Consider the following 43,522-nt stretch of genomic DNA (forward strand, 5'->3'; position numbering starts at 1 on the left):
GCCGAACTCAGAAGTGAAACGCCGTAGCGCCGATGGTAGTGTGGGGTCTCCCCATGCGAGAGTAGGGAACTGCCAGGCATCAAATTGCGATAACCCTCGTGCGAAAGCATGAGGGTTTTTTGCGTCTTAACGTTGCTAAACCTGCCATAATCCCCGCCTTTTATGCAACGAAAGCATCTACAATCGGGTAAACTGTGTGCAGATAAATCAGTAAAGGCACAGTCATGTCCCGCGAAACCCATTCATTAAAGTCCTTCAATACGTTCGGAATTGACGCCAGCGCGCAACAAATCACCATCGCCGAGACGGTGGCGGAGTTGTCTGATGCATGGGAAGCGAGCCAGAAGGCGCAACTTCCTTTTCTGCTGCTGGGTGAAGGTAGTAATGTTCTCTTTCTGGAAAACTATGCTGGCGTTGTGGTAGTTAACCGGCTAAAAGGCATCAAAGTTACCGAGGATGATGAGGCATGGTATCTGCATGTCGGCGCCGGAGAGAACTGGCATGAACTGGTCGAATACAGTCTGAAAAACGGTTTCTCGGGTTTAGAAAACCTTGCCCTGATCCCCGGTTGTGTTGGTTCGGCGCCGATCCAGAATATCGGCGCTTATGGTGTGGAGCTGAATCAGGTCTGCGATTACGTCGATGTTCTCAATCTGCGAAGTGGCGAGATTGAACATATTGGCGCAGCAGAGTGCCAGTTTGGCTATCGCGATAGCGTATTTAAACATCATTACCGCGATGGCTATGCCATTGTTGCGGTGGGCTTGCGCCTGAATAAAGTCTGGCAGCCAGTAATGACCTACGGTGAATTAACCAAACTGGATCCCGCTAAGGTAACACCCCAGGAAATTTTTGATGGCGTATGTCAGATGCGTCGCAGCAAACTGCCTGATCCGCAGGTGACGGGCAATGCTGGCAGTTTTTTCAAAAACCCGGTGGTAGATGCTGAGCAGGCAGCAACTATTGCCAGCGAGTTTCCCACTATGCCGCAATATTTACAGGCTAATGGCCAGGTAAAACTGGCGGCAGGCTGGTTAATCGATCAGTGTGCGCTTAAAGGCCACAGTAACGGCGGCGCTGCGGTTCATCGTCAGCAGGCGCTGGTGATTATTAATCAGCAGAATGCCACCGGACGAGATATTGTCTTGCTGGCGCATGAAATACGCCAGCGTGTCGGTGAGAAATTTAATGTCTGGCTGGAACCTGAAGTGCGTTTTATGGGCGCCACCGGTGAAAAGGATGCTGTCGAGGTGATTGCATGAAAGATAATACTGTTCCCCTGGCTCTGGTCAGTATCTTAGCCGATGGCGAGTTTCACTCGGGTGAACATCTTGGTGAAACTCTGGGGATGAGCCGCGCGGCTATCAACAAGCATATTCAGACCTTAAAAGACTGGGGGCTGGATGTTTTTACGGTGACAGGAAAAGGTTACAGCCTTTCTGCGCCGCTCCAGTTACTGAATGAAGAGAGTATTGCCCGGCAGTTAGATCAGAATCGTGTCGCCGTTATTCCGGTAATTGATTCTACCAATCAGTACCTGATGGACCGCATGGACTCTCTGCAGTCGGGTGATGCCTGTGTTGCTGAATATCAGCAGGCCGGACGCGGGCGTCGTGGACGTCAGTGGTTCTCACCTTTTGGTTCCAACCTCTATCTGTCGATGTACTGGCGTCTGGAGCAGGGGCCGGCAGCAGCGATGGGGCTGAGTCTGGTTATCGGTATTGTGATGGCTGAAGTCCTGAAAGAGCTGGGCGCAACCGGGGTTAAAGTGAAATGGCCCAATGATATCTATCTGCAGGATCGTAAACTGGCTGGTATCCTGGTTGAGCTGACCGGTAAAACCGGTGATGCAGCTCAACTTGTCATTGGTGCAGGGCTTAATCTGGCGATGCGCTCAGCTGATGCTGCGGTAGTCAACCAGGGCTGGATCACGCTGCAAGAAGCAGGGATCAATATCGATCGTAATGCGCTTACGGCGTTATTAGTTAATAAAATGCGCCGTACGCTGCTGGAATTTGAGCGCGATGGCCTGGCGCCATTCATTGAGCGCTGGTCAGTGCTGGATAACTATCTCAATCGCCCGGTAAAATTGCTGATTGGCGATCGTGAGGTGCTGGGGATCGCCCGCGGTATTGATCAGCAGGGAGCACTATTACTGGAACAGGATGGCGTCACCAAAGCCTGGGTTGGTGGAGAGATCTCTCTCCGCCCCCAGCAGTAATATCGATTTCGCTGGAGGCTTCAATGCCTCCGGCTGAATTAAAGCCGACGACATCTGTTATTCCCCTGCGGGCGATGGAGCCGTTTCATTGTGCGCAATGTACCATCGCAACGAGTTCGAAATGGGGGTTGGAGCGACAATAACTCTCTTTTGATCCACCAGTTTTAGCAACAGGCTACGGGTTTGATAGATCCCCATATCACAATCTTCAGCGAGAACCCTGGTGCTAACCCACTCATTAAATTCTGGCGGCGGCTGCTGATGACAACGCCTGTGCAGGGCGTAATAAAGCTCTTCCAGCAGGATAAAACGTTTTCTCTCTCGGCTGGTAGTCGCGCTGATCATGCGCTTTTTCTCCGGCCAGCTAATAGCATCTTCTGTGTGTAACAACAGGTCAGAAGCCTGAGGCTGTAAAGGTAAATTTCCATTTCTCATAAATAGTGAACTCCTTTTCCAATTAATGAGTAGAGATACTAATTAAGACATTTCTTATAAATCCCTTTCAAACAATTATTTATGCTGATACAGCCTTTGCAGGGAGCAGTATGTTGGCGATATTGTAGACGGTAAATGGTTTTGGTGAACTAATATTTTTATTAAAAGAAAGTGATTAGAATTTCATGCTAATCTCAGTATGTTTGCGACTTCTTATATCGCAAGTAATCATAAAAGTTAATTTAATAAGTGAAAGGTTTTGTATTTTTTGCTCTTAAAGAAAATTCTTCCAAAACCCAATCTTTCTTTGTAAGGTTTGCCTGACAGCTTGAGATGATGATATGGCAGGCAAACAATAGCCAGTTAATTATTTCATTATTAAGTATTGGGCTGTGCTCTTATAAAGTGATTCTGATATCAGTAAAGTCGTTTTTTATGATTGTTCACAGTTGATTATAAAAACATTCCCTGCGACTGCATGCCACTCAATCACTCAGTAAAAAGAGCCTGCATTGTTTTTCTTTTAAATAGAAAACATATCTTGTGAAAAATGGATTTAAATTTACAAAGGAAAAGGAAGTAATGAAAGTTTATAAAATCACGATAGCCGCACTTTTAGTATTGGGTTCAGCCTCTGCTGCTAATGCTGAGGATTCGGGCCATGGCACTGTGACTTTTCAGGGCGCTATTATTGATGCTCCCTGCTCAATCAATCCGGATAGCATCGATCAGACCATTAACCTTGGACAAATTTCGGCAGCAGCACTTTCAGCCGGTGGTAAGACGGGTTCCTCAACGCCACGTCCTTTTCAGATCAAGCTGGAAAACTGCACTACAGCAACGTTAAGTACAGTGCAAACTAAATTCACTGGCGCGACTTCAGCATATGATGTTGATAGCCTGGCGCTCAGTGGCAGCGCCAGCGGGGCGAGTATTGTTATGATCGACGGCAGTAATAAGAAAGTGAAGTTAAATGTCGCTACCACACCTCAGGGTCTGCAGGATGGGCGCAATACGCTGAACTTTAATGCTTATTTACAAGGCGGTGGCAGTTCCGCCACTATTGTGCCTGGCGAATTCAACAGCATCACTAATTTCACCTTAGCTTATCAATAAGCCGCAAAGACATATGGGGGAATCTCCATATGTCTTTTAGTCAGAGGTAATAGGTTTCGTACCTTCGTGATCTGTAATGAAAATTGTCCTGACGCAAAAAAATTTAATTCTGTCAGGATTATCAGGTGAGCATAACACCAGAGTAGTCAGAAAACGTAGCACGCCAGGAAGAGCATGCAAACGTGTTCAGCGGCGCTGTGTATTCTTATTTCAGCGTAGGTTCGAACAGGGCCCGAGAATGAGATGATGACGCCAGGGGCCGTTTGAGCTTCACAACGACTAAAAAGAAGTATTTATTAAAAATGAACGCTAAAAACAACGGACGTTTTGATTTTTTTACGAATATTTTGCAGTTTTTTTTGTTTTCTTTGTTAACAGCCAGCCGGTCAGTAAGTGCAGAGGATATTCAATTTAATACCGATATGATGGATGTAAAGGATCGGGAAAACATTAATATTGAGCAGTTCTCACGCCGGGGTTTCATTATGCCAGGCACCTATCAGATGGCAATTATGCTCAACCGACAGGACCTGGCAGAGCAGGAAATCACTTTCTATCCGCCTGATAATAATCCTGCTGGCAGCGACGCCTGCCTGACCCGTAAGGATGTGGCCGCATTCGCTATCAAAGCAGAGTTACAGCGCAAGCTGACCTGGTGGCATCAGGGGCAATGCCTGGATATCTCCAGTGTTGCGGGCATGGAGGTGCATGGCGATCTGGGTTATGCGTTGCTTACGGTGAAAATCCCCGAAACCTGGCTGGAGTACCGCTCGCCAAATTGGGATCCACCCTCACGCTGGGATGATGGGATCCCGGGCGCGTTACTGGATTACAACCTTAATCTGCAAGCCCTTGAACAGTATCAGTATGGCAGCAAGGGTTATAATTTCAGCAGCAGTGGGGTTACGGGTGTGAATCTGGACGCCTGGCGCCTGCGCGCCGACTGGCAGGGCAGCGCAGTGCATACCGCGGGGAGTGGAGAGAGCACTCAGCAGTCATTCGACTGGAGCCGCTACTATGCCTGGCGAGCAGTGCCTGCGCTGCATGCGCGTCTCACCCTTGGCGAGGATTATCTGAACTCCGCCATTTTCGATAGCTTCCGTTTCGCCGGGGCGAGCCTTAACTCGGACGACAGCATGTTACCTCCGGGTTTGCGCGGCTATGCGCCAGAAATCAGTGGTGTCGCCAGAACCAATGCAAAGGTGGTGGTGAGTCAGCAGGAACGCGTACTGTATGAAACCCAGGTTCCTGCTGGCCCCTTCCGTATTCAGGATCTTTCTGACGCAGTCGCTGGCAAGCTTGATGTGCGTATCGAAGAGCAGGATGGAGCTGTTCAGCACTTCCAGGTCGATACCGCCACTATTCCTTACCTTACCCGGCCGGGAATGGTGCGTTACAAACTTGCTGCGGGTAAACCGGCGGTTGGCTCTCATCAGCTTGCGGATCCGTCATTTGCCACGGGCGAGTTCTCGTGGGGGGTGGCGAATGGATGGTCAGCTTATGGCGGGAGCATTCTGGGCGGCGATTATAATGCGTTCTCAGCCGGAATGGGGCGGGATCTGTTTGCCCTTGGGGCGATTTCACTCGATACAACGTTATCACGTGCAGTTTTGCCCGGGGATGAGATGTTAACCGGTAACTCCTGGCGTCTGAGCTATTCCAAACGTTTTGATGAGTTAGCCAGCCAGATCACCTTTGCTGGCTATCGTTTTTCCGATCGTAATTTTATGACGGTGCCAGACTATCTTGACGCTGTTGCCACCGGAGCTCCGGCAAATAAAAGTAAGCAGCTCTACACCGTTACTTTTAATCAGCAACTACCAGAGTGGGGGATTGGAGCATATCTGAATTACAGCCATCAAACCTGGTGGGACCGCTCCGCCAGCGATCGCTACGACATCACGCTATCGCGCTATTTTGACCTCGGGGGTTGGAAAAATATTAATGCTTCGCTGGCAGCGTATCGTAATAAATTTCGTGAAAGTAATGATGATGGCGGCTGGCTTTCTGTCTCATTGCCCTTCGGCTCACAATCAACATTGAGCTATAACCTCTCTTCGCGTAATCAGCGCTACGAACAGACGGTAGGGTATTTTAAACACCTTGATGAGCAAAACAAATATCAGTTAACTGCCGGTACATCCCGGGAAGGTGGAATGGCCAGCGGATTCTATTTCCATGAAACGGATAGCGCGCAGCTTAATGCCAATGCCAGCTATCAGCATGGACGTTACGCCTCTGCTGGACTGTCGGCACAAGGGGGAGCAACGCTGACGCCGCAGGGGGGGGCTTTGCATCGCACCTCCATTGCAGGCGGCACCCGTTTGCTGGTTGATAGTGATGGCGTCGCGGGAGTGCCAGTGCGCGGCTATGGTAACCCGACAAAAACCAACACCTTTGGAAAAGCAGTAATTAGCGATGTTAACAGTTATTACCGTAACAGCGCGCGCATTGATGTTGAAGCACTGTCAGACAATGTTGAAGCATCACGCTCTGTAGTGCAGGCCACCCTGACCGAAGGGGCGATTGGTTATCGTAAGTTCAATGTCATTGCAGGCGAGAAAGCGATGGCCAACATTCGCCTGGAGGGGGGAGATTCACCACCGTTTGGTGCGCTGGTGCGCAATGAGAAAAAACAGCAGACAGGCATGATCGGTGATGACGGCAGTGTCTGGCTGAGCGGTATCCGTGCTGGAGAGAAAATGTCGGTTGAGTGGGGAAAGGATGCAAGGTGTTATGTAGAAATGCCTGCTGAGCTACCGCCTCCACCGTTATCTGAGCTGCTGCTACCCTGCCGCGCATAAAGCACGTTTGAAAAGGAAGTGGGTGAAATGCCCCGTTTAATCATCGACACAGGAATGAACAGAGTTATATGAATCAGATGTGGTCAGTTAAAGCAGCGGCAATGCTCTCGCTGCTGGTCATCAGTACGTCTTCAGCATTGGCTGCCATTGCACTGGATCGGACCCGGGTGATCTATAACGCCGATGATAAGGCGGTAAGTTTGTCTATCAGTAATCAAAACACCAAATTACCCTATTTAGCCCAGGGCTGGTTGGAAAATGAGCACGGTGAGAAAGTCACTTCGCCACTGGTAGTATTACCACCGCTGCAACGTGTCGAACCAGGGGAGAAAGGGCAGATAAAAATACAGGCGTTGCCTGCGGCAGGCCTGTTGCCTCAGGATCGCGAAACGCTTTTTTACTTCAATCTGCGCGAAGTCCCGCCACGTAGTGATAAGCCTAATACCCTGCAGATTGCACTGCAAACCAGCATCAAGCTGTTTTACCGCCCGCCGGCGATTGTGGCGAAAGAGGCGGGGCGTGGGGATCCCTGGCAGCATAAACTGACATTGACTCAGCGGGGCGATCGCTATGAGGTAAATAATCCTACGCCTTACTACATCACCCTGGTGGATGCAAAACCCCATGCATCCAGACCGACTGTTGCCGGATTTGAGCCGTTGATGATTGCACCGCGCAGCAAGGCGTTACTGGGCGGCAGCATTGCCCTGTTAGGACATGAACCGGTGCTGACCTATGTTAATGACTATGGTGGCCGGCCGGAGCTGCTGTTTCGTTGCGCCGACAAGTCCTGCCGTGTGCAGGTTAAGAGTTAAATGCCATTAAGTTGCTGGCATGGAGAAAAGCATAATGGATCAATGCACACAGTCACTTCACCCTGTCAGAGTCGCGTTGCTGCAATGTTGTAGCGTGCTGGCGGCGATTTTATTCAGCGGTTTGAGTCCCGCCTGGTCGGCACCGCAACAGCAACTCACCCTGCGTGTGGCGATTAATGCCCCGGCCTGTAATATCAATCAAGGGCAAGCTATCAATGTTGATTTTGGTAATGACATTTTTATTACTCAGGTAAATGGGGAAAATTATAAACAACCGATTAGTTTTAGCCTGAGCTGTAATGCTTACACTCCGGTTACGATGCGTCTGCGGTTTGACGGCACAACTGCGCAATTTGACGCCGGGGTGTTGGCCACCACCATGAGCGATCTGGGTATCAAATTGCTGCAGGGAAGTGGCGGCGGAACGCCATTAAGCCCCGGCAGCTGGCTTAATTTTGATCGCACAGCAGGAATACCATCGTTACAGGCGGTACTGGTCCAACGTGCGGGGTCAACGCTGGCTGCCGGTGAGTTTACTGGCACTGCCACCCTCGTTGTGGAGCACATATGAAACTGACGCGATGCCGGCTGGGTTGTTGGATATTGCTGCTCTGCATCACGCTGCTACAAAGTGCGACTTATGCCGAATCTGTTGCGGTGAATTTCAGGGGAACGCTTATTGAGCCACCTGCTTGCACAATTAATGGTGGTCAGCCTATTGATATCGATTTTGGCAACGTCAGAGATGAGCTGATCGATGGGCAGAATTATATTCAGGTCATCAAATATCAGCTGAATTGCCCTGATGCCGCAGCGCCGCTGGTATTAACTTTAAGGATACAGGGCGGTGTAAGCGAATTTGATCCAACGGCGGTTAATACCAATTTCAGGGATCTGGGGATAAGAGTACTGAGCGATGGCGTGCCGCTGGAAATTAATACGCCGATTACGCTGGATATCATGCGGCCACCGCTATTGCAGGCGGTTCCCGTTAAGCCGGGTGGTTCAACGTTGTCTCCAGGGCAATTTGCCGCAGTGGCAACGCTATATGCCGGGTATTTGTAAGCCGTGGCCAGAACGTTAAACGAAATGATTATTTAAAAGCAGAGCAAACGGAATGCGTATAAGTCGTGAAAGGATGGATAGTGTGGGGATATTAATCCTCTTGATGCTGTTTTTGACCCTGTTACCGGCCAGAACAGTGAATGCCGGGGCCTATGTTTTCCCCCTCTCTTTTACTAACAATCAGGTTGCCCATAAGCTGGTGAGCTGGGATGAGAACGACATCGACCTTAATCCCTGCTATGGCTGGCCGAGTTGTTATGTCGGACTGGATGTGATGTACAGCAGCCATGCACCGAGCATGTACTCCAGTTGTGGGTTAAATAAACACTGTATTCGTATTGAGAACTATCGTACGCGCAAAGAGGTGATGGAGGCCTGGCGAAGCGCGATGGGAATTCCTTTTTCCGGTAGTTTTACGGTCCAGGACTCCACCGCCAGATGTGTTGGCATGTTCTATATTGATCAACCGAAGCAACCCGCGCCCGAGAATTACACTGCGGTACGGTTTCCCGGTTCGGTATGTAGTGAACTGCCGCCAGTTAACCAGGCATGCCATGTAGAATTACAGCCGGAAATTGATTTTGGTGTACTTACCAGCGACGAGGTTAACAACCAGAGCAGGGAGGTTACCGGCCAGCTGTATTGCGAGTTAACTGGCCAAATCACGCTGTACGGCGAGTCTTTGCTGGGAGAGCGCAATATCTACCTCGATGGCACGCAGAGAAACTTCTACGCTAACCTGAATATTGATAATCAGGATGCCTCGGGCGGCGTGAAATTCACCCTGCCAGGTAACAATATCAGGCAAAACTTCGCGCTTAAAGCGACACTATTTGCGGCAACGCCACCTGATGCCGGCAATTACACTGGCAGCGGTATTGTGTATATCACTTATCTTTGACTGGCAGACGTAACAGGCATCGCGGTGAGCGGCTGCGATGCCTGATGGTGACGGGAAACTATTTACGTAACCGCACGCGTTCTACGGCGTGATCGGCGCTTTTAGTCATAATCAGGCTGGCGCGCTCTCGGGTTGGAAGGATGTTTTCTTTCAAATTCAGCCAGTTAATCTCTTTCCATAACTGCATGGCAATGCCTTTCGCTTCCTCTTCAGAAAGCTGCGCATAGTGATGGAAATAGGAGTCCGGATCGGTAAAGGCGCCCTCGCGGAATTTCAGGAAGCGATTGATATACCAGGTTTCCAGTAATTGTTCCGGCGCATCGACATAGATCGAAAAATCGACGAAATCCGAAACGAAAACGTGGTGAGGATCGTGCGGATAATCCATCCCGGTTTGCAGCACATTCAGCCCTTCCAGAATCAGAATATCAGGCTGTTGCACCACTTTATCGCCATCGGGAATGACATCATAAATCAGATGGGAATAGACCGGGGCAGTCACCTGTGACGCACCTGATTTCAGGTCAGAGACAAAATTGACCAGCCGGTGCATATCATAGGATTGCGGGAACCCTTTCTTCTTCATCAGGCCACGTTGCTTCAGCACATCATTTGGATGCAGAAAACCATCGGTGGTAATCAGCTCAACGCGACGATGTTCCGGCCAGCGGCTCAGCAGCGCCTGCAATACGCGCGCGGTGGTGCTTTTGCCGACCGCCACGCTACCCGCAATGCTGATGATATAAGGCACTTTTTGACCATCGGTGCCGAGAAACTGCTCCAGAACGGCCTGGCGGCGCACGTTGGAATTAATATAAAAATTCAGCAGACGTGACAACGGCAGATAGATCTCGGCCACTTCTTCCAGTGAGAGATCTTCGTTAATACCTTTCAGACGGGTAATTTCTTCTTCTGAAAGTGTCATTGGCACGGAGTCACGTAACGCAGCCCATTGGTTCCTGTTGAACTCTAAATAGGGCGTAGTTACCGGGAAATCTTTTTTGCTCATATGCATGCTTCTGCCAGCAAATATCTACCAGTCAGTACGTTGCCGTAGCGTTGACGGAAACCGCCATCACCCTTATCGACTTACGTAGTCAGGTAAATTTCAGAAAACAATGCGCAGGAGGTTAACACCAGTAAGGCGGGAAAAAGAAGGAAAAAGATAAATGTGCGGACGCAATCGCAACGGCGCCCGCATTTTTTAAATTTAGTTAGCTGGCAACGGAGCGTATCAGCTGGTTAACCGAAAACAGCTTTTTGTAGTAGATTACCGCCGGGTGGTAATAGCCGTCGCTGGAGCTGGCATAGTCCGGAATTTCACCAATGCAGTGATAGCCCTGCGCCCGATAAAACGCCTCAGCTGGCGAGCCCGCGCGTGTATTAAGAAATAGCAGTCCCCGTTGCAGTTCCGCGGCACTGCTTTCCAGCGCATTCATCAACATTTTTGCCATCCCCTGGCGCCGGGCGCGCGGATGCACCAATAGTTTTTGAATTTCAGCGCGATTTTGACCATCTGGTTTCTGGCAAATTTCCAGCTGTACGCTGCCAGTGACACCCTGCGCATCGCGCGCAATCCACAGCAGTCGTTCACCTTTTGCCATATCCCGGCGCAGGCTATGAAAATAACTCTCTGCCTCTTCATACGTTTTGCGTTGCTGATAGCCTGGTGGCGCGTTGCTGGCGACTGCATCAATTAACAGACCGGCCAGTTCGCTGCGATAATGGGGTAAGGTGGTTGCATTGAGTAATACCGTTTTCATGCGATCTCCTCCTTAATGGCTTTCTTAACCCGATGCAATAAGCGATCCAGGTAATAAGTGCGCGTGATGATTGGGAATAGCGTCAGATCTGCAGCTGGCAGGTGCACTATCACTGCGCAGGATGACGATTAATGGTGCAATCAATGGCATTTGTATGAAGATTGAGCGGTCGCTACAGCGGGAAGAGAAAGTTCACTCGGCAAACGTCATCCTGGCTGACAGCAAAACCGCCTGCAATGCGCTTTTACTGGACAATTTTTCTCCATTAAAGCGCGAATTTGCGAACTTTTGCACAAATAATAAGCGATAGCGCATTTATCGCAATTTTTTTGTTGCATCCCGCGTCCGCACTTCCTAGAATGCGCACCACTTGATGCCGGCTTAGCTCAGTTGGTAGAGCAACTGACTTGTAATCAGTAGGTCACCAGTTCGATTCCGGTAGCCGGCACCATCAAGTACTGAGTAACAGAAGTAACCAGGTGGGGTTCCCGAGCGGCCAAAGGGAGCAGACTGTAAATCTGCCGTCATCGACTTCGAAGGTTCGAATCCTTCCCCCACCACCATATTCAGGCTGAGCTCAAGCACAGTCAGGGTCAGCAAGCTTTGCGGGTTGGCTCGAATAATAAGACATCTTCTCTTGTTATTCACAAGCTACAGAAAGAACAGGTAGCCGAGTTCCAGGTTGCGGGCATCGTATAATGGCTATTACCTCAGCCTTCCAAGCTGATGATGCGGGTTCGATTCCCGCTGCCCGCTCCAAGATGTGCTGATATGGCTCAGTTGGTAGAGCGCACCCTTGGTAAGGGTGAGGTCCCCAGTTCGACTCTGGGTATCAGCACCACTTCATAATCTCCCTCCCTGATTCTTCTCTGTGACAAAATAAATTCAACAGTTCAGGCTATGCCTGGTTGATGTGGTGATATCACCGATTTATCCGTGTCTTAGAGGGACAATCGATGTCTAAAGAAAAATTTGAACGTTCAAAACCGCACGTCAACGTCGGTACTATCGGCCACGTTGACCATGGTAAAACTACCCTGACTGCAGCTATCACCACCGTACTGGCTAAAACCTACGGCGGTTCTGCTCGTGCATTCGACCAGATCGATAACGCGCCAGAAGAAAAAGCTCGTGGTATCACCATCAACACTTCACACGTTGAATATGACACCCCGACTCGCCACTACGCGCACGTTGACTGCCCGGGCCACGCCGACTACGTCAAAAACATGATCACCGGTGCTGCTCAGATGGACGGCGCTATCCTGGTTGTTGCTGCGACTGACGGCCCTATGCCTCAGACCCGTGAGCACATCCTGCTGGGTCGCCAGGTTGGCGTTCCTTTCATCATCGTATTCATGAACAAATGTGACATGGTTGATGATGAAGAGCTGCTGGAACTGGTTGAGATGGAAGTGCGCGAGCTGTTGTCAGCTTACGATTTCCCAGGCGACGATCTGCCAATCGTTCGTGGTTCTGCTCTGAAAGCGCTGCAAGGCGAAGCTGAGTGGGAAGCGAAAATCATCGAACTGGCTGGTCACCTGGATAACTACATCCCAGAGCCAGAGCGTGCGATTGATAAGCCGTTCCTGCTGCCTATCGAAGACGTATTCTCTATCTCCGGCCGTGGTACTGTTGTTACCGGTCGTGTAGAGCGCGGTATCGTTAAAGTTGGTGAAGAAGTTGAAATCGTTGGTATCAAAGATACCGTGAAATCTACTTGTACCGGCGTTGAAATGTTCCGCAAACTGCTGGACGAAGGCCGTGCGGGTGAGAACGTTGGTGTTCTGCTGCGTGGTATCAAACGTGAAGATATCGAACGTGGTCAGGTTCTGGCTAAACCAGGTTCAATCAAACCTCACACTCAGTTCGATTCAGAAGTTTACATCCTGTCGAAAGAAGAAGGCGGCCGTCATACTCCGTTCTTCAAAGGCTACCGTCCACAGTTCTACTTCCGTACAACTGACGTGACCGGTACCATCGAACTGCCAGAAGGCGTTGAGATGGTAATGCCAGGCGACAACGTGAACATGAAAGTGACCCTGATCCACCCAATCGCGATGGATGACGGTCTGCGTTTCGCAATCCGTGAAGGCGGCCGTACTGTAGGTGCGGGTGTTGTTGCTAAAGTTATCGCGTAATCGCTGATAATATTTGACGCAACGCACAAGAAGAGGGCATCATTTGATGCCCTTTTTGCACGCTGTAACATAGAACCTGACTCATCAGTGATTTTCCGTCATAATCATTGCTGAGGCAGGCTCTGTAGCACGGCGTTAGATACCGAGTTACGCCTCACAGCATTATTCGGTTTGGTTGCCCCGCATCGCGGGGCAAAATAGTTTCTGATTTATTGTGGCAGGTTGGTTTATGAGTGCTAATACCGAAGCTCAAGGGAGCGGGCGCGGCCTGGAAGCGATAAAGTGGTTAGTCGTTGCCATTTTGCTTATCGTGGCTATCGTAGGTAACTACTACTATCGCGAAATTTCATTGCCGTTACGTGCGCTGGCTGTCGTTGTGCTGATTGCCGCCGCGGGTGGCATCGCGCTGCTGACGACGAAAGGTAAAGCTACGGTGGCTTTTGCTCGTGAAGCAAGAACCGAAGTCCGTAAAGTCATCTGGCCGACTCGTCAGGAAACATTGCATACCACCTTAATCGTTGCCGCGGTTACCGCCGTGATGTCACTGATTTTGTGGGGGCTGGATGGTATTCTGGTCCGTCTGGTATCATTTATCACTGGCCTGAGGTTCTGAGATGTCTGAAGCTCCAAAAAAGCGCTGGTACGTCGTTCAGGCGTTTTCCGGTTTTGAAGGCCGCGTAGCACAATCGCTGCGTGAGCATATCAAGTTACATAACATGGAAGAGCTGTTTGGTGACGTCATGGTTCCAACCGAAGAAGTGGTTGAGATTCGTGGTGGTCAGCGTCGTAAAAGCGAGCGCAAATTCTTCCCTGGTTACGTTCTGGTGCAGATGGTCATGAACGATGCAAGCTGGCACTTAGTGCGCAGCGTGCCGCGTGTCATGGGCTTTATCGGCGGAACGTCAGATCGTCCGGCACCTATTAGCGATAAAGAAGTCGACGCGATCATGAACCGTCTGCAGCAGGTTGGCGATAAGCCACGGCCAAAGACCATGTTCGAGCCAGGCGAAATGGTCCGCGTCAGCGATGGCCCGTTTGCCGACTTCAACGGTGTGGTCGAAGAAGTGGATTACGAAAAAAGCCGCCTGAAAGTATCGGTTTCCATCTTTGGCCGTGCAACGCCAGTGGAACTCGACTTCGGTCAGGTCGAAAAAGGCTAATAATCGCAGCGGCCGCCCGTACGGCATAACTGCAGTGCGGGAAAATAGTGCATGCATTGACCGATTATTGGTTGCGGAAGGCGCGAAATTGAAATACAATTTCGCGCCTTTTGTTTTTATGCGCTGTCTCAGCGTGTAAAAGATAGCTTGTTTCCTGCCATCGGCGGGGGCAAAACAACCACGGGGAGCTTCTTGCGAAGCGTTATAACCCAATAGAGGAATTATCATGGCTAAGAAAGTACAAGCCTACGTCAAACTGCAGGTTTCTGCGGGTATGGCTAACCCAAGTCCACCAGTTGGCCCGGCACTGGGTCAGCAGGGTGTTAACATCATGGAATTCTGTAAAGCGTTCAACGCCAAAACAGAGAGCCTGGAAAAGGGTCTGCCGATTCCTGTTGTTATCACTGTTTACTCTGACCGTTCTTTCACCTTCATCACCAAAACCCCGCCAGCAGCAGTACTGCTGAAAAAAGCGGCTGGTGTTAAGTCTGGTTCCGGTAAGCCGAACAAAGACAAAGTAGGTAAAGTAACTCGTGCTCAGGTACGTGAAATCGCAGAAACCAAAGCCGCGGACATGACTGGTGCTGATATTGAAGCGATGTCTCGCTCAATTGAAGGTACTGCTCGTTCCATGGGCCTGGTAGTGGAGGATTAAGAAATGGCTAAGCTGACCAAGCGCATGCGCGTGATCCGTGACAAAGTTGATGTAACTAAACAATATGACATCAACGAAGCTGTTGCTCTGCTGAAAGAACTGGCTACCGCCAAGTTCGTTGAAAGCGTTGACGTAGCTGTAAACCTGGGCATCGATGCTCGTAAATCTGACCAGAACGTGCGTGGTGCAACTGTACTGCCACACGGTACTGGCCGTTCCGTTCGCGTTGCCGTATTTGCCCAGGGCGCAAACGCTGAAGCTGCTAAAGCTGCAGGCGCTGAGCTGGTAGGTATGGAAGATCTGGCTGACCAGATCAAAAAAGGCGAAATGAACTTCGACGTTGTTATCGCATCTCCAGATGCAATGCGCGTAGTTGGCCAGCTGGGTCAGGTTCTGGGCCCACGTGGTCTGATGCCAAACCCGAAAGTTGGTACTGTAACCCCTAACGTTGCTGAAGCGGTTAAGAACGCTAAAGCGGGTCAGGTTCGTTATCGTAACGACAAAAACGGCATCATCCATACCACTATCGGTAAGGTTGATTTCGAGTCAGACAAACTGAAAGAAAACCTGGAATCCCTGCTGGTTGCGCTGAAAAAAGCGAAACCTTCTCAGGCGAAAGGCGTTTTCATCAAGAAAATTAGCCTGTCCACTACCATGGGCGCTGGCGTTGCAATTGATCAGTCTGGTCTGAACGCAGTAGCGAACTAATTCGCTGCTTTACGCGGGCGCAAGTTTCGTCTAGAATCTTACGCCCGTTGTTCTGTAAATATACAGAACCCAAATTCAAAGGCATTCGAGCTGAGAAAAGGCGGAAATTGAGCGAGTCGCCGGGAACATAGTTCACTATGTGACTGGTGCGAGTGAAAGCAGCCAACGCAGTATCAGCTTGAATGACGAAGAAGTTTAGTTGTTCGGTTGGAGCCTGGCCTTATCCAGGCCTCCGTCCAAGACCGCAGGAGTCAGATACTTTCGGGTTGAAGACTTAATCTTTCCTGCGTAGACGGTGACAGAACCTGAAGAATATTTTTATAGTCTTTGCTGGATTCTGCTCACCGTGTTTTAGCGCTTATCTTCGGTGACGTTGATAAGTGAAGTGAGTTTCGGGGAAATCCTTCCCCGTCCAAAAATCCAGGAGCACAAGCTAATGGCCTTAAATCTTCAAGACAAACAAGCGATTGTTGCTGAAGTCAGCGAAGTAGCCAAAGGCGCGCTGTCTGCGGTAGTTGCGGATTCTCGTGGCGTTACCGTTGACAAAATGACCGAACTGCGTAAAGCAGGTCGTGAAGCTGGCGTTTACATGCGTGTTGTTCGTAACACCCTGTTGCGCCGCGTCGTTGAAGGTACTCAGTTTGAGTGCCTGAAAGACACGTTTGTTGGTCCAACTTTGATTGCATACTCTATGGAACACCCGGGCGCTGCTGCTCGTCTGTTCAAAGAGTTCGCGAAAGCGAATGCAAAATTCGAAGTTAAAGCTGCGGCCTTTGAAGGTGAGCTGATCACGGCGTCTGATATTGACCGCCTGGCAACTCTGCCTACTTACGATGAAGCAATCGCACGCCTGATGGCAACCATGAAAGAAGCCGCTGCCGGCAAACTGGTTCGCACTCTGGCTGCTGTTCGCGATCAGAAAGAAGCTGCTTAATCGCACTCGCTTTTCTGACGCACTTGCTTACGTATAAACTATTTCTGATTCTTAGGAACACTTGTTATGTCAACTATCACTAAAGAACAAATCATTGACGCTGTTGCAGCACTGTCTGTAATGGAAATTGTTGAACTGATCTCCGCTATGGAAGAGAAATTCGGCGTTTCTGCTGCTGCTGCTGTTGCAGGTCCAGCTGCTGCTGCTGAAGCAGTTGAAGAAAAAACTGAATTCGACGTTGTGCTGAAAGCTATCGGCGCAAACAAAGTTGCTGTAATCAAAGCAGTACGTAGCGCAACTGGTCTGGGCCTGAAAGAAGCCAAAGACCTGGTTGAGTCTGCACCAGCAACTCTGAAAGAAGGCATCAGCAAAGATGACGCAGCTGCACTTGAAGCTGCTCTGAAAGAAGCTGGCGCTGAAGTTGAAATCAAATAAAACAACCTTTCAGGTTGCAGTCTGATTAGTCAGGCTGATGGCTGGTGGCTTTTTAGTCACCAGCCTTTTTGCGCTCAAGGACTACAATGGGGTTTCACACTATTTAGCCATTGAAGTTCTTCAATATCTTTTTCTATCGGCGCCTTAATATACTGCTTCTCCGTGAGAACTCCCTGTTCCCACCAGAGCAACGAAATGATTTAAGAGTGATAGAAAGATGTATTGCGGAGGGTGATCTCCTCACTTTCCGAAAACATAATAGTGTTGCATGAACTGTCCTTCAGGACGGACAGAGTGGGTCACTGATCAGCGAGCTGAGGAACCCTATGGTTTACTCCTATACCGAGAAAAAACGCATTCGTAAGGATTTTGGTAAACGTCCACAAGTTCTGGACATTCCATATCTCCTTTCTATCCAGCTTGACTCGTTCCAGAAGTTTATCGAGCAAGATCCGGAAGGTCAGTACGGGCTGGAAGCAGCATTCCGTTCTGTATTCCCAATTCAGAGCTATAGCGGTAATTCCGAGCTGCAGTACGTCAGCTACCGCTTAGGCGAACCTGTATTTGATGTTAAAGAATGTCAGATCCGTGGCGTGACGTATTCTGCTCCGCTGCGTGTAAAACTGCGTCTGGTGATCTACGAGCGCGAAGCGCCGGAAGGCACTGTTAAAGACATCAAAGAACAAGAAGTTTACATGGGCGAAATTCCGCTCATGACCGATAACGGCACCTTCGTTATCAACGGTACAGAAAGGGTTATCGTTTCTCAGCTGCATCGTAGTCCTGGCGTGTTCTTTGACAGCGATAAGGGTAAAACCCACTCATCGGGTAAAGTGCTGTATAACGCACGTATTATTCCTTACCGTGGTTCATGGCTGGATTTCGAATTCGATCCGAAAGACAACCTGTTCGTTCGTATTGACCGTCGCCGTAAATTGCCTGCGACCATCATTCTGCGCGCACTGAACTTCACCACTGAACAGATCCTTGACCTGTTCTTCGAGAAAGTGGTGTATGAGATTCGTGACAACAAGCTGCAGATGGAACTGGTTCCTGAGCGTCTGCGTGGCGAAACCGCTTCTTTTGATATTGAAGCGAACGGCACGGTATACGTTGAGAAAGGCCGTCGTATTACTGCGCGTCACATCCGTCAGCTGGAAAAAGATAGCATTGCGCATATCGAAGTTCCGGTTGAATACATCGCAGGTAAAGTCGTTGGTAAAGATTACATCGACGAAAATACCGGCGAGCTGATTGTTGCAGCCAACATGGAGCTGTCGTTGGATCTGCTGGCGAAACTGAGCCAGTCAGGACACAAGCGTATCGAAACGCTGTTCACCAACGATCTGGACCACGGCGCCTACATGTCAGAAACCGTACGTGTCGACCCAACCAGCGATCGCCTGAGCGCGCTGGTTGAGATCTACCGTATGATGCGTCCTGGTGAGCCACCGACGCGTGAAGCTGCTGAAAACCTGTTCGAGAACCTGTTCTTCTCCGAAGATCGTTATGACCTTTCTGCGGTTGGCCGCATGAAGTTCAACCGTTCTCTGCTGCGTGATGAGATCGAAGGTTCCGGTATCCTGAGCAAAGACGACATCATTGAAGTGATGAAGAAGCTCATCGGTATCCGTAACGGTAAAGGCGAAGTGGATGATATCGACCACCTCGGCAACCGTCGTATCCGTTCCGTAGGCGAAATGGCGGAAAACCAATTCCGTGTTGGCCTGGTACGTGTTGAGCGTGCGGTGAAAGAGCGTCTGTCCCTCGGCGATCTCGATACCCTGATGCCTCAGGATATGATCAACGCCAAGCCGATCTCCGCTGCGGTGAAAGAGTTCTTTGGTTCCAGCCAGCTGTCTCAGTTTATGGACCAGAACAACCCGTTGTCTGAGATTACGCACAAACGTCGTATCTCTGCACTCGGCCCGGGCGGTCTGACGCGTGAGCGTGCAGGCTTTGAAGTTCGAGACGTTCACCCGACTCACTACGGTCGTGTGTGTCCAATCGAAACGCCGGAAGGTCCAAACATCGGTCTGATCAACTCCTTGTCTGTGTATGCACAGACCAATGAGTACGGTTTCCTGGAAACCCCTTATCGTCGCGTAATCGACGGTGTGGTCACCGACGAAATTCATTACCTCTCTGCAATTGAAGAGGGTAACTACGTTATCGCTCAGGCGAACACCAACCTCGACGACGAAGGTCACTTCGTAGACGACCTGGTGACTTGCCGTAGCAAAGGCGAATCAAGTCTGTTCAGCCGCGATCAGGTTGACTACATGGACGTTTCCACACAGCAGATCGTTTCTGTTGGTGCGTCCCTGATTCCGTTCCTGGAGCACGATGACGCCAACCGCGCATTGATGGGTGCAAACATGCAACGTCAGGCGGTTCCTACTCTGCGTGCTGATAAGCCGCTGGTGGGTACCGGTATGGAACGCGCGGTTGCGGTTGACTCCGGTGTAACTGCCGTAGCGAAACGTGGTGGTACCGTACAGTACGTTGATGCATCGCGTATCGTTATCAAAGTTAACGAAGGCGAAATGTATCCGGGCGAAGCCGGTATCGACATTTACAACCTGACTAAGTACACCCGTTCAAACCAGAACACCTGCATCAGCCAGAAGCCGTGTGTCAACCTGGGTGAGCCAATTGAACGTGGCGATGTACTGGCTGACGGCCCGTCTACCGATCTCGGTGAACTGGCGCTGGGTCAGAACATGCGCGTGGCGTTCATGCCGTGGAACGGTTACAACTTCGAAGACTCCATCTTAGTCTCCGAGCGTGTAGTGCAGGAAGACCGCTTCACCACTATTCACATCCAGGAACTGGCATGTGTGTCGCGTGACACCAAGCTGGGGCCAGAAGAGATCACCGCTGATATCCCGAACGTGGGTGAAGCTGCTCTCTCCAAACTGGATGAGTCCGGTATCGTGTATATCGGTGCTGAAGTGACCGGTGGCGACATTCTGGTTGGTAAGGTCACGCCGAAAGGTGAAACCCAGCTGACGCCAGAAGAGAAGCTGCTGCGTGCGATCTTCGGTGAGAAAGCGTCTGATGTTAAAGACTCTTCTCTGCGCGTACCAAATGGTGTTTCCGGTACCGTTATCGACGTTCAGGTCTTTACCCGCGATGGCGTGGAAAAAGACAAGCGCGCGCTGGAAATCGAAGAGATGCAGCTGAAGCAGGCGAAGAAAGACCTGTCTGAAGAATTGCAGATCCTCGAAGCTGGCCTGTTCGGCCGTATCAACTACCTGCTGGTTGCCGGTGGCGTTGAAGCGGAAAAACTGGACAAGCTGCCACGCGAGCGCTGGTTGGAACTCGGCCTGACCGACGAAGACAAGCAAAACCAGCTGGAGCAGCTGGCGGAGCAGTACGACGAGCTGAAGCACGAGTTTGAGAAGAAACTCGAAGCGAAACGCCGCAAAATCACTCAGGGCGATGATCTGGCACCAGGCGTGCTGAAAATCGTGAAAGTGTATCTGGCCGTTAAACGTCAGATCCAGCCTGGTGACAAAATGGCAGGTCGTCACGGGAACAAAGGTGTTATCTCCAAGATCAACCCGATCGAAGATATGCCTTACGATGAATACGGCACGCCGGTTGACATCGTACTGAACCCGCTGGGCGTACCATCACGTATGAACATTGGTCAGGTTCTTGAAACCCATCTGGGTATGGCTGCGAAGGGCATCGGTGAGAAAATCAACGCGATGCTTAAGAAGCAGGAAGAAGTGGCCAAACTGCGTGAGTTTATTCAGCGCGCCTACGATCTGGGCACCGATGTGCGTCAGAAAGTTGACCTGAACACCTTCACGGATGACGAAGTGCTGCGTCTGGCAGAGAACCTGAAAAAAGGTATGCCAATCGCTACGCCAGTGTTTGACGGTGCTAAAGAGAGCGAAATCAAAGAACTGCTGCAGTTGGGTGGTTTACCGACCTCTGGTCAGATTACGCTGTTTGATGGCCGTACAGGCGAGCAGTTCGAGCGTCCGGTTACCGTTGGCTACATGTACATGCTGAAACTTAACCACCTGGTTGATGACAAGATGCATGCACGTTCTACCGGCTCTTACAGCCTTGTTACTCAGCAGCCGCTGGGTGGTAAAGCGCAGTTCGGTGGTCAGCGCTTCGGTGAGATGGAAGTGTGGGCGCTTGAAGCATATGGCGCTGCCTATACGCTGCAGGAAATGCTCACCGTTAAGTCTGATGACGTTAACGGCCGTACTAAGATGTATAAAAACATCGTGGACGGCAACCATCAGATGGAACCTGGCATGCCGGAATCCTTCAACGTACTGTTGAAAGAGATCCGCTCGCTGGGTATCAACATCGAGCTGGAAGGCGATTAACTACCCGCCAGCTTTCGGGTTGCAGGTCGTGAAAGCGTCTGCAGCCTGAAAGATGATGAGTAAGCAGTTGTATTCGTACTAGTTACGAGGCGTCCGGGTCACTCCGGGCTGCCTTGAGAAGTCTCACTCCGACGGGAGCTAATCCGTGAAAGACTTACTAAAGTTTCTGAAAGCGCAAACTAAGACTGAAGAGTTTGATGCGATCAAAATTGCTCTGGCCTCGCCAGACATGATCCGTTCCTGGTCTTTCGGTGAAGTTAAAAAGCCGGAAACCATTAACTACCGTACGTTCAAACCTGAACGTGACGGTCTGTTCTGTGCGCGTATTTTCGGGCCGGTCAAAGACTATGAGTGCTTGTGCGGTAAGTACAAGCGCCTGAAACACCGCGGTGTGATCTGTGAGAAGTGTGGCGTTGAAGTTACACAGACCAAAGTTCGCCGTGAGCGCATGGGCCACATTGAACTGGCTTCGCCAACTGCACACATCTGGTTCCTGAAATCGCTGCCTTCGCGCATCGGTTTGCTGCTGGACATGCCACTGCGTGATATCGAACGCGTGCTGTACTTCGAATCTTATGTGGTCGTCGAAGGCGGTATGACCAACCTCGAAAAGCGCCAGATCCTGACTGAAGAGCAGTATCTGGATGCGCTGGAAGAGTTTGGTGACGAATTCGATGCGAAAATGGGTGCGGAAGCTATCCAGGCGCTGTTGAAAAACATGGATCTGGAGCAAGAGTGCGAGCAGCTGCGTGAAGAGCTGAACGAGACCAACTCCGAGACCAAGCGTAAGAAGCTGACCAAGCGTATCAAGCTGCTGGAAGCGTTCGTTCAGTCTGGTAACAAACCAGAGTGGATGATCCTGACCGTGCTGCCGGTACTGCCGCCGGATCTGCGTCCGCTGGTACCACTGGATGGTGGTCGTTTCGCTACGTCCGATCTGAACGATCTTTATCGTCGTGTGATCAACCGTAACAACCGTCTGAAACGCCTGCTGGATCTGGCTGCGCCAGATATCATCGTACGTAACGAAAAACGTATGTTGCAGGAAGCGGTTGATGCGCTGCTGGACAACGGCCGTCGTGGTCGTGCGATTACCGGCTCTAACAAGCGTCCGCTGAAATCGCTGGCTGACATGATCAAAGGTAAGCAGGGTCGTTTCCGTCAGAACCTGCTGGGTAAACGTGTCGACTACTCTGGTCGTTCGGTTATCACCGTTGGTCCATACCTGCGTCTGCATCAGTGCGGTCTGCCGAAAAAAATGGCACTGGAACTGTTCAAACCGTTTATCTACGGCAAGCTGGAACTGCGTGGCCTCGCGACCACCATTAAAGCAGCCAAGAAAATGGTTGAGCGTGAAGAAGCTGTCGTCTGGGATATCCTGGATGAAGTAATCCGCGAACACCCGGTACTGCTGAACCGTGCGCCAACACTGCACCGTCTGGGCATCCAGGCGTTTGAGCCAGTACTGATCGAAGGTAAAGCGATTCAGCTTCACCCGCTGGTCTGTGCGGCATACAACGCCGACTTCGATGGTGACCAGATGGCAGTACACGTACCGCTGACGCTGGAAGCCCAGCTGGAAGCGCGTGCGCTGATGATGTCTACCAACAACATCCTGTCGCCAGCGAACGGTGAGCCAATCATCGTTCCTTCTCAGGACGTTGTACTGGGTCTGTACTACATGACCCGTGACTGTGTTAACGCCAAAGGCGAAGGCATGGTGCTGACTGGCCCGAAAGAAGCCGAGCGCATCTATCGTGCTGGCCTCGCTTCTCTGCATGCTCGCGTTAAAGTGCGTATTACTGAGCACGAGAAAAACGAGCAGGATGAGTGGGTTGCTAAAACCAGCATCATCGATACCACTGTTGGCCGCGCCATCCTGTGGATGATCGTGCCAAAAGGTCTGCCTTTCTCTATCGTTAACCAGGCGCTGGGCAAAAAAGCTATCTCCAAAATGCTCAACACCTGTTACCGCATTTTGGGTCTGAAGCCGACCGTTATCTTTGCTGACCAGACTATGTACACCGGTTTTGCCTACGCAGCCCGTTCAGGTGCTTCTGTCGGTATCGACGACATGGTAATCCCGGCGAAGAAAGTGGAAATCATCACCGAAGCGGAAGCTGAAGTGGCTGAAATCCAGCAGCAGTTCCAGTCTGGTCTGGTAACCGCTGGCGAACGCTACAACAAAGTGATCGATATCTGGGCTGCGGCCAACGAACGCGTTGCTAAAGCGATGATGGAAAACCTGTCTACTGAGCTGGTCATTAACCGTGACGGCGAAGAAGAGCGTCAGGTCTCCTTCAACAGTATCTTTATGATGGCTGACTCCGGTGCGCGTGGTTCTGCGGCACAGATTCGTCAGCTGGCGGGTATGCGTGGTCTGATGGCGAAACCAGATGGTTCCATCATCGAGACGCCAATCACCGCGAACTTCCGTGAAGGTCTGAACGTACTCCAGTACTTCATCTCCACGCACGGTGCTCGTAAAGGTCTGGCGGATACCGCACTGAAAACAGCGAACTCCGGTTATCTGACGCGTCGTCTGGTTGACGTTGCACAGGATCTGGTTGTAACCGAAGACGACTGTGGTACCCACGAAGGTATCATGATGACGCCGGTTATCGAGGGTGGCGATGTTAAAGAGCCACTGCGTGAGCGCGTACTCGGCCGTGTAACGGCAGAAGACGTTCTCAAGCCAGGTACTGCAGACATTCTGCTGCCACGCAACACCCTGCTGCACGAACAGCAGTGTGACCTGTTGGAAGAGAACTCTGTCGACAGCCTGAAAGTCCGCTCCGTCGTAAGTTGTGAAACTGACTTCGGTGTGTGTGCGCACTGTTATGGACGCGATCTGGCGCGTGGTCACATCATCAACAAAGGTGAGGCCATCGGCGTTATTGCAGCACAGTCCATCGGTGAGCCGGGTACTCAGCTGACCATGCGTACGTTCCACATCGGTGGTGCGGCATCGCGTGCGGCAGCCGAATCCAGCATTCAGGTGAAGAACAAAGGTACTATCAAGCTGACCAACGCGAAATCGGTAACGAACTCCGCTGGTAAGCTGGTTATCACCTCGCGTAACGTTGAACTGAAAATGATCGACGAATTTGGTCGTACCAAAGAGAGCTATAAAGTTCCTTACGGTGCAGCCATGGCGAAAGGTGATGGTGAGCAGGTTGCAGCTGGCGAAGTTGTCGCTAACTGGGATCCGCATACCATGCCAGTTATCACCGAAGTGAGCGGTTTTATCCGCTTCACCGACATGATCGACGGCCAGAGCATTACGCGTCAGACTGATGACTTAACCGGTCTCTCCTCGCTGGTGATCCTGGACAGCGCAGAACGTACCACGGGTGGTAAAGATCTGCGTCCGGCACTGAAAATCGTTGATGCTAACGGTAACGATGTATTGATCCCTGGCTCCGATATGCCAGCTCAGTACTTCCTGCCAGGTAAAGCGATTGTCCAGCTGGAAGACGGCATTAAGATCAGTTCTGGTGATACTTTGGCGCGTGTTCCTCAGGAATCAGGCGGTACCAAGGATATTACCGGTGGTCTGCCACGCGTTGCTGACCTGTTCGAAGCGCGTCGTCCGAAAGAGCCGGCAATCCTGGCGGAAGTCAGCGGTATTATCTCCTTCGGTAAAGAGACCAAAGGTAAACGCCGTCTGGTGATCACGCCGATTGATGGTAGCGATCACTACGAAGAGATGATTCCAAAATGGCGTCAGCTTAACGTGTTCGAAGGTGAGCGCGTAGAACGTGGTGACGTGGTTTCCGATGGTCCAGAGTCTCCGCATGACATTCTGCGTCTGCGTGGCGTGCATGCTGTGACCCGTTACATCACTAACGAAGTGCAGGAAGTTTACCGTCTGCAAGGCGTTAAGATTAACGATAAACACATCGAAGTTATCGTGCGTCAGATGCTGCGTAAAGCAACCATCGCCAGCAACGGTAGCTCAGAGTTCCTGGATGGTGAGCAGGTCGAGTTCTCTCGCGTGAAAATCGCGAACCGCGACCTGGAAAACAACGGCAAAATTGCAGCGACCTTCGCTCGTGATCTGCTGGGTATCACCAAGGCATCTCTGGCAACCGAATCGTTTATCTCTGCAGCATCGTTCCAGGAGACCACGCGTGTCCTGACCGAAGCAGCTGTTGCAGGTAAACGTGACGAACTGCGCGGCCTGAAAGAGAACGTAATCGTGGGTCGTCTGATTCCAGCCGGTACCGGTTACGCATATCATCAGGATCGTATGCGCCGTCGTCATGCAGGTGAAGTTCCGGTAGCGCCACAGGTGACTGCAGATGAAGCATCTGCCAGCCTGGCGGAACTGCTGAACGCCGGTCTCGGTGGTCGCGACGACGATTAATCGTTAGTGCGTGATACGTAATAAAAAAACCCGCTTCGGCGGGTTTTTTTATATCTGCAATGCTCAGGGGAAAAATGACGAAAGATACGGTGGTTACATTATTTAGATACAAGCAATGGGCTGATGCAGAGACACTCCGGGCGATAAAATTGCTTGATGAGCACTCTCATACTGAGAAGCGTCACCTGACCTTGCGGCTGATGAATCATATCTATGTTGTGGACATGATTTTCCGGGCAAATATTACCGGGCAGGAACACGGATATACCGCACTCAATACCCCTGAAACACCATCATGTGAAGAACTTGAAGGGAGATTGCGTGATTGCACAGAGTGGTACATTGAGCATGTAGGTTCCATAAGCGATGCCGATCTTGATCAGATGATTAAATTTCGCTTTGTCGATGGCGGAGCCGGTGAGATGAAACCTCTCGACATGCTTAATCATGTGCTTTTCCACGGCACCTATCATCGCGGAGCTGTTGGATGGCTCATCTCTGAAAGCGGAGGGACTCCCCCTAAAGATGTGATGACTGTATTCCTCCGGGATTACAACTGACTGTCAGCTGCTAAGCGAAAGTGGCGAGCACAGCGTTGTAGGGGAGCCGTTATCGGCTCCCGTCTGGCAAGTCAGCTCTGCGCCCACACCCGAGGTGAATTTAACTGCTCATCACCGCCGTTTTTCCTGCTATTCAGTGCGGCCTCGGCACCCTGCTGAGCACCTTCTTTCAGCCCCTCTTTCGCTGCCTGTTTAGCCCCTTCTTTAATCGCCGTGGTCGCTGCCACGCGTCCCGCCGTTGCGGCTAACCCTGCTGCACCAACACCCGGAATAAATGAGAACGCGGCAGAAGCGATATAGCTAAAGACTTCGAGCATTTTATAGAAACCGCCGCCCTTTTCTTTTTTCTCATCTGGCTGTGTCTCTTTGCCGGTGGTCATATCCTGTTGCGCAGCGATAGCGTCAGGATCCAGTGAGGGTTTGGCCTGCTGAGCAGGGGCGGCAATCTGGTTGGAGCCTTTTTTGATAAAGGCATCGATATCACCTTTGCCAATATTTTTATCATTGGCCTTATTAAAGAAGTCACCGCCCGCGCCATGTTTACCATTATCCAGCATGGAGAACAGCATTGAGTTTGGCTGACTCATTAAATTGGCGGCGTCGCGCACTTCCTGACTGTTTTCTTCATTGTTGGCAATATCCTTCAGCTTATCTGGCTTAATGCCGCCGCCTTTAAAGAAAATATCCTCGTTATCTTTGATCGTCTTCAGCGCTTTGTCTTCCTGAGGTGCAAGCTTCACATTATACGATGCGAGGTCACATAAACGGTCTTTAGAAACCGATGCTGAAGGATCGTCTTTACCGGTGAGCTGCTGCCACTGATCAGGATTTTCAGTGTAGAATTTTGCTGCTGCAGCGACTTGCGGCGGACACTTGCCCATGTCCTGCGAACCGTCGGCGATTTTCTGTAAGGTTTCCAGATTGACCTTTTTGGGTAAGCTTTCAGAGTAAAGATACAGCTCGCGCATCGCGTCGTTGGAGGTCATTTCTCGCGGAGCGGAGCCTGGCGCAGAATCTGACGGCATATAGGCGTGCGTATAATCTTCAGATTTCGCATCGGTATACTGTTTGATTAATGGGTTCTGTTGCAGGGTCTGCACGTCCTGAGAACTGATTTTTCCGTCTGTCTTACCGTTTTTTTTCGCGCCATCTAAAGCGGCAAATATCTCCGGGTCTTTTAGCACCGCACTCAGCGCTTTTCTGGCATCGGAAGGGGTCTCAGGATCATCAATCAGTTTCTCGATACCTTCCCGGTCTGTCGCCTTTTTTAGCAGATTTTCGTTTCGGCCAAGCGTGGCGACCACTTCCTCAAAGGGCATCTGATCCGGTGCGGTTTCCGGCAATGCCTGCTCTGTATTCGAACCGCCGGTGAGTGCCGATATTATTTCTTCCATTAACATCGGGATAAGCTGCGTGATGCCGCCGGAGGTTTGCAGGTTTTTTCCCGTCCCTTGCTGCAGGGAATCAGGGCTGCTGGCTTGCGATCTGGTTCCCTTGAATGGCGTTGCTACTTCACCACTGGCAGGGTTTGCCTTGTTTGCTGTCGTGATATTCTGTGGAGAAAAGCCAGGAAGACGCATACAGGTTAATCCGGTTAAATAAAGTTGTGCTTATTGGGTGGCTCCGAATAAGCAACAGTTCCGGTTTTTTCTCCAGGGCGGCATTTGCGCCGCCGCGGGAGAGGGCAGGGACAGTGTTAAATCATTTATAACGATCGACATCTTCACTGGTTAAACCAATATCGCGCAGCTGAGTGTCACTTAACCCGGACAAAATATTACGCGTCTGCTGACGTAGCCGCCATGCCTGCCACCGACGATAAAGCAAAATCAACTGCATACGAAAACGGATTCCGGCAAACAGCTGCCCCGTTCTATTTTCCTGATATTCCATGATTTGCTCCTCACACTGGATGACTGAGTGCTATTTTGTGAGGAAAGTCATTGACAATACAGATGCAAAAAATGACTTTAATTGTCATACAGAATGATGGTTGCCGCTTCTGAATGGTCGGTTTCGTCGCCATCTGTACTGGTTTTTCTTAACCTGACGGGAGTGAGTGCAATACGATGACGCGCTATCAACATCTGGCAACGCTGCTGGCGCAGCGTATCGAACAGGGGCTGTATCAGGGGGGAGAACGGCTGCCCTCAGTGCGCACATTGAGTACCGAACACGGAGTCAGTATCAGCACTGTGCAGCAGGCCTATCATCTGCTGGAAGAGAAGCAACTTATCACCCCGCAGCCGCGGTCCGGTTATTTTGTCACGCCGCGTAAAGCGGCACCGCCGGTACCGGCGATTAGCCGGCCAGCGCAACGACCGGTTGAAATTACGCAGTGGGGATCGGTGCTGGAGCTGATTAACGCGCGGCTGGAAGAGGATATGCTGCAACTTGGCAGCGGTATGCCCGATATCAGTCAGCCGACCATTAAACCGTTATGGAAGGTCATGAGCCGTCTCGCTCAGAAGCAGGACCTGCGGATGCTGAACTATGACAATATCTACGGCGTACCGGCGTTACGGGAGCAGGTTGCGCGGCTGGCGATTGACAGTGGCTGTCAGCTGTCGGCTGATGAGATTGTGATCACCACGGGCTGTCATGAAGCGCTGTCAGTGTCGATTCGCAGCGTGTGCCAGCCGGGCGATATTATCGCCGTAGAGTCACCCACTTTTCACGGCACTATGCAGACCCTGCATGGTTTTGGCATTAAGGTAATTGAAATCCCGACAGATTGCGAAACTGGCATCAGTCTGGAAGCGCTGGAGCTGGCGCTGGATCAGTGGCCAATCAAAGCGGTGGTGGTGGTGCCAAACTGCAATAATCCACTGGGTTTTGTCATGCCTGATAATCGCAAACGCGGGCTGCTGGCGCTGGCGCAACGTTTTGATATCGCAATTATTGAAGATGATGTCTACGGTGAGCTGGTATATGACTATCCGCGGCCGATCACCATCAAATCGCTGGATCAGGACGGGCGCGTGATGTTGTGCAGCTCATTCTCGAAAGTACTGGCGCCGGGACTACGCGTTGGTTGGGTGGCGCCGGGACGTTATCTTGATCGCGTTATCCATATGAAATATATCGGCACTGGCTCGACAGCCACGCAAATGCAGATGACCGTCGCCGAGTTTATCCGTCTGGGCCATTACCAGCCGCATCTGCGCCGCATGCGCGCGCACTATCAACGTAACCTCGATATTTTCACCCATTGGGTACGGCACTATTTCCCCTGTGGTATTTGCGTCACCCGCCCGCAGGGTGGTTTTCTGATGTGGATTGAGCTGCCTGAAGCGTTTGACTCGGTGCGTCTGAATCGCGAACTACGTGAGTGCAACATTCAGATTAGTGTGGGTTCGTTGTTTTCCGCAGCAGGTAAATATCGCAACTGTCTGCGGCTAAATTACGCCTTGCCGTTTAATCCTCAAACCGAACGCGCGCTGGCGATCTTAGGCGCGGCGGTCGAGCGCGCCATGGAATGCTGTATGCCAGCCATACCGGCAGCGGCAGAGCTGCCAGAAAAGAGTGAAGGCGGGACCGCTGTTAATCAATAATGCTGACGACAAACTCCAGCTTTATATTTAGTACTCAAGTCTCATAAAGCCTCCAGTGCGGTAATAACTCACCGCGCTGGAAGTTTTTTTTCGAAAATAACACTTTTTCTTACTACAATAACCCCTGGCTGTAATTTACAAGGCAGTAATCTGATATTAGTGAGTTAGAGCGTTATTATCGCGACGTGATAATTTGCGGTATTTATAATCAAAAAAAAGTCATGGGATATGTCATGTTCAGACTCGATATCAACGCGCTAAGGTTTCTGGCGGTTGCAGGCGTGGTTTTTTTTCATTTTAAATTTGATTTCCTGCCCGGCGGGTATGCAGGGGTAGATGTCTTCTTTGTGATATCTGGTTATCTGATGCATGAGATATTATCGAAAAAAGAGATCACAATCTCGTCTACCATCGATTTCTATCAGCGCAGAGTAAAAAGAATATATCCGGCCCTGCTGGTGATGGTGATTGCTTATGCGCTGGTGATGGTCGCTATTAGTCCACCGTCAGTGGTGCGTGAGGCATTTAAAGAAGTTGCTGCCGCGCTGGTTTTTGCCTCTAATCTCTACTTCTGGAAAGAGACCTCGGGATACTTCTCCAGTAATTCAGACGCTTATTTTCTGTTGCATACCTGGTCGCTGGGGGTTGAATTCCAGTTTTACCTGATGTTCCCGATTGTGTTGTGGTTTATCCAGAAGCTGAAATTCAGCAAACAGTTTATCCTGCTGGCAGTCTCATTAATCTCCCTCGCGTTATGCTTAATGATTGCCGAAGGGCATCCAAAACCGAATTTTTACCTGCTGCCCTTCAGAGCATGGGAGCTGTTTATCGGCGCCTTTGCCTCGTCGCTAAAATTCAGTAATCCGTATAAAAAACCAACGGAGCTGATCTCCGTCGCGGCGATTGTCGCTTTCTTTGTATTCGCGCAAGAAACGCCGGTATGGCCCAATTACACTACCCTGATACCGACATTTTTCACCGCACTGATCCTGCACGCCAACGTTAATAATGAGCGGGTTTTATTAAAAAACACGCTATTTCAAAAGATTGGGCTCTGGTCGTACTCAATCTATCTGTTCCACTGGCCGATCGTTTCGATCTTCTATGTTCAGAATATCGAGTACACCCTGGTTAACCAGATTATCGGCATCATTCTGTCGGTGTTGCTGGGCTTTTTGTCATACACCCTGGTCGAAAGAAGATTCACTTTCTCGTGGATCAAGGTCCCGGTCTCCGCCTCGCTATTTGTGGCGCTGTTTTTCGGGCTCTCTTCCTATTCGATATCCAGCAAATGGCTTAGTAATGATGTTATTGCACTGGATAAAATGAGTCAGTATATCTCGCGCATACAGTTTGGCAGCGACCCTGCACAGCTGTGCTTTCTGACCTCATCGTCATCTGTCGAAGACTTTAACTTTGAAAAATGTACCCAAAGTGAGAGCGGTAAAAAGAACCTGTTAATCCTTGGCGACAGCCATGCCGCGCAGTTCTCGCAGGCGTTGCGCGAGCAGTTCCATAATTACAATATTATTCAGGTTACTGCTTCACAGTGTCCGGCAATCGTTAACAGTAAAGGTGATGTGTTCTGTACCAAACTGATGCACTATGCGCTAAATGATCTGGTTAATAGCAAAAAAATTGATGCGGCGATTGTGTTAAGTGACTGGAATAATTTCTATGCGACTAATAATCTGGCGCGAGATATTCCGGAAACTTATAATCTGCTCGCCAAAAAAATAGAGAAAGTTTATTTTATCAGTCAGACTAAACACTTCCAGCCCTCGGTTTATCGCCTGCTGCAAATCTATGGCATCAATGCTGATATCAATGACCATCGCGAGAAAGGTACCGATGCGGTATATCAGGAGATTAATAAAATCGCCTCACAGCATAATGTGAAAATGATCGATATCTATGATTATGGCTGCACTGGCGGGAAATGTGCGTTTATCAACAGCAACCACACGCCGATGTTTTTCGATGATAATCACTTCACTTACGAGTGGACCAAAGAAATAGCGGCAAAAGTCTTCGCCAACTATCTTTGAATTCTCACCGAAGTGGAAGGCGGGGCCAGCATAAAGGAATCGTTGCTGGCCCCGGACGATGACGACAGTGTCATCGACAGCGCTACTATAGCGCTGTCGAATTTAGCGGCGAGCGGCTAGAGCGCGTGCTGTGCGGCGTGCTGACAACTTTTCGTCAGCGTTGCTTTCGCTTACTTTTCTATGCGGGTTCTGCCCCAAATAGCGGCTCCGGTTCAGCCAGCGCCAGCAGCGTTTGCGTTGCCTGACGCCAGTCCGCCGCCTGAGTAATGGCGCTGACTACTGCAATACTGCCAACGCCGCAGGCCAGTACCTCCGGCGCGCGCGCGATACTGATGCCGCCAATCGCTACCGTGGAGAGTTCGCCAAGGCGCGTAATATGGCGCTTCAGCTCAATCAGCCCCTGTGGATCTGAAGGCATCTGTTTGGTCTGCGTCGGGAATATATGGCCGAGAGCAATATAAGAAGGCCGCAGCGCCAGCGCGCGGTCCAGCTCGGCATCATCATGGGTCGACAGCCCGAGGCGCAATCCGGCATTGCGAATGGCATCTAAATCGGCCACATCGAGGTCTTCCTGGCCCAAATGTACGCCATAGGCATGGTACTTAATCGCCAGCCGCCAGTAGTCATTGATAAACAGGCGTGCCTGGTAGCGTTTACCCAGCGCGATCGCTTCAGCAATGCTATTTTCGACCGTCTCTTCTGCTTGATCTTTAATACGTAACTGAATTGTCCGTACACCCGCATCCAGCAGACGGGCAATCCATTCCACACTATCAACCACCGGATAGAGTCCGAGTTTTTTCTCGGTGGCAGGGAAAGGGTGAGTCATTGTGGTTCCTCCTGGTTCAGGGTATCGGCAGGGTGATATAGCTCGCCACCGCGACTGCGGAAGGCTTGTGACATCTGCACCATGCCGACTTCAATCGGTTGTGCCTGCGCCTCAGGCGCTTGCTGTTTTGCCGCGTATTCGCGTACTTCCTGGGTAATCTTCATTGAACAGAATTTCGGGCCGCACATCGAGCAGAAGTGAGCAACTTTTCCCGACTCCTGTGGCAGGGTTTCATCGTGATAAGCGCGGGCAGTATGTGGATCCAGCGCCAGGTTGAACTGATCTTCCCAGCGGAATTCGAAACGCGCTTTCGACATGGCGTTATCACGGATCTGCGCGCCCGGATGGCCTTTTGCCAGATCAGCCGCATGGGCCGCGATTTTATAGGTGATCAGCCCCTGTTTAACGTTTTCTTTATTCGGCAGGCCAAGATGCTCTTTCGGCGTTACATAGCAGAGCATGGCGCAGCCGAACCAGCCAATCATCGCCGCACCGATACCGGAGGTAAAATGGTCATAGCCTGGCGCAATATCGGTGGTCAGCGGGCCAAGCGTATAGAACGGCGCTTCATGGCAGTGTTCCAGCTGTTCAGTCATATTACGGCGGATCATCTGCATCGGCACATGGCCGGGGCCTTCGATCATCACCTGCACATCATACTCCCAGGCGATTTTAGTCAGTTCACCCAGCGTATGCAGCTCGGCAAACTGCGCATCGTCATTGGCGTCCTGAATCGAGCCGGGACGCAGGCCATCGCCCAGCGACATAGAGACATCGTAAGCTGCGCAAATCTGGCAAATTTCACGGAAATGTTGGTAGAGAAAACTCTCCTGATGATGGGACAGACACCACTTAGCCATAATTGAACCGCCACGCGAGACGATGCCAGTCAGACGTTTAGCGGTCATCGGCACATAGCGCAGCAGCACGCCGGCGTGGATAGTAAAGTAATCCACCCCCTGTTCCGCCTGTTCCAGCAGGGTATCGCGGAAAATCTCCCAGTTCAGGTCTTCAGCGACGCCATTCACTTTCTCCAGCGCCTGATAAATGGGCACGGTGCCAATCGGCACCGGACTGTTACGCAGGATCCATTCGCGCGTTTCATGAATATAACGCCCGGTTGAGAGATCCATTACCGTATCGGCGCCCCAGCGTGTCGACCACACCAGTTTTTCCACCTCTTCTTCAATCGAGGAGGTGACCGCCGAGTTGCCAATATTGGCGTTTACCTTCACCAGGAAGTTACGGCCAATAATCATGGGTTCCGCTTCCGGATGATTGATATTAGCCGGGATAATCGCGCGGCCGGCTGCAACTTCCTGACGGACAAATTCAGCGGTGATATTTTCCGGCAGCTGTGCGCCAAAGCTGTTACCCGCATGCTGCTGTAACAGCACTTCGCCACGAATGCGTTCGCGGCCCATATTTTCCCGCAGCGCGATAAATTCCATTTCCGCGGTAATAACCCCCAGACGCGCATAATGCATCTGGGTCACGCAGTGGCCAGCTCGCGCACGCTTTGGTTGCGGCAGATGATCGAAGCGCAGATGATCCAGACCTTCATCCGCCAGTCGTTGCCGGGTCCAGCTGGAGCTAAGCTGGCTAATCTCTTCGCTGTCGCCGCGCCCGGCAATCCACTCTGCACGTAGCTTTGGCAGACCACGATGCACATCAATCACCGCATCCGGATCGCCATAAGGCCCGGCCGTGTCATACACCGGCACCGGCTCGTTATCCTCGAATCTGGCATCATCTTTGCTGCCGCCAACCATGGTCGGGCTTAGCTGGATCTCGCGCATTGGCACGCGGATATCGGCGCGGCTACCGTGCAGATAAATACGTTTAGAATTGGGAAAGGCGCTGCCCTGCAGTGAATCGATAAACTGCTGAGCCTGAGCGCGCTGCTCACGGCGGTTAGATTTTTTTACAATGTCAGACATAGCTCATATCCTGATTACATAGGGAAAATGGCTTGTCCGGAGTTCGGCGGGAGTAACTTACGGTGTGACGGCAGAGCGGCTAACACCGAAAAAGATGATTTACTCTTGTTCCCTTCGCAGGTACTAACCTGATCAGGTTCCGCGGATCCCGAATTAACGGTCTCAGCCCCTAAGGGCACTCCGACAAGATGCTGGCTGATGATTCACCAGCCCGAAATAGCCCCTTCAGCATAGGGGGGCAATGCGTAAACTACAAGCGTGAAAAATTGTTTATGCCGGGCGAACCAGCGTAGCGTCATTCGCGACAGTGAATGGTTGCAACTGATTGTCGTAAGCGAGCTGAATCAGCCGGTCTTCGAGGGTAAAACGCGCTTCCAGCGCTTCACCGACACCCGATAACGCCTGCTGGAACTCAAGACAATTATCATCGTCAATCGCGGTTTCCAGATGAGTATCGTAATAATTCATAATCTGTTCAGTATTGCTCTGCAGCGCCGGATAAATCTGCGAGGCTGCCAGTAACGGGCTGTCGCCCTGCAATTCATTAATGATGCGCTCGTAAATGCTGAAGTGGCCAGTGGAGAGATAGTCCACCAGTCGCTGACAAAAATTATCCAGGGCTGCATCATCAAGTGCAGTCAGTGAATCTTTGTTAGGCTTAATACCTACCAGCTGATAATACGCCGCCAGCAGTTGCCTGCGCGCGTTTAACCAAAGATCCACCAGTTCATTGCTGCCACCGACGCGTGCGGCCAGAACATCTAACTGGTTTAGCATGATCGACTCCGTGTTTGGGTATTATAGTTTTAGCGCAACTTTCCGAATACTTAACAGCAGTACTACAGCGAGACTGTTAAAGCAAAGGATAATATTTTTTATGGAACATAAGATTTCAAGCTTAGACGTTGGCTGGTGGGTTGTCAGCCATGAACAGAAACTTTGGTTACCGCAAGGTGATCTGCCACATGGCAACGCGGCGGAATTAGGTCTTGCCGGATCGCAGGGATCGGTGATTGGTGAATGGCAGGGCGAAAAGGTATGGTTGATCCGTGAGGATCGCAGCGAAAATATGGTATCAGTACGGCAGATTATTGATCAGGATGTTGCTCTGTTTCAGCTTGCCGGGCGGGGCGTGCAGCTGGCGGAGTTTTTCCGCTCCCATCGCTGGTGTGGCTATTGTGGTCATGAAATGCATCACAGCAAAAGCGAAACCGCCTGCCTGTGTGGCCACTGCCGCCAGCGCTATTATCCGCAGATTGCACCCTGCATTATTGTCGCTATCCGTCGTGGGGAAGAGATCCTGCTGGCGCAGCATGCCCGCCATCGCAACAGTATCTATACCGTGCTGGCCGGGTTTGTCGAAGTCGGGGAAACTCTCGAACAGGCCGTCGCGCGTGAAGTGATGGAAGAGAGCAACGTTAAAGTCAAAAACGTACGTTATGTCACTTCGCAACCCTGGCCATTTCCCCATTCGCTGATGATGGCGTTTATGGCCGATTACGATGAAGGGGTGTTGCAGCACGATGGTAAAGAGCTGATCGATGCCGGATGGTATCGCTATGACAATCTGCCGCTGTTGCCACCGCCTGGCACCGTGGCGCGTCGCCTGATTGAGGATACCGTTGCGATCTGTCGTGCCGAAGCCGACTGATAACGCCGCCCCAACGGATTTTGTCGGGGAGCTGTTATCGGCTCCTGCCCAGCGCGATTCGTCCCGCCACTACTTTGGGTATATACTACGCGCCTGTTTTTGAGAGAGTCTGATGATGAGTGAACTGAAGAACGATCGTTATTTACGCGCGCTGCTGCGTCAGCCGGTAGATATCACCCCGGTATGGATGATGCGCCAGGCAGGACGTTATTTGCCGGAATACAAAGCGACCCGCGCTGAAGCCGGTGATTTTATGTCGCTGTGCAAAAACGCTGAGCTGGCGTGTGAAGTGACGCTACAACCGTTGCGGCGTTTTCCGCTTGATGCGGCGATCCTGTTCTCCGATATCCTGACCATTCCCGATGCCATGGGGCTTGGACTCTACTTTGAAACCGGCGAAGGCCCGCGCTTCTCTTCACCGATCACCTGCCGCGCTGATGTAGAGAAATTACCGGTGCCCGATCCTGAGATGGAGCTGGGCTACGTGATGAATGCGGTACGCACCATCCGTAAAAACCTGCAGGGCGAAGTGCCGCTGATCGGTTTCTCCGGCAGTCCATGGACGCTGGCGACCTATATGGTGGAAGGCGGCAGCAGTAAAGCCTTTACCAAAATTAAGAAGATGATGTACGCCGAGCCGGAAACCCTGCATCTGATGCTGGATAAGCTGGCGGACAGCGTCACCCTGTATCTGAATGCCCAGATCCGCGCGGGTGCGCAGGCTGTGCAGATTTTCGATACCTGGGGCGGCGTGCTGACTGGTCGCGACTATCGCGATTTCTCGCTCTATTACATGCATAAAATCGTTGATGGCCTGCTGCACGAAAATGAAGGCCGCCGCGTACCGGTGACGCTGTTTACCAAAGGCGGCGGTCAGTGGCTGGAAGAGATGGCGGCTACCGGCTGTGATGCGCTGGGCCTCGACTGGACCATCGATATCGTCGATGCGCGCCGTCGGGTTGGCGACCGTGTGGCGTTGCAGGGCAATATGGATCCTTCGATGCTGTATGCGCCACCGGCACGTATCGAACAGGAAGTGGCAGGTATCCTGCAAGGCTTTGGTAAAGGCAACGGTCATGTCTTCAATCTGGGACACGGCATTCATCCGGATGTGCCACCCGAGCATGCCGGCGTCTTTGTCGAGGCGGTACATCGTCTGTCACGACCATACCACCAGGAGTAAGCATGGATATGCAGGCGCTGCGCGCAGAGCAACTGGCCCGGGCCAAAGACGTGATCCGTCACGACGACTTTGATTGCCTGCCGCCGCGCCTGATTGCCGGCGCAGACGTGGGCTTCGAGCAGCAGGGCGAGGTCACGCGCGCTGCGCTGGTGATTCTGGAGTATCCGTCGTTAAAACTGATTGAGCATAAGGTGGCGCGCATCGCCACCACCATGCCCTATATCCCCGGCTTTCTCTCTTTTCGCGAATATCCTGCGTTACTGACGGCCTGGCAAATGCTGGAACATCAGCCCGACCTGCTGTTTGTCGATGGACATGGCATCTCGCATACACGCCGTCTCGGCGTCGCCAGCCACTTTGGCCTGCTGGTGGATGTACCGACCATTGGTGTGGCGAAAAGTCGCCTGTGCGGCAAATTCGAACCACTGGATGATCAGCCGGGCGCGCGTCAGCCGCTGATGGATAAGGGGGAGCAGCTGGGCTGGGTATGGCGCAGTAAAAACCGCTGCAACCCGCTGTTTGTCGCCACCGGCCACCGCATCAGCAACGACACGGCGCTACAGTGGGTAGAGAACTGTATGGCGGGTTACCGCCTGCCGGAACCCACGCGCTGGGCCGATGCCGTCGCTTCCGGACGTCCGGCTTTCCTGCGCTGGCAGCAGCAGGGTTAACGGTGTGAGTCTGCGGCTTTTCAGGTACACTGCAGGCCGCGCGTCAATGTCTATGAGATCCCAATATGTTACGTAATCCGATTCATCTGCGGCTGGAAAAGCTGGAAAGCTGGCAGCACGTTACTTTTATGGCTTGCCTGTGTGAGCGCATGTATCCCAATTATTGGGCATTCTGCCAGCAAACCGGTTTTGGCGATCCTCAGCTCTATCGCCGCATCCTCGATTTGGTGTGGGAAACGCTGGTGATCAAAGATGCTAAAGTGAATTTCGACAGCCAACTGGAGAAGCTGGAAGAAGCTATCCCGTCGGCTGATGATTACGATGTCTATGGCGTCCATCCGGCGATCGATGCCTGTGTGGCGCTGAGTGAATTACTGCACTCGCGTTTAAGTGGTGAAACGCTGGCTCACGCCATCGAAGTCAGTGAGACGTCCATTACCACCGTCGCCATCCTCGAAATGACTCAGGCTGGTCGTGAAATGAGCGATGATGAGTTAAAAGAGAACCCGGCGGTGGAAGACGAATGGGACTGTCAGTGGGAGATTTTCCGCCTGCTGGCTGCCTGTGAAGAGCGCGACCTGGAACTGATCAAAGGGCTGCGATCTGACCTGCGTGAGGACCCGATTAGCAACATCGGTATAAAATTTCAGCAATAAGGCGATAAAACGTGACTTCACGCCTGATTTGTCATGCCTAAAGGCTTCACATTCGCCCCCTGTCTGGTCTACATTTGGGGGGCTGAAAAATGTGGCTATCGGTGCGTGCAGGCTGAAGAGTGCCAGAATCTGGCTTTTCCCTCGCACTTGATGCTTAGCAAGCGATAAATACACTGTAAGGATAACTTATGAACAAGACTCAACTGATTGATGTAATTGCGGACAAAGCGGACCTGTCTAAGACCCAGGCTAAAGCTGCTCTGGAATCCACCCTGGCTGCGATTACTGAGTCTCTGAAAGAAGGTGATGCTGTACAACTGGTTGGTTTTGGTACCTTTAAAGTTAACCACCGTGCTGAGCGTACTGGCCGCAACCCGCAGACTGGCAATGAGATCAAAATTGCTGCTGCAAACGTACCGGCATTTGTATCTGGTAAAGCACTGAAAGACGCTGTTAAGTAATAGCGTTTGCGCTAAAAGTTTGAACAGGGGGGCGATCTGATCGCTCCTTTTGTTTTTTATCTCTCTAATCCGTGTGAGAATTTATGAAATACATTCTCCTCGCTTTCTCCATTCTCCTTGCGGGTTGTAGCTCCCATTCCACACTGCCGGACTTTACCGCCAGTGGTTATCTTGCCGATCGCGGCGCAGTTCGTATCTGGCGCAAAGACAACCAGCAGCAAGTGGCCCATATGAAGACGGTGTTCAGTCCGTTTAATGGCGATGCCACTGAAATGACCGACTATACCTGGCAGGATGGCAAGCTGGTCTCGATTGAACGCCATATCGCTGGCGGCCATCCCGATGACATCACCCTGCGCTTTGATCAGCAGGGGCAACTTAATTTTATGCAGCGACAATTGCAGGGACGCCGTGAGGCGGTCTCAACCGACGCTGTAGCGCTTTATACCTTCGATGCGCAGCGGATGCTTAAAATCAGTGATGCGTTGCTTAGCGGCCGTGTGATGCTGAAACAGGGCCAGTGGTCAGCTGAGGGCGCAGTGAAAACCTGCCAGGGCCAGCTGGTGAAACCTGCGCTGGATGACAGCTCGTTGCGCTATATTGCGCAACGTCAGGCGAACTCCCGTCAGCCAGTGAGTATCGCCTGGCTGGAGGCGCCAGAAGGCACCCAACTGCTGCTGGTGGCAAATGAAGATTATTGTCAGTGGGAACCGCAGGAAGAAGGGTTTTAAAACAGGGGCGTAGGGGCGGCGTTATCGCCGCCCGTCAACAGATTACTTACGATTAATCGCGCGGTAACCGATATCGTTACGGCAGAAGCTACCGTCCCAGGAGATATGCTGCAGCAGCTGATAGGCACGCTGTTGCGCCGCCGCCACATCTTCACCCAGCGCGGTTACGCAAAGCACGCGTCCGCCATTGGTTACCACCAGATCATCCTGCATGATCGTGCCGGCATGAAACACTTTGCCGTCAGCCACTTCTTCCAGCGGTAAACCATGGATCTGATCGCCGGTACTGTAATCGCCCGGGTAACCGCCAGCAGCCAGCACCACACCCAGTGAAGGACGCGGATCCCATTTGGAATCGCGTTGATCCAGTTTGCCGTCGCAGGCGGCGAGGCAAAGATCGACCAGATCCGATTGCAGACGCAACATGATCGGCTGAGTTTCCGGATCGCCAAAGCGACAGTTAAATTCGATCACTTTTGGCTGATTGTTGCTGCCAATCATCAGGCCGGCATACAGGAATCCGGTATAGGTATTCCCTTCCGCCGCCATACCGCGCACGGTGGGCCAGATAACTTCGTCCATTACGCGCTGGTGGATCTCATCAGTCACCACTGGCGCCGGCGAGTAAGCGCCCATGCCACCGGTGTTTGGGCCGGTATCACCGTCGCCAACACGCTTGTGATCCTGGCTGGTGGCCATTGGCAGTACGTTCTGGCCATCGACCATTACGATAAAGCTGGCTTCTTCGCCGTCGAGGAACTCTTCCACCACAATACGGTGACCGGCATCGCCGAAGGCGTTACCCGCCAGCATATCCTGAATTGCGTCTTCCGCTTCCTGCAGGGTCATGGCGACAATCACGCCTTTACCCGCCGCCAGGCCGTCAGCTTTAATCACGATTGGTGCACCTTTACTGCGCACGTAAGCCAGTGCAGGCTCCACTTCGGTAAAGTTCTGATACTCCGCCGTCGGGATCTTATGGCGCGCGAGGAAATCTTTGGTAAAGGCTTTCGAACCTTCCAGCTGGGCCGCGGCCTGTGTTGGGCCAAAGATTTTCAGACCGGCAGCGCGGAAGGCATCCACCACGCCAATCACCAGCGGCGCTTCCGGGCCAACGATGGTCAGGTCGATCTTCTCGCTCTGCGCAAAGCTCAGCAGCGCAGGGATATCGGTGGGGCTAATCGCCACGTTCTGCAGGGCAGGTTCCAGCGCGGTTCCGGCATTACCCGGCGCGACAAACACGGTTTCCGCCAGTGGCGACTGGGACGCTTTCCATGCCAGTGCGTGTTCACGACCGCCATTACCGATAACTAAAATTTTCATTACGAATTCTCCAGGGGCGATTAATGGCGGAAATGGCGCATATCGGTAAAGATCATCGCGATGCCGTGCTCATTGGCCGCCGCAATCACTTCATCATCACGAATAGAACCACCCGGTTGGATCACACAGCTGACGCCAACCGCCGCAGCGGCATCGATGCCGTCACGGAACGGGAAGAAAGCATCAGAGGCCATGGCGCAGCCTTTCACTTCCAGACCTTCGTCCGCCGCTTTGATGCCGGCGATTTTCGCGGAGTAGACGCGGCTCATCTGACCGGCGCCAATGCCGATAGTCATATTATTCTGCGCATAAACGATGGCGTTGGATTTAACGAACTTCGCCACTTTCCAGCAGAACAGCGCATCACGCAGTTCCTGTTCAGTGGGCTGGCGATCGCTGACGACTCGCAGCTGGCTGGCGTCGACCATACCCAGATCGCGGTCCTGCACCAGCAGGCCACCGTTAACCCGTTTGAAATCGAGGCCTTTCTGACGCTGCTGCCACTGACCGCAGGTCAGCACGCGCACGTTCTGTTTGGCGGCGGTGACTTTCAGCGCTTCTGCGGTGGCGGAAGGGGCAATAATCACTTCGACAAACTGGCGGCTGATAATCGCCTGCGCGGTCGCTTCGTCCAACTCGCGGTTAAAGGCAATGATGCCGCCAAATGCGGAGGTCGGGTCAGTTTTGTACGCGCGCTCGTACGCATCGAGAATCGAGTCGCCCACCGCCACACCGCACGGGTTGGCATGCTTGACGATTACGCAGGCCGCCTCGCTAAACTCTTTTACGCACTCCAGCGCCGCATCGGTATCGGCGATATTGTTATAGGAGAGTGCTTTGCCCTGTACCTGTTGCGCGGTAGCGACCGAGGCTTCAGTAATTTTCTCTTCTATATAGAAGGCTGCATCCTGATGGCTGTTCTCACCATAACGCATATCCTGCTTCTTGATAAAGTTCAGGTTCAGCGTGCGCGGGAAGCGACCAGCCGGTTCGCTGGAGTCACCGTGGTAAGCCGGCACCAGACTACCGAAGTAGTTGGCGATCATGCTGTCATAGGCGGCAGTGTGTTCGAAGGCTTTGATCGCCAGATCGAAACGGGTCGCCAGCGTCAGCGAGTTTTCGTTGGCATCCAGCTCAGCGATGATGGTGCTGTAGTCGCTGCTCTTCACCACGATGGCCACATCTTTATGGTTCTTCGCTGCGGAGCGCACCATGGTCGGGCCGCCGATATCGATATTCTCTACCGCATCCGCCAGTGAACAACCTTCGCGCGCCACGGTCTCGGCAAACGGATAAAGGTTAACGACCACCATGTCGATTGGCGCGATGTTATGTTCCGCCATAATCGCATCATCCTGACCACGGCGACCTAAAATGCCACCATGCACTTTCGGGTGCAGCGTTTTGACGCGTCCATCCATCATTTCAGGGAAACCGGTGTAATCCGACACTTCGGTGACTGGCAGACCTGCGTCAGCCAGCAAACGTGCAGTACCGCCAGTAGAGAGCAGTTCGACACCGCGGCTGGAGAGCGCCTGGGCGAATTCGAGGATACCGGCTTTATCAGACACGCTGAGCAGCGCGCGGCGTAGAGGACGACGTTGTTGCATGGTGGTTATATCCCTTGGCTTTGGTTCGCAGTTACTTTGGGTAATGAAAGAGCGTTACATCAAGCTTAGCTGTTTCTCTTCTTTATATAGAAGGAAGATAAGTTTCAGGTAACGCCCCAAAAGGGGGGCCGAACGTCGCGTCGCATTGTAGCGAAAACGTTTGCGTGATGCTCGTCAAAATTGTCCGTCGCAGACCAATGTGGATAACTTTGTGCATAACTGCGTATAAGGCGGCCTTTTGCTGTGGATTGCAGCGAACAGTCAATTTATCGCAAATTAGGTGTTGCGGCCTGCGCGGAACTCCCTATAATGCGCAACCACTGAGACGGAACAACGGCTTACACAGCGGCGGCTCAGGAGGTTCAGGAAGTTCTGAACCGCCGGAGAAAAACTTCTGAAAACGGGGTTGACTCTGAGGGAGGAAAGCG

At 51.7% G+C, this 43,522-nt stretch carries 36 protein-coding genes, 4 tRNA genes, 1 rRNA gene and 1 riboswitch; of the genes, 31 read left to right on the forward strand and 10 right to left on the reverse strand.

All coding sequences use genetic code 11. The features are described from left to right. The 3 genes from rrf to birA all read left to right on the forward strand — a co-directional run. Positions 1-78 (forward strand): 5S ribosomal RNA (gene rrf / locus N5923_RS24845); the annotation flags it as partial. A gap of 146 nt (positions 79-224) precedes the next feature. Next, on the forward strand, positions 225-1,262 hold the full coding sequence (gene murB / locus N5923_RS00160; protein WP_267141051.1) for a UDP-N-acetylmuramate dehydrogenase: 1,038 nt from the start codon (positions 225-227) through the stop codon (positions 1,260-1,262). Continuing rightward, the gene (gene birA, locus N5923_RS00165; protein WP_267141050.1) at positions 1,259-2,221 is read left to right on the forward strand and encodes a bifunctional biotin--[acetyl-CoA-carboxylase] ligase/biotin operon repressor BirA; all 963 of its coding nucleotides are present in this window, start codon (positions 1,259-1,261) and stop codon (positions 2,219-2,221) included. The genes murB and birA overlap by 4 nt, the downstream gene beginning before the upstream one ends. Before the next feature lie 57 nt (positions 2,222-2,278). Here the strand turns inward: birA and N5923_RS00170 are convergent, their stop codons facing one another. Next, positions 2,279-2,656 carry a hypothetical protein gene (locus tag N5923_RS00170; RefSeq protein ID WP_267141049.1) on the reverse strand — a complete coding sequence of 126 codons (378 nt, stop codon included), beginning with the start codon at positions 2,654-2,656 and terminating at the stop codon, positions 2,279-2,281. A 582-nt stretch (positions 2,657-3,238) separates the two neighbouring features. Here N5923_RS00170 and N5923_RS00175 point away from each other — a divergent pair. The 6 genes from N5923_RS00175 (at position 3,239) to N5923_RS00200 (ending at position 9,357) form a co-directional block, all read left to right on the forward strand. After that, positions 3,239-3,772 carry a fimbrial protein gene (locus N5923_RS00175; protein WP_267141048.1) on the forward strand — a complete coding sequence of 178 codons (534 nt, stop codon included), beginning with the start codon at positions 3,239-3,241 and terminating at the stop codon, positions 3,770-3,772. A 302-nt stretch (positions 3,773-4,074) separates the two neighbouring features. Further along, complete coding sequence (locus N5923_RS00180; RefSeq protein WP_267141047.1) at positions 4,075-6,576, forward strand: outer membrane usher protein; 2,502 nt, start codon at positions 4,075-4,077, stop codon at positions 6,574-6,576. Between the two features lie 68 nt (positions 6,577-6,644). Next, complete coding sequence (locus N5923_RS00185; RefSeq protein ID WP_323372680.1) at positions 6,645-7,391, forward strand: fimbria/pilus periplasmic chaperone; 747 nt, start codon at positions 6,645-6,647, stop codon at positions 7,389-7,391. Between the two features lie 94 nt (positions 7,392-7,485). After that, a complete protein-coding gene (locus N5923_RS00190; protein WP_267141046.1) occupies positions 7,486-7,962 on the forward strand; it encodes a fimbrial protein in 477 nt (158 codons plus the stop codon). Next, entirely contained in the window at positions 7,959-8,456 is a 498-nt protein-coding gene (locus N5923_RS00195; RefSeq protein WP_267145184.1) for a fimbrial protein, read from the forward strand. The genes N5923_RS00190 and N5923_RS00195 overlap by 4 nt, the downstream gene beginning before the upstream one ends. Before the next feature lie 103 nt (positions 8,457-8,559). Then, the gene (locus N5923_RS00200; RefSeq protein WP_267141044.1) at positions 8,560-9,357 is read left to right on the forward strand and encodes an MrpH family fimbial adhesin; all 798 of its coding nucleotides are present in this window, start codon (positions 8,560-8,562) and stop codon (positions 9,355-9,357) included. A 58-nt stretch (positions 9,358-9,415) separates the two neighbouring features. Here N5923_RS00200 and coaA read toward each other — a convergent pair whose 3' ends face one another. Together coaA and N5923_RS00210 are read right to left on the reverse strand one after the other, a co-directional pair. After that, positions 9,416-10,366, reverse strand: coding sequence for a type I pantothenate kinase (coaA, locus tag N5923_RS00205; protein WP_267141043.1), 951 nt, complete (start codon positions 10,364-10,366; stop codon positions 9,416-9,418). Positions 10,367-10,571: 205 nt separating this feature from the next. Further along, on the reverse strand, positions 10,572-11,120 hold the full coding sequence (locus N5923_RS00210) for a GNAT family N-acetyltransferase (protein ID WP_267141042.1): 549 nt from the start codon (positions 11,118-11,120) through the stop codon (positions 10,572-10,574). Between the two features lie 375 nt (positions 11,121-11,495). On the opposite strand from N5923_RS00210, the gene N5923_RS00215 reads away from it, so the two are divergent. The 14 genes from N5923_RS00215 to N5923_RS00280 all read left to right on the forward strand — a co-directional run bounded on the left by N5923_RS00215 (position 11,496) and on the right by N5923_RS00280 (position 26,437). Next, a tRNA-Thr gene (locus N5923_RS00215) sits at positions 11,496-11,571 on the forward strand. 27 nt (positions 11,572-11,598) lie between these two features. Further along, a tRNA-Tyr gene (locus tag N5923_RS00220) sits at positions 11,599-11,683 on the forward strand. Positions 11,684-11,804: 121 nt separating this feature from the next. Continuing rightward, positions 11,805-11,879 (forward strand) — tRNA-Gly (locus N5923_RS00225). Between the two features lie 6 nt (positions 11,880-11,885). Beyond that, positions 11,886-11,961: transfer RNA gene (locus N5923_RS00230), tRNA-Thr, on the forward strand. 115 nt (positions 11,962-12,076) lie between these two features. Then, positions 12,077-13,261 carry an elongation factor Tu gene (gene tuf / locus N5923_RS00235; RefSeq protein WP_267141041.1) on the forward strand — a complete coding sequence of 395 codons (1,185 nt, stop codon included), beginning with the start codon at positions 12,077-12,079 and terminating at the stop codon, positions 13,259-13,261. Between the two features lie 229 nt (positions 13,262-13,490). Beyond that, positions 13,491-13,874, forward strand: coding sequence for a preprotein translocase subunit SecE (gene secE / locus N5923_RS00240; protein WP_267141040.1), 384 nt, complete (start codon positions 13,491-13,493; stop codon positions 13,872-13,874). A 1-nt stretch (position 13,875) separates the two neighbouring features. Beyond that, positions 13,876-14,421, forward strand: coding sequence for a transcription termination/antitermination protein NusG (gene nusG, locus N5923_RS00245; protein WP_017803043.1), 546 nt, complete (start codon positions 13,876-13,878; stop codon positions 14,419-14,421). 226 nt (positions 14,422-14,647) lie between these two features. Next, complete coding sequence (gene rplK, locus N5923_RS00250) at positions 14,648-15,076, forward strand: 50S ribosomal protein L11 (protein ID WP_267141039.1); 429 nt, start codon at positions 14,648-14,650, stop codon at positions 15,074-15,076. Positions 15,077-15,079: 3 nt separating this feature from the next. After that, positions 15,080-15,784, forward strand: a complete 705-nt coding sequence (rplA, locus tag N5923_RS00255) for a 50S ribosomal protein L1 (protein WP_267141038.1) — start codon at positions 15,080-15,082, stop codon at positions 15,782-15,784. 436 nt (positions 15,785-16,220) lie between these two features. Then, positions 16,221-16,718 carry a 50S ribosomal protein L10 gene (rplJ, locus tag N5923_RS00260; protein WP_267141037.1) on the forward strand — a complete coding sequence of 166 codons (498 nt, stop codon included), beginning with the start codon at positions 16,221-16,223 and terminating at the stop codon, positions 16,716-16,718. A 66-nt stretch (positions 16,719-16,784) separates the two neighbouring features. Then, the gene (gene rplL, locus N5923_RS00265) at positions 16,785-17,153 is read left to right on the forward strand and encodes a 50S ribosomal protein L7/L12 (protein ID WP_267141036.1); all 369 of its coding nucleotides are present in this window, start codon (positions 16,785-16,787) and stop codon (positions 17,151-17,153) included. Positions 17,154-17,479: 326 nt separating this feature from the next. After that, positions 17,480-21,508, forward strand: a complete 4,029-nt coding sequence (rpoB, locus tag N5923_RS00270; RefSeq protein WP_267141035.1) for a DNA-directed RNA polymerase subunit beta — start codon at positions 17,480-17,482, stop codon at positions 21,506-21,508. Positions 21,509-21,653: 145 nt separating this feature from the next. Further along, complete coding sequence (gene rpoC, locus N5923_RS00275) at positions 21,654-25,877, forward strand: DNA-directed RNA polymerase subunit beta' (protein WP_267141034.1); 4,224 nt, start codon at positions 21,654-21,656, stop codon at positions 25,875-25,877. Positions 25,878-25,951: 74 nt separating this feature from the next. Beyond that, positions 25,952-26,437 (forward strand): DinB family protein, encoded by a 486-nt coding sequence (locus N5923_RS00280; RefSeq protein WP_267141033.1) that lies wholly within the window; start codon positions 25,952-25,954, stop codon positions 26,435-26,437. Between the two features lie 71 nt (positions 26,438-26,508). Here N5923_RS00280 and N5923_RS00285 read toward each other — a convergent pair whose 3' ends face one another. Both N5923_RS00285 and N5923_RS00290 read right to left on the reverse strand, forming a co-directional pair. Beyond that, a complete protein-coding gene (locus N5923_RS00285; RefSeq protein WP_267141032.1) occupies positions 26,509-28,017 on the reverse strand; it encodes an HrpF/NolX family T3SS translocon protein in 1,509 nt (502 codons plus the stop codon). Positions 28,018-28,138: 121 nt separating this feature from the next. After that, entirely contained in the window at positions 28,139-28,330 is a 192-nt protein-coding gene (locus N5923_RS00290) for a DUF1127 domain-containing protein (protein ID WP_267141031.1), read from the reverse strand. A 176-nt stretch (positions 28,331-28,506) separates the two neighbouring features. Here N5923_RS00290 and N5923_RS00295 point away from each other — a divergent pair, with 176 nt between their 5' ends. After that, on the forward strand, positions 28,507-29,991 hold the full coding sequence (locus tag N5923_RS00295) for an aminotransferase-like domain-containing protein (RefSeq protein ID WP_267141030.1): 1,485 nt from the start codon (positions 28,507-28,509) through the stop codon (positions 29,989-29,991). Positions 29,992-30,224: 233 nt separating this feature from the next. After that, the gene (locus N5923_RS00300) at positions 30,225-32,039 is read left to right on the forward strand and encodes an acyltransferase family protein (RefSeq protein ID WP_267141029.1); all 1,815 of its coding nucleotides are present in this window, start codon (positions 30,225-30,227) and stop codon (positions 32,037-32,039) included. A 178-nt stretch (positions 32,040-32,217) separates the two neighbouring features. Here N5923_RS00300 and thiE read toward each other — a convergent pair whose 3' ends face one another. The 3 genes from thiE to rsd form a co-directional block, all read right to left on the reverse strand. Next, the gene (gene thiE, locus N5923_RS00305; RefSeq protein ID WP_267141028.1) at positions 32,218-32,868 is read right to left on the reverse strand and encodes a thiamine phosphate synthase; all 651 of its coding nucleotides are present in this window, start codon (positions 32,866-32,868) and stop codon (positions 32,218-32,220) included. Beyond that, complete coding sequence (gene thiC / locus N5923_RS00310) at positions 32,865-34,808, reverse strand: phosphomethylpyrimidine synthase ThiC (RefSeq protein WP_267141027.1); 1,944 nt, start codon at positions 34,806-34,808, stop codon at positions 32,865-32,867. Before thiC ends, thiE begins: the two co-directional genes overlap by 4 nt. Before the next feature lie 92 nt (positions 34,809-34,900). Continuing rightward, positions 34,901-35,001: riboswitch (TPP riboswitch) on the reverse strand. A 77-nt stretch (positions 35,002-35,078) separates the two neighbouring features. After that, positions 35,079-35,585, reverse strand: coding sequence for a sigma D regulator (gene rsd / locus N5923_RS00315; RefSeq protein ID WP_267141026.1), 507 nt, complete (start codon positions 35,583-35,585; stop codon positions 35,079-35,081). Between the two features lie 100 nt (positions 35,586-35,685). Between rsd and nudC the strand changes: the two genes are divergently transcribed. From nudC to N5923_RS00345, 6 genes are all read left to right on the forward strand, one after another. Beyond that, positions 35,686-36,459 (forward strand): NAD(+) diphosphatase, encoded by a 774-nt coding sequence (gene nudC / locus N5923_RS00320; RefSeq protein WP_267141025.1) that lies wholly within the window; start codon positions 35,686-35,688, stop codon positions 36,457-36,459. Between the two features lie 115 nt (positions 36,460-36,574). Then, positions 36,575-37,642, forward strand: coding sequence for a uroporphyrinogen decarboxylase (hemE, locus tag N5923_RS00325; RefSeq protein WP_267141052.1), 1,068 nt, complete (start codon positions 36,575-36,577; stop codon positions 37,640-37,642). Between the two features lie 2 nt (positions 37,643-37,644). Beyond that, positions 37,645-38,313: a deoxyribonuclease V gene (nfi, locus tag N5923_RS00330; protein WP_267141024.1), complete on the forward strand. Its 669-nt coding sequence runs from the start codon at positions 37,645-37,647 to the stop codon at positions 38,311-38,313. Positions 38,314-38,378: 65 nt separating this feature from the next. Beyond that, positions 38,379-38,969 carry a YjaG family protein gene (locus N5923_RS00335; RefSeq protein ID WP_267141023.1) on the forward strand — a complete coding sequence of 197 codons (591 nt, stop codon included), beginning with the start codon at positions 38,379-38,381 and terminating at the stop codon, positions 38,967-38,969. A gap of 188 nt (positions 38,970-39,157) precedes the next feature. Then, entirely contained in the window at positions 39,158-39,430 is a 273-nt protein-coding gene (gene hupA, locus N5923_RS00340) for a nucleoid-associated protein HU-alpha (RefSeq protein ID WP_017803060.1), read from the forward strand. Between the two features lie 83 nt (positions 39,431-39,513). Next, a complete protein-coding gene (locus N5923_RS00345; protein ID WP_267141022.1) occupies positions 39,514-40,161 on the forward strand; it encodes a DUF1481 domain-containing protein in 648 nt (215 codons plus the stop codon). Positions 40,162-40,203: 42 nt separating this feature from the next. On the opposite strand, the gene purD is transcribed toward N5923_RS00345, so the two are convergent. Both purD and purH read right to left on the reverse strand, forming a co-directional pair. After that, on the reverse strand, positions 40,204-41,484 hold the full coding sequence (gene purD, locus N5923_RS00350; protein ID WP_267141021.1) for a phosphoribosylamine--glycine ligase: 1,281 nt from the start codon (positions 41,482-41,484) through the stop codon (positions 40,204-40,206). Between the two features lie 20 nt (positions 41,485-41,504). Then, positions 41,505-43,094 (reverse strand): bifunctional phosphoribosylaminoimidazolecarboxamide formyltransferase/IMP cyclohydrolase, encoded by a 1,590-nt coding sequence (purH, locus tag N5923_RS00355; protein ID WP_267141020.1) that lies wholly within the window; start codon positions 43,092-43,094, stop codon positions 41,505-41,507. Positions 43,095-43,522: the final 428 nt, after the last annotated feature.

The organism is Winslowiella arboricola, assembly GCF_025527015.1.
GTDB lineage: Bacteria > Pseudomonadota > Gammaproteobacteria > Enterobacterales > Enterobacteriaceae > Erwinia > Erwinia arboricola.

What these genes read in the sequence shown, in the direction of transcription:
- murB (WP_267141051.1), top strand. Translation starts at nt 225, where the DNA reads ATGTCCCGCGAAACCCATTCATTAAAGTCCTTCAATACGTTCGGAATT.
- birA (WP_267141050.1), top strand. Translation starts at nt 1,259, where the DNA reads ATGAAAGATAATACTGTTCCCCTGGCTCTGGTCAGTATCTTAGCCGAT.
- N5923_RS00170 (WP_267141049.1), bottom strand. Translation starts at nt 2,656, where the DNA reads ATGAGAAATGGAAATTTACCTTTACAGCCTCAGGCTTCTGACCTGTTG.
- N5923_RS00175 (WP_267141048.1), top strand. Translation starts at nt 3,239, where the DNA reads ATGAAAGTTTATAAAATCACGATAGCCGCACTTTTAGTATTGGGTTCA.
- N5923_RS00180 (WP_267141047.1), top strand. Translation starts at nt 4,075, where the DNA reads ATGAACGCTAAAAACAACGGACGTTTTGATTTTTTTACGAATATTTTG.
- N5923_RS00185 (WP_323372680.1), top strand. Translation starts at nt 6,645, where the DNA reads ATGAATCAGATGTGGTCAGTTAAAGCAGCGGCAATGCTCTCGCTGCTG.
- N5923_RS00195 (WP_267145184.1), top strand. Translation starts at nt 7,959, where the DNA reads ATGAAACTGACGCGATGCCGGCTGGGTTGTTGGATATTGCTGCTCTGC.
- N5923_RS00200 (WP_267141044.1), top strand. Translation starts at nt 8,560, where the DNA reads ATGCTGTTTTTGACCCTGTTACCGGCCAGAACAGTGAATGCCGGGGCC.
- coaA (WP_267141043.1), bottom strand. Translation starts at nt 10,366, where the DNA reads ATGAGCAAAAAAGATTTCCCGGTAACTACGCCCTATTTAGAGTTCAAC.
- N5923_RS00210 (WP_267141042.1), bottom strand. Translation starts at nt 11,120, where the DNA reads ATGAAAACGGTATTACTCAATGCAACCACCTTACCCCATTATCGCAGC.
- tuf (WP_267141041.1), top strand. Translation starts at nt 12,077, where the DNA reads ATGTCTAAAGAAAAATTTGAACGTTCAAAACCGCACGTCAACGTCGGT.
- secE (WP_267141040.1), top strand. Translation starts at nt 13,491, where the DNA reads ATGAGTGCTAATACCGAAGCTCAAGGGAGCGGGCGCGGCCTGGAAGCG.
- nusG (WP_017803043.1), top strand. Translation starts at nt 13,876, where the DNA reads ATGTCTGAAGCTCCAAAAAAGCGCTGGTACGTCGTTCAGGCGTTTTCC.
- rplK (WP_267141039.1), top strand. Translation starts at nt 14,648, where the DNA reads ATGGCTAAGAAAGTACAAGCCTACGTCAAACTGCAGGTTTCTGCGGGT.
- rplA (WP_267141038.1), top strand. Translation starts at nt 15,080, where the DNA reads ATGGCTAAGCTGACCAAGCGCATGCGCGTGATCCGTGACAAAGTTGAT.
- rplJ (WP_267141037.1), top strand. Translation starts at nt 16,221, where the DNA reads ATGGCCTTAAATCTTCAAGACAAACAAGCGATTGTTGCTGAAGTCAGC.
- rplL (WP_267141036.1), top strand. Translation starts at nt 16,785, where the DNA reads ATGTCAACTATCACTAAAGAACAAATCATTGACGCTGTTGCAGCACTG.
- rpoB (WP_267141035.1), top strand. Translation starts at nt 17,480, where the DNA reads ATGGTTTACTCCTATACCGAGAAAAAACGCATTCGTAAGGATTTTGGT.
- N5923_RS00280 (WP_267141033.1), top strand. Translation starts at nt 25,952, where the DNA reads ATGACGAAAGATACGGTGGTTACATTATTTAGATACAAGCAATGGGCT.
- N5923_RS00285 (WP_267141032.1), bottom strand. Translation starts at nt 28,017, where the DNA reads ATGCGTCTTCCTGGCTTTTCTCCACAGAATATCACGACAGCAAACAAG.
- N5923_RS00290 (WP_267141031.1), bottom strand. Translation starts at nt 28,330, where the DNA reads ATGGAATATCAGGAAAATAGAACGGGGCAGCTGTTTGCCGGAATCCGT.
- N5923_RS00295 (WP_267141030.1), top strand. Translation starts at nt 28,507, where the DNA reads ATGACGCGCTATCAACATCTGGCAACGCTGCTGGCGCAGCGTATCGAA.
- N5923_RS00300 (WP_267141029.1), top strand. Translation starts at nt 30,225, where the DNA reads ATGTTCAGACTCGATATCAACGCGCTAAGGTTTCTGGCGGTTGCAGGC.
- thiE (WP_267141028.1), bottom strand. Translation starts at nt 32,868, where the DNA reads ATGACTCACCCTTTCCCTGCCACCGAGAAAAAACTCGGACTCTATCCG.
- thiC (WP_267141027.1), bottom strand. Translation starts at nt 34,808, where the DNA reads ATGTCTGACATTGTAAAAAAATCTAACCGCCGTGAGCAGCGCGCTCAG.
- rsd (WP_267141026.1), bottom strand. Translation starts at nt 35,585, where the DNA reads ATGCTAAACCAGTTAGATGTTCTGGCCGCACGCGTCGGTGGCAGCAAT.
- nudC (WP_267141025.1), top strand. Translation starts at nt 35,686, where the DNA reads ATGGAACATAAGATTTCAAGCTTAGACGTTGGCTGGTGGGTTGTCAGC.
- hemE (WP_267141052.1), top strand. Translation starts at nt 36,575, where the DNA reads ATGAGTGAACTGAAGAACGATCGTTATTTACGCGCGCTGCTGCGTCAG.
- nfi (WP_267141024.1), top strand. Translation starts at nt 37,645, where the DNA reads ATGGATATGCAGGCGCTGCGCGCAGAGCAACTGGCCCGGGCCAAAGAC.
- N5923_RS00335 (WP_267141023.1), top strand. Translation starts at nt 38,379, where the DNA reads ATGTTACGTAATCCGATTCATCTGCGGCTGGAAAAGCTGGAAAGCTGG.
- hupA (WP_017803060.1), top strand. Translation starts at nt 39,158, where the DNA reads ATGAACAAGACTCAACTGATTGATGTAATTGCGGACAAAGCGGACCTG.
- N5923_RS00345 (WP_267141022.1), top strand. Translation starts at nt 39,514, where the DNA reads ATGAAATACATTCTCCTCGCTTTCTCCATTCTCCTTGCGGGTTGTAGC.
- purD (WP_267141021.1), bottom strand. Translation starts at nt 41,484, where the DNA reads ATGAAAATTTTAGTTATCGGTAATGGCGGTCGTGAACACGCACTGGCA.
- purH (WP_267141020.1), bottom strand. Translation starts at nt 43,094, where the DNA reads ATGCAACAACGTCGTCCTCTACGCCGCGCGCTGCTCAGCGTGTCTGAT.